A 57,671-nucleotide genomic window follows, 5' to 3' on the forward strand; every position below is an offset into this window, starting at 1 on the left:
AGAGAAAGTACGGTGGCAAAAGCAAGAAGGAAACACCTGTAACCATGCCGAACACAGCAGTTAAGCTTCTTAACGCCGAGAGTAGTTGGTGGGAGACTGCCTGCGAGGGTAGGAAGCTGCCGTGCTTTTTTAATATTCCGGCTTAGCTCAGTTGGTAGAGCGCTTGACTGTTAATCAAGATGTCGTCAGTTCGAGTCTGACAGCCGGAGCAAGAAGTAAGAGGAAGGTTTAGGCTTTCCTTTTTTTGTTTTGAATGTATAATATCTGTTTGATAGCTTTTGAGCCAGACTTATTTACTTTATACTTGGCTGAATCTTAAGTTTTTTGAACGTATCAATTAACTTTTTGAGACCGCTATTTTGTTTAATAGAATGTTTAACTGCAAGAAAATATTTAATCTGAATTAAATTATTATCTAGTGGTAGAAGATTAATTGGAGTTTGAGCCATCCTCTTAATGATGCTAGCAGCCGAGATTGTTAGTCCTACGCCCTTAATTGATAAGTTGGTTGCGGTTAGAATGCTTTTGCTCTCTAAGATAATGTTGGGCTTCACGTGAAATTTTTGAAATGCTCCATTAACTTGGTGGCGGATAGCAGAATTAGCAGAACTAACGACAAATGGCTCTTGCAAAATATCTTTCATTTTATATTCATTTGGTTGTAAAATAAAGCGTCCCCTTTTGAAAAATGGTGATTTGGGAGAAATAATTACGTAGTAATTTTCACCGCCATTGACATAAAAATCCAGTCCATGATTTAAAGTCTCCGGAGTTTGACCGATGTAACAGTCAATTTGCTCATTTAGTAAACGGGTTTCATTTTCTCGGGGATATGTTTCTGATAATTGAATTTTAATGTTTGGATTCTTTGTGAGAAAGTTAGGTAGCAATTCTGGTAATAAGAACGTTCCCAAGCTTTCTAGTATACCAATTCTGATGACTTCATTGTTGGGTAAGACAAATGGCGTTAGTTTTTTGACTAAATTTTGGTTATTTGCAATGGTTTGTTCGAGATAGTGATAGTAAATTATTCCTGCTTCGGTTAAGGAAAAAGGAATAGTTTCTCGATTAATTATTTTTGTTTTAAGCTTTTGCTCAATATGCTTGATTAGCTGAGTTAAATAAGGTTGAGAAATGTATAATTCATGAGCTGCCCTGGTAAAGTTGCTCTCTTTTAATAGAGTATCAATGTAATGCAGCAATATTTCTGGGTCTTTCATAATGTCCTCCAATAACATTTTTATTATAGTTCACTTACTATAAAAGTATTTCACCTTGTCATAAAAAGTTAGTAAAATTTAATTGCTAAATATTTAACAAGGAGGAAATATAGCATAATGAAACCAGGTACATATGATGTAAAAGCAAAAGGTCATGGTTCGAGTTTTATGCCAATGAAGGTTACCCTTTCCAAGGATAAAATTAAAAATATAACCATTGATTCTAGTAGTGAAACCAAAGGTGTTGCTGATGAAGTTTTTAAACGTTTGCCAAAAGAAATTATTGACAACCAAACTTTAAATGTTGATGCTGTTAGTGGAGCGACTATCTCTAGTCATGGTGTAGTTGACGGAATTGCACAAGCAATTGATGAAGCTGGTGGTGATTCGAATGAATGGAGAAATCGTATAAAGCCTAGCATTGTAGGCAGTAAGGACGAGGAATATAATACCGATATTGTTGTAATTGGTGCTGGTGGTGCTGGCCTTGCAGCCGCAGCTAGAACAATTCAAAATGACAAAGAAGTAATTGTTCTGGAAAAGTATCCGCAAATTGGTGGAAACACGACACGTGCTGGCGGTCCATTGAATGCGGCTGAACCAGAATGGCAAAGTAAGTTCAAGTCATTATCAGGTGAAAAAGAAAGTTTGAAAAAGTTGGCTGGAATGTCAGTTGATGAAATTGATCCAGAATACCAAGATGATTTTAAAAAATTACAAAAGCAAATTAACGAATACATTAAGTCAGGGAAAGATTATTTATTTGATTCTGTATTGCTTCACGAAATACAAACTTATTTAGGAGGTAAGCGTACAGACCTAGATGGAAATGAAATTCATGGTGACTACGCTTTAGTAACTGAATTAGTTAATAATGCATTGGATTCTGTTAAGTGGCTAACGGATCTTGGCGTTAAATTTGATTATGATGAAGTGACTATGCCTGTAGGCGCGCTGTGGCGCAGAGGTCATAAGCCAGCTGAGCCGATGGGTTATGCATTTATTCGTGTTTTGGGTGATTGGACGCAAAAGCATGGTGCAACGATTTTGACTGATACACGGGCCACACACTTAATTATTGAAAATGGTCAAGTAAAAGGCGTGATTGCTGAAAAAAGCGATGGCAGTACGGTAACTATTCATGCACGGAAAGTAATTTTAACTTCAGGTGGTTTTGGAGCAAATACCAAGATGGTCCAACAGTATAACACTTATTGGGAGCATATTGATAATGATATTGCAACGACTAATTCTCCAGCAATAACGGGTGATGGAATTGCTTTGGGACAAGAAGCTGGAGCTGATTTGGTTGGAATGGGCTTTATTCAGTTAATGCCAGTTTCCGATCCAAAGACTGGTGAATTATTTACTGGTATTCAAACGCCTCCAGAAAATTTTATTATGGTAAATCAAAAGGGCGAGCGTTTTGTAAATGAGTTTGCAGAACGGGATACTTTGGCTAAAGCGGCGATTGCTAACGGAACTCTATTTTACTTAATTGCGGATGAAGCGATTAAGAAAACAGCTTACAACACGACTGAAGAATCTCTTGAAGAACAAGTAAAATCAGGTACTTTACTAAAAGCCAACACTTTAGAAGAATTGGCTGAAAAAGCTGGGATGGATCCAGGTACTTTGGTTAATACGATTAAAAAGTATAATTCATATGTTGATGCTGGTAAAGATCCTGAGTTTGGTAAGAGTGCCTTTAATCTCAAGTGTGAGGTTGCACCGTTTTATGCAACACCACGTAAACCAGCAATTCATCACACGATGGGCGGTTTAAAAATCAATCTACGTGCTCAGGTACTTGATAAGATTGGTCATGTTATTAAGGGGTTGTATGCGGCTGGTGAAGTTGCAGGTGGATTACATGCTGGTAACCGCTTGGGAGGAAATTCTTTGGCTGATATTTTCACCTTTGGACGTATTGCTGCCGATTCAGCATGCGAATGTATCAAGTCAGATGATAATAGTGCGTCACTAAGTTAATTTTTAATAGACAAAAAGTTAGCAAATTTTGCTAACTTTTTTATTGCTTTTTTAAAAATAATTTCGTTCAAGTGCCACAAAAATGGTGACAATCAGTAAATCGGCGCAGCCGCCAAGACTATAATTTTTAGCTAAAAATTGTTTATTTAGCTTAGATAGATAATTTCTACCAGCATTAGTTGAAGCACCGCCAATTTGAAGATAATAATTGGCTTGTCTGTGTAATTTAGTGATAACGTGACAGTTACCAGCCCGTTTTATTAAATTACTATCTATTGTTACAGTAGCAATCTTCATTAGTGTGTCTAATAGTCGTTCTTGCACGGTCCCTTTTCTTTCTTTTAGGAATGGCAATGCAACATCACGCACAATCGGGTAACCAGCTTCGGCCTGTTCACGAGCTCCTCCTGCACCATAGCAAAGGAATTCTTTTTCTCCAGCTGTTTGAGCGTGGTTATTTAATTTAAGATCATGTTCAACTAAGCCAGCGCACATTTGTCTAATTGTTGAGAATAGATCGGTGTGCTTGTTTTGACAGTAGCTTTCAGCACAAACAAAAATACCAAGAGCAAAAATTGCTCCTTTGTGAGTATTGATGCCTTTAGTTGCAGTAAACATCTCTTTTTCAGCTTTCATGCCTTGTTTACGTAGCGTAAAAAACATCTGGGTAAGATCTTCACCATTAAAGGTATTACCAATATTTTCTGCTGAAATAAAATAATTTGTTAGGCTAAGACTGCTGTCGATAAAAGTATAAATATTCATATCAAAATGTGGTCCTGAACTAACAGGATCAACTAGACCAGGCTTAGGTTGAGTAACTACTTCATATAAGAGAGCTCGCAGGGCATTTTTAGTTATTGAATGAGTCATAGTGAGTTTTTAATTAATATTATTTGATATATTGTTAACTGCTTGTGCGATGGATTTACAGGTTTTAAGATGATTAATATCCGCAGCAATATCAGTGTATCCTGCTTCAAGGTTTCCATACATCATTCCATTTATTAATCCTTGATAACCCTTAGCTGCATTGAAAATATCATTAGTGTTAACACCATGATTATACATTTCATTTAGTTTATTTGGTAATCTTCCTGGTAAGGAATAGATTTGATATGAATTCATTTTAAATGTAACGAGCTTTTGCTTATCAGCATTGATAATTTGCTTTTTAATTTTTGTGGAAACAGGAGATTCTTGTGTAACTGAAAAAATAGTTTTTAAGAAAACACCTTGCGCACCTTTTTTGAGTGAATCAGTTAAAATATTTGGATTGGTAATATCATCGCCAGCTAAAACAGGAGTTTTGCCAGAAGCCTTTACAAATTCCTTGAGTTTAATACGATTTTTACAGATTATAATATCAATCCCGTGTTCATTTACTTTTTTAATATCGTCAATTTTGTTAATGACTTGCATAATTTTTATACCGTTGAAATGAAGTAAATCAACCCAATTTTTCGAAATGGTTTTACCAAAACCTTCAAAAAGAGCAATTGTTATTCTTCGTTTGCGCATTAATTCAACTAATTCCATTGCAGTATGGTCTTCTTGGGGATTAGAGCATGAACTAGCTATTTCCATGCCAAAAGGTCTGAAAGTGTGAGCTAAAGCCTGATCAATTTGTTCATTCATCAAGTTTCTTTCTTGCATTGCATCAAGGATAGAGTGATTTTCGATTCTCCCAAGTTGTTGTTGGAAAATAGGTGTCGATACACCTGTTGTAGCATCTGGTTTAATACTGTAACCAGCATTAATGCCAAGAATTCCAAGAGCACCAGTTTCAGAAATAGAAGCTATCATCTTTCCATTTGTTAATGTATGTAATGGTTCGTGGATGATAGGAATTTTAATTCCTAATAATTGACATATTTTATTCATTGAAACCCCCCATACTATTTAACAGGAATATTATCGACTATTTTTTGTACTTCCATTTTGTTACTCTTAATAAAATCAATAAAATCAATAATTTCTGGTGAAAAATTTTGATTTGCGTCATAAACTAGATATACCTGACGAGTGTCTTTTGGCAGATCAAGTTTAATTTTATGAATATCGAATCCACTAAGATAAATTGTTTTGGCTACAATACCAACGATATCATTAGTCAATACTTGCCCAGCAATTGCTAGTTCATCATGAAGGCGATTAGTAATATGCAGGTCAGATGCACTAGCTAATAGAGCATTAGTGATATCGCGACCAATTTGAATTTTTTTTGAATATGTAATAATTGATTCTCCTCGTAATTCTTCTGGAGACATTTTTTTGATTTTTGCTAGTTCATTATTTTGGGAAACTATAGCAATAATTTCTTCAGTATACAAAGGAATATAGGTTAAACAACTGAATTCGGGTACATAGGAACTAATTCCAATATCATACCAGCCTTTTTTGATGCCTTCACAAATTTGATATGAGGGATTGTCGTGATAAATAAAATGAGGTGCAAGGCTAACCTCTAACTGATATTTTTGAGTAATATTAGGTAACAAAATTCCTATGGCAGTTGGAATTCCTGCGATATGAATATTACCTTGATCTTGACTAAGTTTTTGCTCAATCTTTTTTTTGCCATAATCTAGAGATGCTAATGTTTTAGTTACAGTATCGTAAAAAATACGACCGTAATCTGTTAATTGAACATATCGGCCATTATGTTTAAATAATTTGCAATGTAATTCGCTTTCCAGTTGTTTAATAGATACTGATAAAGTTGGTTGACTGATAAATAAATTATCAGCGGCCTTCGTGTATTGTTTTTGGTCTGCCAGTTCACGAAAATAGTAAAGTTGATTTAAGTTCATGATATACCTCGCAATTATCTAATATAAATACTATACCCATTTTTAAAGAAGCGTTTTCAAGTTTATTTATACATTATTTAAGAAAAATTATACATAAGGTTAGAGACTGTTAAATTTCTATTTTAGATAATACAAAGATAGATAATATTAGTTATAAAATTAACAATCTTTAGATTTTATACTTATTTTAAGACTAATTAATCATAAAAGTATTTATAAAAATAATAATTATAAACTTGTTATTAATTTTACAAGTCTAAATTTTTAAAACATAATATGGTTGTAGAGTGAAACGGTTTCATTAAAATTAATAAGAATTAAAAGGAGAATGTATCATGACCGAACAAAATAATTTACACGTACTACCACCATATGAAGAAACACAAATAAATCATATAGCTAAGCCTGGAGAGTCAATGACGCAGGAGGATTTTGAAAACTATTTAAAAGAAATTCGTCATTTAGCACAAAATGAATTTGATCGGATGACAAATTATATTGAAGAAAATCGTCAATTTCCAAAAGACTTCTTTCCACTTGCTATTAAACATGATTTGTATAGATTTGCACTTCCAAAACAGTATGGTGGATGGGGATTAAGCGAAAAACAAATTTTGCAGGTTCAAGAAGAATTTTCAAGAACCCAAGGTGGTATTCGTATGCATTTACACCACGCTTCTGATATGAATTGGCGTATTTTAGATAATTTCGGTAGTCAAGAGCTTAAAGATAAGTATATGAATAAATTCCAAGATAAGTCAATATACGCTAACTTTGCTTTAACGGAAAAGAGTGGTGGCACTGGAGCTGACTTACATACTCTAGCTGTTAAAGATGGCGATGATTGGGTGATTAATGGTGAAAAAACTCTTATTTCACATGCTGATGTTGCTGATTTTACTTATTTAATTGTTGTTACTGATCCCGATAAGCAGGGCGATGAAAGATTATCTGCTTTCTTTGTACCAACAAATACTCCAGGGTTTGAAGCAAATGAAATGCCACTTATGATGGGATGTCGTGGTGCAGGCCATGCTGATTTGAAATTCACTAATATGCGAGTTCCAGATAAATATATGTTAGGAAAGCGTGGAGAGGGAATGAAAGTTGCTATTTCCTCATTATCGCTATCTAGAGCCCATATTGCTGATTCAAATTTAGGAATGGCACAACGGATGTTGGAAATGTCTATTGCTTATTCTAAAGATCGCGTTACTTTTGGTAAACCCCTGTGTAAACGACAATCGATTATCTTTGAAATTGCTGATATGGGTGCACGTATTCACGCATTAAGATTAATGTTGTGGGATCTGGCAGAAGATTACGATCAGGGTAAGGATATTACAAAGAAAGCATCTTTGGCAAAGTTGGAAAGTATTAACACTGTTAAGATGGCTTCTGATTATATGCTTGAAATTTTTGGCGGGATTGGATATTTCCAAGACAATCCTTATGGACCAGCTGAACGCTTATATCGTGATTGTCGTGCTATGTGGCTTGAAGAAGGTCCACGCTCAGTTCAAAGATTAACTGCAGGTCGTTTGTTGATAAATGATGGTGGTGTCACACCAATAACTAGTATGTAATCAAAAATAATTAAGTAAATTTAAGAGGGCTGAATCCTAAAGTTGTTTTGGAATATTCAATCCTCTTTAATTATATAATTGGGAGATAAAAACATGTCAAATAAGATATTAAAAGGTATTAGAGTTGTTGACCTCACTCAATTTTTAGCTGCACCAACTGTTGGTAGAGTTTTAGGTGAATGGGGTGCAGATGTAATTAAAGTAGAATCTCCTAAAGGGGATGCCGGACGTACGCAAGGTGCCGTTTTTGGTATGAAATATGAAGATGATGAAAATTTAGGGTTTGATGTTTCTAATATGAATAAGCGCTTCATTACTTTAAATATGAAGACCCCAGACGGATTGCAGGCTTTTAAGGATTTGCTAAAGACTGCAGATGTCTTTTTAACGTCAGTTAGAACTAAAAGTTTAAAACATATGGGAATATCCTGGGAAGAGCTGCATAAGGAATTTCCTAAGTTAGTTTTTGCTCAGGATCGTGGCTATGGAGAATTTGGACCAAAAAAAGATGCCGCAGGATATGATGCTACTGCTTATCAAGCACGTGGTGGAGTTCAAGGTACAACTGTGGACAAAGGTAGTAATCCATATAATCCAGTTAATGGTTATGGAGATTTTCAAGTATCAATGACTTTAGCAGCTGGTATTTGTGCAGCACTTCTGAGAGCTGAAAGAACTGGTAAAGGTGATAAAGTTGTTGTTAATTTAAATCATGCTGCAATTTTTATGCAGAATATTGCAATGGTTTCAGCTCAATATGGTAATCAATATCCTAAAAGCCGTAAGGAAGTTACCAATCCTTTTAATAATACATACAAGACATCAGATAAACGGTGGTTTGTTTTATGTGTTCCGGAATATGATCGTGATTTTGATAAAGTCATGCATAATGTAGGGCGTGACGATGTTAAAGGTGACAAACGATACAACAAAATGGACACTTTAAATGTAAATGGCACGAGTAGAGAAGTGATTAGTATTTTAGAAGATGCATTTCAAAAAAGGCCCTTGAAATATTGGCTTGACTTGTTTAGCAAAGAAGATTTACCACTTGAAGCTTGTCAAGTTCCAAGTGAAATTTACCAAGATCCAGAAGCTCTTGATAATGATGAAATTAGACTCATGGAATTTCCATCAGGTGCAAGACGCTTTATTCCTACTAATCCAGTGCGATTTTCTTCTCAAGGTAAGCCAACTCTCACTCCTTCGCGTGCCCAAGGATCTGATACACGAGAAGTGCTTAGAAACGAATTGGGATACAGTGATAAAAAAATTGATGAAATGTTTGCCAGTGGTGCAGCTAGTGGTGTACGTCACTTGGGCGAACCGATTAAGTAGGTAATATTATGGCATTACAATATACACAAGCACAAAAAGAATATATTCATTTAACACAAGAATTTGGAGACCGTTATTTAACTCCTGAAATTATTAAGAAATATGATAAGGAGGGGAATTGTCCACGATCGTTATTTGAGCCAGCAATTAATCTAGGATTACATATGTTAGAAATACCTGAAGAATATGGTGGAGCAGGACTTTCTTATGAAGATTCGGCTTTGGTTTTTGAAAAATTAGCTGAATATGATGCTGGATATGCTTTGACATTAATTACATCATTTGTTGCATTGCGTTGTGTATTAATGGCAGGTACTAAAGAACAAGCGCAGAAGTTTGCTAATGTGATTAAGCCAGGACATTTTGCTGCTTTTACTATGTCAGAAGCTGATGCAGGTTCAGATGCAGGTTCAGTTAAAGCAACTGCTGTTAGAAATAATAATGAATATATTTTGAATGGTAATAAAGCTTTTGCAACTAATGGAGGTCTTGCTGATATTTTTATTGGTATTTTTAGAACTTCTGATAATGGTAATCATGGCTTGTCGGCTTTTATGATTGACAAAAATACGCCTGGAATTTGGATAGGTAAACATGAGGATAAGATGGGATTACGCTTATCTAATACTGTACCAATAGGCTTTAAAAATGTTCATGTTCCTGTAGAAAACTTGATTGGTAAAGAAGGAAGAGGAATTAATATTGCTTTAAGTAGTTTAAATTTATCTCGTGCCTACGTTTCAACTTTGACTGTTGGAATTATGCAACGTGCACTTAATGAAGCTGCCAAATATGCTAATGAACGTGAACAATTTAATCAACCAATAGTGCAATTTGAATCTGTTCAAAATATGTTAGCAGATATGGCTACTTCTGTAGAAACTGCAAGACTGTTAGTCAATAATACTATGAAAATGATGGACAAAAATTTATCAGTAAGACAAGAAGGTGCAATGACAAAACTCTTTGTGACTGATATAGCACAGAAAGTAACTTCTGATGCAGTTCAGATTTTAGGGGGTTACGGATATACTCGGGCTTATCCAGTAGAAAAGCTAATGCGTGATGTTAAAGGATTTCAAATTTTAGAAGGAACTAATGAAATTCAAAGAATGACTATTGCGCGTGAAGTTAGTAAAAAATATCAATTCTGATAGGAGAATGTTAATGAAGATCGCAGTTATTATTAAAGCAGGTCTGGAGCATTTACAAACTTATACTTCATATAAAAATAAAGTTACTTATCATCCAGAAAATCTGTTTTTGAGTACAGAAGATAAATCGGCGTTGGAATATGCACTTCAACTTATTGAGGTAAAAGGGGGATTAATTGATGCGTATTCTTTTGAACAAGGCGAAGTTGCCGATAGAATTTTGCATGAAGCTATGGCTCTAGGCGCTAATACGGCAACTAAAATTGTCACAGGTGATCTAAAAGATCCAATGCAGCAAAACTATTTAGTCAAAAAACTGATTCAGTATCTAAAAAATGAAGGAAAAAAATATGATTTGATTATAACAGGTTATTCAAGCTTTTCTCAGTTTGCTGCAATTATTGCAGACAAGTTGAAAATGAATTATTATGACCAGCTAACAAATATTGATGTTAATTTTAATTATGAAATGAAGTTAGAAAAGGGAATACTTAAGGGGCAGTGTGAACTACCAATGGTCATTACTAATTTGAGTTCTATTAATACACCCCGTTTAGCTAATTTTTCTGCTGTGAAAAAAGCGATAAATTCTAAAATTACCGAAGTGTCGTTTAAAAAGCTAAACAAGCAAAAAGTTAGTCAAATTAAAGTAGAAACTGAAAAAAGCGAAAAAATGATTTTTAATTTAGATAATGATCCAGATGCTACGTCAAAATTGATTACTCTTTTAGAACGGAATGGAATAATGAGGTAAAAAATGGCACCAACATATTATATTCAATTAGAAGATAAAAATATTCCTGAAGGTAATGATAGTAATACACTTTTCGGATTAAAATATAACTTTAAAAGCAACAAAAATGTATTGGTTTTTAGTAATCATGCTTCTGAAATTAAGGAAAAATATGAACATTCTGGTATGCCTACAACTATTTATAATAGTGAAAACTACTCGATTGCAAATTTTGCGTCTGTTTTAAAAACTCTAAAAGAAAAATTTGCCTTTAAAGAAAGTTATCTAATTATTTTTGATAGCAGCAATATTGGTAATAGTTTGGGAGCTAGATTAGCTGCAATGCTTGATACAAGTTTTGTGGCAAATGCAGAAAATATTCAAGAATGTGATAATAATATATGTGTAGATAAAAAAATAGGAAAAACAGAAGGTTCGTACAAAATTTCTTTAGAATCGAAAGCAATTATTTCTACAGCTTGTAATGGGACGTTAGAAGATGAAAAAAATGATGTTAAAATTATTAATTTAACATTAAATTATAAATCGAATATCAAGTATATTTCTGAAAAAAATTCTAATAATGATTTAGCTTACGCAAAAGTTGTAGTAGCAGGTGGTAAAGGCTTAAATTCAGCTGAGAATTTTAAGCCATTACAAATTTTAGCGACTAAATTAAATGCTAGTTTGGGAGCAACAAAGGCAGTCACTGACCAAGGATGGGTTGATGAAAGTAAAATGATTGGTATTTCTAATTTAAAAATTGCACCACAAGTTTATTATGCTTTCGGAATATCAGGGGCGGTTCAACATACGATTGGAATGAACAAATCTAGGTACGTGATTGCTGTGAACACAGATGCTTCTGCACCAATTTTCAAGTTAGCTGATTATGGAATTATTGGAGATGCCAATTTAGTAATTAAACAACTTAATAATCTTTTATAGGATATAGAAATGGATACAAATGCAAAAGTGACTACAGTAAAGCAACTGTGGAATGAGCGTTTAAAACAGAGTAGAAATGACATTTTTATCATTGATGGAGAGCATAAATATAATTATACAGAAATTGGTCGGATGGTTGATGACCAAGTTGAGCTACTTAAAAGTTATGGCATCAAAAAAAGAGATTTAGTAGCGTTACAATTTGAATTAGATGTTGAAAATATTGTGATGATGCTTGCATGTATCAAATTAGGAGTAATTATCAATCCTTTGAATCCACACTTTGATCTTGATGAATTAGATAATTTAATGAAAAAATTTAAACCATTTGCAATTATTTCCCAAAAATCTGTACGTGGACGAGATAATATCAGTAAATTTTCTAAATTAGATCATTATTATTCACAAAATATTGGTGATCTTAAGATTTTTGTTCGAAAAAAAAGAGAATTATCGCCATTTATTGATGATTATGGTTCAGATGCTGCTTTAATAGTGTTGAATACTTCGGGTACAAGTAGTATGCCTAAGGGTGTGGTTTTAACAAATAAAAATGTTTTGAGCTCAGAGTATGCATATAATGAAACATTTAAGATAACCTCAAAAGATACTGTGTTGATACTTTCTGGGATGTACCATGCAATTGGATTTCACCATGGATTAATTTCAACTATGATAGCAGGAAGTACTATTGTCATTATTAAACACTATAATATTGATGAAGTAAGTAAACTGTTAAAAAAAGAATCAATAACCTTCATAGACAGTTTGCCAACTGTGATGTTTGATATTTTATATAAAGTAAAAGATTTGGGACGATTACGTCAATTAATTTGTGGTGGAGATAGAATCAATAGGAAACTTCTTTTGAAAGCTAAAGAAAGAGGAATTCCTTTGTACAACTGCTATGGTTTAACTGAGGCAGTCCCGTTCAGCTATACACCACGAGATTATTATTTTAAGTGTGATTGTATGACAACAGCAGTTTTACCAATGTCAGGGGTAGAGTTACGAATTGTACAGAAACATCATCAAATAAAAGAAAAAGATAAGCAAGGTCTGATTGAAGTTGCTGGACCAATAGTTTTTAAGGAGTATTTGGGCGATCCAGTTAAGACTAAATCTGCTTTTGATGGTAAGTGGTTAATTACTGGTGATGTTGGCCATTATAATCAAACTGGATTATTAGAAATAGATGGTCGTAGTAGTGATAAGATCATTCGTGGTGGTGAAAATATATCGACGTCTACAGTAGAAGAAAAATTAAAAAAGTGTTCATGTATAAAAGAAGCTGCAGTTTTAGGAATTCCAGATTTGAGGTTGGGACAAAAGATAGGTGCTGCTGTTGTATTAACAGATAATAGACAAGAAGTAACAAAAAATAAAATAATTTCAGAATTGAAACATTGTAATGTGGATAAAAAGTACTGGCCAGAAGAGGTATGTATAGTTGATTCTTTACCCAAAACAACAAATGGTAAAATCAAAAAATATATTTTATTAAATCAGCTAGAAGGTCAAAAATAAATGGATAATATTTTCTTTAAACGACAAATGGCAGATTATTTTGTTACTCCAAGTATGCTTAATCATATGAATATTACACATGGGGGTACGATCCTATATAATATTGATTCAGCAATGGGCATCTTTGCTAATTCATATTGTCATTCTCGTACTCTTACGGGACGTATTGATAAATTCATTTTTCATAAAAAAAGTTATGTTGGGGATCATATAAATTTTTGTATAACATTACTTAAAACAACATCCAAAACTTTAACTATTTATGCTGAAGTAAATAGATTGTCATTAAATAGCTCAGATATGGAATTAATTGGAGAAGCAGTATTTACTTATGTAGTTGTGGATAAAAATTTAGAACCAATAATTGGGGCAATTAAACCATATAAGTTAACAAATACTAAAGAAATATCTTATGTAAAAGCTATTAAAAAACGATTTGGAATTAATTGAATTATTGTTTTTAATAAAAGTATATAAGAAAACTATAAAGACAGAAATAAAGAAATTAATAATAACTTTTAGGAATATGTATAATTTTAAAGCCATATGTACTAAGGTAAAAATTTTTGCTTTAAATTAAAAAATTATATTGTTATCTATTATAGTTAATAATCATAATTAATGAACCATAAATAATTATCATTATTTATAGAAATAGGTTATATTAAATGTGTGTTTATTAATAATATATTTTGGAAGGTAAGACTATGGAAAAAAATAAAAGTTATGCTGGAGTTGCAGCTGCAGTTTATTCGCATTTTGCAGTTGTAGGTGCTGCAACACTATTTATTAGTCAATATCGACAAATTTTAGCTCAGTCGTGGAATGCAACCGAAACACAAATTTCCCTTGTTATGGCTATGGTAGGATTGGGACGGATTATCACAATTTTGTTTGCAGGTGCTATCTCAGATAAAATAGGTCGTAAACGAACATTGATAATCGCTTTAATTAGTGATGCAATTTTTTTACTAGGTGCAGCGTTTGCTAACAATATTTGGATTGCAGGTATTGCTGCTGTTTTTTTTGGCGTAACAAATTCTTTTGGGGATACAGCAGGCTATCCAGCTTTAGCAGATGCTTTTCCAAACAAAACGGCAACGATGAATTCGTTTGTTAAGGCTGCGATGCAAGTAATGCAAATGCTATTTCCATTTTGTGTAAAGTTAATTAAAAATCCGCAAATTACTGCCAGTATTTTGGTTGTGATCATTTTGGTTGATGTTATGCTAACTTTTAAGACAACTTTTGCGTCACAAATAAAGCAAGAAAAAGTAGCAATAAATGATAATGATGAAGTTAATACAGATAAAGGTAACCAACCTAAATTAGCAGTAGATGGCTTAATGATCATTGCCTTAGGCTTTACAATATGTTTTACATTTTATATTTTTTCATTATATGTACCGTATTATGGACAATATGTTTTAAATGAATCGGCAGCAAATGCTAATCAATTGGTTTCTTGGTATTCAATTGCTTCGCTAATATCAGTTTTTTTAACTTCAGCTATGGTTACTAAAGTTAAAAGATTGAATTTGATTTTGGTTTATTCAGCAATTACGGCAGTAGGTTTGTTTTTCATGATTTTAAATCCATCACAGATTGCTGGTGAGTTAGGAGCTTTAGCAGTAGGTTTCTTCACAGCTGGTGGTGTTTGGCAAGTTGGGTTATCTGTTTTAACTTCTTATTTTCCACAAGGTCACGGAAAAATAACTTCATACTATAGTTTTGCTCCAGCTGTAGTTTATTTTGTAGCTCCATTAGTTGCTGCTTTTGTTTTAAAAGCTAATGCTACAAGTACGTTACTAGTATTTTGGATTACAGCAATTATTACAATTATTTCCGTTATCTTGTCAGCTATTTTGATAGTTCGAAGTAAACAGTTCGACATTGCAGGGTAATTTGTGGAAGGTAAAAAACATGTCAGAAAAAGTAATTAAAGCACGTGCCGTCGGACGTAACGGCAAAATAGATTTTGATATTAATGTTGTTAATAATGAAATTAAAGATATCAAGGTAACAAAAAGTTCAGAAACTCCAGGTATTTTTAAGCAGGTTGTTGGCAAGCTGAAGAAGAATATCATTGAAAAGCAAAGTTTTGACGTTGATGCAATCTCAGGTGCATCGATAATGACTCAGGCAATGCTTGATTCGGGTAAGAAAGCACTTGCGGCAAACGGTATAAATATTTCTTCCAAACTAGAAAAAGAAGAGCATAAAAATGTGACGTTAGATGTTGATGTTGCAGTAATTGGTTCGGGTATGGCTGGATTTATGTCTGCTTGTCGTGCTTTAGCGATGGGAAAGAACGTATTGCTAATTGAAAAGAATGGCTATCTTGGCGGTGCCACGATCTTAAATGGCTCAAATGTTGTAGGTACCGGGTCAAAAGTGGCAGCTAAATTGTTTGGCAAGAATGCAAAAGATGATTCTTCTACACTTTTAGAAAAAGATATTACCCGTGAATGTCGAGGTACTAACTATCCTTTGTTATCTAATTTGCTTGTTAAAAATATTGGTAAAGCCGTTGACTTTATTACAGAATTTGCAGATCTAACTTACCAAAAAGCGGAAACACAAACCATTGAACACTCCGTTGATCGGCAAATTGAAATGCCAACCGCCAGTTCATATGAATTAATTACAAAAGTTGCCGAAGCCTTTAACAAAAAGGGCGGTAAAATTTTGTTAGAAACCCGTGTTGAAAAATTAAACCAGAACGAAAAAGGTGAGTTAGTTTCACTGACTGCTGAAAGTAAATATGAAACTGTTAAGGTTAACTTCAAATCATTAGTCATGGCAGCTGGTGGTTGGGGAGCCCGCGATTATCGAGAACATAAGACTAATATTCCATATTATGGTCCAATGACGTCCACCGGTGACTACTTTGATTTTGCTAAAAACATGAACTTAGTTTCACGCAATCTTGATTGGTATAAAATTTACCCTCACGGTCTTGAAGTTGAGCCAGGGATTGCTAAATTGACAACTTACTCAACTAAAGAAGCTAGTGACATGGGAGCAATTTTTGTTAATACTAATGGTAAGCGAATAGTTAATGAATCAGCTCCATACACCCATTTTCGGGACGCAATTGCTGCCCAAAAAGACCAAATTTCCTTTGTGGTAATGGATCAAAGAATGTGGGATCGATTTTATGAATTATTACTCAAATATGGATTTACTAAAGATGAGGTTCAAGGTTTCTTTGATTTAGACGGTAAAAAGAGCCCAATTTTAGTTAAGGGTGATCTTAGGACAGTTGCTCAAAAAGCCGGTATTAATTATGAAAATCTAAAAGATACATTATTTAAATATAGTGAAGCAGTTAAATCAGGGCATGATACTGAGTTTGAGCGGCCAGTTAAATTTATGCATGAATATGAAGGAAGTACATATTATGTTATTGAACAAAAGTTGCGTTTCTGTACTACTTTGGGTGGTTTAGAGACTAATGGGAATATGCAATTATTAGATAATGATTTTAATTTAATTCCTAATTTATACGCGGCTGGTGAAATTGTTGGCGGAGCTAATGGTCATGACTCAATGCCAAGTATGATGAATTCTTGGAGCTATGCATCTGGCTTTGTTGCTGGAACACAAGCAGCGGATAATGCTAATTATCATGACACACTTCAAACTTTGCGGGAAACGACAGATACTATTTCTGGCGCAACATTAAATAAGTGAATATAAGATATTTATTTTTATATAGGAGGAATAAAAATGGCTAACAATATTACAGGAATAAATGGTCCAATTACTGGTTGGTTAGATGGTCATACCTATCTAATTGGCTTAATGGCTTACCCAATTCGCCACTCAATGTCACCAACAATGCACAACAATGCTTTTGCAAAATTAGGCTTGAATTTCACTTATCTTTGTTTTGAAATCGGTAATGATAAACTTAAGGGAGCGGTTGATGCGATTAGAACATTAGATATGCGTGGCTCAAACGTTTCTATGCCTAATAAAAAAGAAGTTATCAAATATTTAGATAAATTGTCTCCAGCTTCAGAAATGTGTGATGCTGTAAATACGATCGTTAACGATAATGGTGTGTTAACTGGATATACAACAGATGGTATTGGGTTTGTTCAAGCCCTTAAAGATGAAGGAATAGATATTAAAGATAAAGTAATGACCTTGACTGGTGCAGGTGGAGCTGCAACACCAATTGCGGTTCAATCTGCTTTGGATGGTGCTAAAGAAATTAGAATATTTAATATCAAGGATGATAAATGGGCGCAGGCTGAAAAGAATGTGAAAACAATTCAAGAAAAGACAAACTGTAAAGTTTCATTGACTGATTTGAATGATCAAGCAGCGTTTAAAAAATCGATTTCTGAAAGTGATATTTACTGTGACGCTACCAGTGTGGGAATGAAGCCACTTGAAGACAAGACTTTGGTTTCAGATCCATCGTGGTTCCACAAGGACATGGTTGTTTTTGACACAGTTTATGCGCCAAGAACAACTAAATTAATGAAAGTTGCACAAAAAGCTGGTGTTAAGCATGTGTTTGATGGCATTGGAATGATGATTGAACAGGGTGCAGCTTCATTCAAATTATGGACAGGTGAAGATATGCCAACTGAATATATTCAGGAAATCATGTTTTCTGATGAAAATAAATAGTAGAGGGAATATTATGTCTACCGTTAAAATTAGAAATGTTGTTTTGGGAGAAGGTTTACCTAAAATTGCTGTACCTAATGTTGGAACAACTGAAGAAGAAATTTTATCAGCATCTCAAACAATTAAAGCAGCTTCCCCCGATTTAATGGAATGGCGAATTGATTATTACAATGATGGTATTAAAGATGGATCATCATTAATTAATACCGCTAAAAAAGTACGCCAAGCAGTTAATGAATTACCAATTTTGGTTACTTTTAGATCCAAAAATGAAGGCGGTGTGTGTAATTTAGATGAAGATAAGTATTTTGATTTACTAGAAGAAGTTATTACTAATCGCATAGGTGATGCTATTGATATTGAGCTTTTCCATGATGAGGATAGTGTCAAAAAAATAACAAATCTGGCACATGATTATAATATTGTTGTGATTATGAGTAACCATGACTTTGAAAAGGTTCCAGCAAAAGACGTAATTGAGTTTCGCCTGCAAAAAATGGCTGAGCTTGGTGCTGATGTGTCAAAATTGGCATGCATGCCTCATTCTTCTAAGGATGTGTTAACTCTACTTGAAGCTACACAATCAACTTCTGAAATGATCAATACACCGTTAATAACAATGGCAATGGGAGATTTAGGTAAAGTAACAAGGATATCTGGACAAATTTTTGGTTCATGTCTATCTTTTGGTGCTGTGGGACAGACCTCTGCACCGGGGCAATTATCAATTGAAGATTTGCGTAGTGCAGAAAGTTTTTTAGAACTGCATGAATAATATAGGTATTAGTGAAGAGTCAGGAAGTTTTCTAAAAAATAAATAGTTAAGGACTAGTCCATGGTAGTAAATCATAGACTAGTCCTTTTGCGATAGATAAGCCAAAATGACAATCTTCTCAAAGTATTATAACGTAGTAATTATTTGTTCCGAATAATACCAATTTTTCAAATTTAAAATTAACGTAAAAACCCTCTAGATAAAAACATGCATATTAATGTTAGAGATACATCTAACTCTTAATTACATATCAATCTAGAGGGTTTAAGTTATGTTTAAAGATAATTAATCTTCATAAGTCCCAACTTGTTTTAATTTACTCAAAACGCTCTCACCGTGTGGTGATTGACCAATAGCTACAGTTAAATCACGACCAGCTAAGTTGCCGTGATGTTCGCCTTCGGCCCAATGAGCATTACCGGTAACATCGTATACATTACCCTTGATTGCAACATAGGCTGGATTACCATTTTTACCATCGTATTTTGCTAAAGTTTCTTTTGTGAACTTTTCCATAAGTACACCTCTTTCAATAATAGAACAAAATATTTTCTTCTATTAGAATAAGTCATAGCGTTTGCTAAGTCTAATTATATGCTTGGTCACTTTTATAGTTATACCGCCAACCTGCAATATCCCACGGAGTAAAGTTAGGCGTAAATTTACGCTGATAAATTTTTTCGTATGCTGTGATCTTTTGTTGATAATCAATTGCAAGCATTTGCTTAGAATTTTCATTTACGTCTAACTGAAAATTAGGATAAATTGTTGGTAAAACATGTACTACGTATTGCGTTTGGTAAAAATTAGGATGATTCTTTTCTAATTTATCTATTGTTTTGATTTCAATAAATGTGGAAATTACAGGAACGTTTTGTTGGGCTGCAAAATAGTATGCTCCACGATGAAGTGGTCTGGGTTTGCGATAATTCCACCACATTTCTTGTTCGGGATAAATTAGGATCCATTTGTTTTGTATTAAAGCATCATGTAAATGACGAGGAAATTCTTTACCAATATAATTAGGACTTTCAATTAGTGGGATTGTTCCTACATAGTTCATCAAATAGCAGAGAATCCCAGGTAACTTCAAATTAGTATCTTCGATTACAATTTTTAGATCATGGTGGCTTTTTGAAGCTAAATTTTTAATTGGTAATGAATCGATTTGATTGAAGTGATTAACAGTGATGATTGCGCCACCTTGGGGTAAATTCGTCAAATTTTCAAGTCCAGTAAACGCAGTTGATGAAGTCAAGCTGTGCATTAGCGTACTGAAGACTAGGTGTCCAATTCGATTGTTTATTTTTCCTTTGTAATGAGTTTGTTGCTCCCAAAAAGATTTTACAAGTTTTTGCCTTTTGGCTAATGATAAAACTGGATCATCTACTTCAACTTTAGCATCCCAATCTTGGCGGGCAATGGCCTGTTTAATATTTTTAATAACTTGTTCGCGATTATCACCAATGATCATAGCGTGACAGGTCCTTGCTCTTTAATTTTTGCCCAATTATTAGGCTGTTTCGCTATTGTATCGCTTTTGGCCAGCATGTGATCTAATTTATGCCGGTCTTCTTCACGCTCTTCATTGGTATAGTTATCCAGTCCTGCTTTTAATTCAGCATAAAACTTAGTTTCTTTAGCATTAGTCCAGAAATATTGCTCATATTGGATACCGGTAAAATGCCATGGCTTGAAGAAGAGATTATAGTGAATTAGGCTAGGATTGGGCAAGGGAACAGTATTTTCATTTGGCATGGCATCCCACTTCAGGTTCAAATGTAAAATCCGTTTGTCACAAATTTCATTTAAGTAGTCTTGATCTGTGGCAATACAATCAAAGTGGTATTTTGTCAGTAAATTCATAAAGTGGTCAGTAAATCCTTCATCTCGGAAAGCTTTACAATTCAACACAAGCATTCCTGAATTGATATAAGTCTTAGGATCAAGTGCTAAATCTTTTTTGATGTAAGTAATCATTTCAGGAACATATTGAATCGAAGAATCCATACATGCTCCCAATAAATTATTGCCTAACTCGGTTTTGTATAATTTAGCAATATCATCGTTTAAAATGGTATCACTGTCAATATAAATAGCCTTATCGTATTGTGGAAATAGGTCAGGAATAAATAAACGATAAAAGATTGACATTGTAAAAAATTCACCACGTAAATAGTTCTCGCTGCGGTTTTCAATTGGTGCGACAATTTCGTCACTAATTGTAAAGAACTCAACATGAACGTTGTTTGAACCTAATTCGAGTAAATCTTTTTGGTGTTGTTGACTTAAATCCTGACATAAAAAGTAAATTGTATAGTCTTTTTGAGGGTTAGTATGCTTTACCAAAGAATGAAGCGAAACTGCCGCATATTTTGTAAAGTCATCACTGATAGCATAAAAAATAGGTATAGTCATAATTTTCTCCGAAATATATTACTTTTTAATTAGATTCTCTTTTAAATCGAGATACTGTTCCAAGATATCATCATATTCATATAATTTTAGCACATCATGAACTCGTTGCACTTCCCAAGGCTTAACTGTCAAAGTATGGAAGAAAGGCCAAAAGCGAAAACTGGTAGTAAAATGTTGAATTACAGTGTCAGATTGTAAGTGATACTGTTCGTTGTAGCGTCGGGGAGCAATTTTTTTCTTTTGCGCAAAATGATTGAGTGCTGATTGATCAGGCATAAAAACAGTTCGTGTTTGTAGTAAATAGCGAATTTTACTAAATAGATTTGTGTTTCTGATTTCCACTAAATTAAGTAATAGTACCCCAGAATTAATGTAATCAAATATTTTATGTTGATGTAAGTTGTGAAAGAAGAATCGTCCCCAATAATCAAGAACCCCAATAAATTCGGTATTTGTTAAATCTTGTTGGTAAAATTCAGTAAGACTCCGGCGATCGATAATGTCAGCGTCAAGATAAAGAATCTTCTCTGGCAATTGTGGAACTTCATCCGCATATAGTCTAAGCATAGCATAGGGAGTAAAATGTGTGCTCATATTAGCAAGCAGTGGCTCTTTAACGAAGAGTTCAGTACAGTCGATCAAATTTAAAGTGTTTTGTGGATTGTGCTTAATGAGAATAGTCTTGAGATAATCAGCTGCATGTTTGCTAAAAGGCTGAAACTTCTTTCGGTGACTTTGAGTGTACATTGTCAAAATATAAATGTGGAGTTCATTAGCAGCACTATTTTTTAACAAGGAAAGAATAGCGATTAAAATTCCATCTTCAGCATGATGATCACCACAAAAAAGAATATTCATTTGGAACTCCTTAAATTAAATTTTTTCATACGTATAATACTCGTAATTGCTTTGTGCTGCCCTTTTTTTCATTGTGAGATAAATTTGATCGTGCAATTTTTGTTGAGCCATCTTTTGACTAAGATGAAGATCAGAATAATACGGACCATCAAGATAAACAGTGATTTGTGGCCGCATGCCATGCTTAGGTTTTGAATAGGTTGTAGTCATGACAAAACTTGGAGCATTAAGCATAATTGGAAAGTGCATGCTGGTTGAAGGAAATGGACGAATCTTAGTGTAATATGGCCAAACGTGGGCCTCAGGATAGATTACAACGACCTTATTTTTGTGAATAATATACTTTACGGCATGGATTAGGTTAGCAGTTTGTTTGACAGTCTGTCCCACTGGTAAACCAAAATAGGGTAAAACAAGTTTTCCCAAGATGGGGATGCCCCAATTAGCTTGTGAGCCAATGGCATAATATTTTCTAGCTGGAATAATACTGAGTGGTAAGATAACATCACCAAAAGGCTGGGTGTGGTTGCCATAAATAAAGTAACCTTGTTGAGCAACTGTATGAAGTTTATTTGCTCCCGCTATGCGAATATCCATTATTAATTTAGTATAAATCAAGCTAATGATAGATGCAGTTGGTCGAATGATAGCAGACCAAATTTTGCTACCAAGAGAAGTAGGGAAAATTGAATAAGTATCAGGTAAATGATAGTTTTGCGTGTGAGTAGTTACAACATCATCACTTAAGTAATGATAACGAAATTTTTTCTTTCCCATAAATTATCCTTTCAATACTAAATAATTTTATCATGAATTTTTAAGTTTAAAAAGAGAGGTATATTACTCAGAAAAAGAAAGTTATTACACAATGATATTTCATTTACTATAGCAAACGTTATTTGTAATTACGTTTTTTGAATTTTTGGTTTGATTTCGCTTACAATATTGCTTAGAATTATATTATGTAATTACAAAAGGAGAAAAAGATGAAATATACTATTGATGATTTTGCTCAATTAATTGATCATACAAATTTGCATGCGAACGCGACAGAAGCCGATATGAAAAAACTTTGTGATGAAGCAAAAAAATATCATTTTAAAATGGTAGCGATTAACCAAGTACAATCAAAATTTTGTGCAAAACAATTAGAACAAACAGATATTGATACTGGTGCGGCAATTAGTTTTCCATTAGGTCAAACAACTATCGCATGTAAGGTAGCAGAAACAAAGGATGCTTTATTAAACGGTGCAAATGAAATAGATTATGTGGTCAATTTAACACAAGTACGGCAGCACAACTGGACATATATTGCAGATGAAATGAATCAAATGGTTGAGTTGTGTCATACCCATCAAGTACCATGTAAAGTAATTTTTGAAAATTGTTATCTATCAAAAGATGAAATTAAGCAATTAGCTTTAATTGCCAAAAAAGTTAAACCAGATTTTATTAAAACTTCTACTGGTTTTGGTACATCAGGTGCTAAAGTAGAGGATGTTAAATTGATGAAAGAAATTGTTGGTTCAGATGTGAAAGTCAAGGCGGCTGGCGGGATTCGTAATAGCGATGATTTTTTAGCATTGATTGCAGCTGGCGCAGAAAGAATTGGCACTAGCTCTGGTATTAAAATTATAGAAGCACTAAAAAAGCGTTTTAAAGAAGATAATATTGAATCGCTTAAAATCTAATTTTTTTAATTTAAACGAAATCAGTATGAGCAAAATTAAATTTTACTCATACTGATTTTTTGATGTGAATGGTATACTGATTAAATAATGATATAAATAGAAAGTGATCGAAGTCAAATTGGCAAAAACAGGTAATCCTAAATATCAAATTATTGCTGAAGATCTTTTGCATAAAATTCAAACGGGAATTTACCCCCAAGACTCAATTATTCCACCTGAAATTGAATTGGCAAACTATTATCAAGTAAGTCGGCCAACTGTGCGGCAGGCTATTTCTACTTTAGTCAATCAAGGTTATTTAGAACGCTATCGCAAACGTGGCACAGTGGTTAAAAGAGTTAAAATTGAACAAGAGTTTACTCACTTAATTGAAAGTTACGGCAAAGAAATGAGTGCTAAGGGAATTTACCCTAAAACTAATTTATTATATTTTCAAGAAGAAAAAGCAAACGAAGAAATTAGTGTCAATTTAAATATCGAGCCACAAACGCCTGTCTTTAAGTTAGTACGTCTACGTTATGCTGACGAACAGCCCATTGTTTTAGTGACAACTTATATACCGAAAATACGGGTACCAGAACTACTCAAGTATAACTTTGCTCAAGAATCTTTATATGATGTATTAGAAAAGTATAACTTGAAAGTAACACATGTCATTAGAAAACTTGAAGTAATGGAGGCTGATGAAACCACGGCTAACTTGTTAAATATTGCAGTTAAACAACCAATATTTTACTTTCATACACAGGGATTGACAGTAGATGAGAGTCCGATTGAGTATTCAATCGCCAAGTATCGTGGTGATATAAATTCGTTTGTAATTGATGTTCAACGGTAGCTTCTAAACAGTTAAATTATGCCTTGTAACTGCGCAAATAACTATTGAACAAGTTTTTTTAATAAATACAAGCTCACTTAATTTTGATGGTTGGTCAAAAAAATAAGTTTTAAAAACAAAAAAACACTGCAACAAAGCAGTGCTTTTTCTATTGATGGGTGGCCAGGGGTTCGAACCCTGGACCCACGGATTAAGAGTCCGTTGCTCTGCCAGCTGAGCTAGCCACCCATTTATTTCTGTTGACAGTTAAACATATTAGCAATTATTTTCGATTTTGGCAAGTAATTTTTGCAAAAAAGAGGAAACTAGAATTAAATTCATCTTTAATTCTAGTTTAAACAGAGGGTAACAAAAAAGCACCGCCTTCTCGCAGTGCTTCTTTTTAATGGGTGGCCAGGGGTTCGAACCCTGGACCCACGGATTAAGAGTCCGTTGCTCTGCCAGCTGAGCTAGCCACCCAAAATGTTATTATAAATAACCAACGAAAACTATTATGCAATTTTTTAGGTTGGATTGCAAGCTTTTTATTAAATTTCTGTGATTTTTTTGGATAATGATCTAAAAATCAGTATAATATAGGCAAAGGAGGTTTTCAATGTCAAAGAAGATTCTCGTTGTTGACGATGAAAAACCAATTTCCGATATTATCAAATTTAATTTGACCAAGGAAGGTTTTGATGTTGACACTGCCTATGATGGCGAAGAAGCAATTAAAAAAGTTGAGGACTATGATCCCGATTTAATGATTTTAGATTTAATGCTACCCAAAAAAGATGGATTAGAGGTCGCACGTGAGGTTCGCCAAACACATGATCTACCTATTATTATGGTAACAGCTAAAGATACTGAAATTGATAAGGTTTTAGGCTTGGAAATGGGTGCGGATGATTATGTTACTAAACCATTCTCTAATCGTGAATTGGTTGCACGTGTTAAGGCTAATCTGCGGCGTCGTAGTATTGCCAAAAAGGTTGAGAGTGACAGTGATAATACTTCGACCAAAAATATCACAATTGGTAATTTAGTTATTATGCCCGATGCCTATATCGTTGAAAAGGAAGGCACCAAAATAGAGCTGACTCATCGTGAATTTGAGTTATTATATTATTTAGCGCAGCATATGGATCAGGTAATGACCAGAGAACATTTATTGCAGACAGTTTGGGGATATGATTATTTCGGCGATGTTCGGACTGTTGATGTAACTGTTCATCGTTTGCGTGAAAAAATTGAAGATAACCCAATTCAGCCCCAGATTTTGGTGACTCGCCGTGGTGTAGGCTACTATGTGAAACAGCCGAATGAAGATTAACAAAGAAAGCCCGCAAAATTATTTTAGTGTGTGGCTTTCTTTTTTAGATGAATTTTATAAATTATGAAAAAACTCAAAAAAAAGTTTAAACACTTAACGATTTCAATTAACGCAACTTTGGCAATTGTTTTCATGGCTATGATTATTGCCACAATTGAAGTTATTGGAGTATATTTTACCAGACAACTTGAACAAAATAGTATTGAAAATTTTCAATCATCAATTCAAGTATTACCAATTGTTACGAACCAGCTTTCGGAACAGTTGGTGAAAGACAATAAACATACTAATAGTAATTTGAACCGTATTGTCAACGATTATAGCAATGGTATAGGTACAATTAGTGAAATTATTGTTGTTGATAACAAGGATATTATTCGTGCAGTATCCAAACTTAATGATAAAAACCGTATAGGCCAGCGTGTCAATAATACTTTGGTTAAACAAGTCACGTCAACTGGACGTCAAGCAACTAAGGTAGTAAACGATCATGGTGATTATATGGTTCAAATTACGCCTCTAAACGCAGGAAATGGCTCAACTAACACTGTGGGTGCGATTTATGTACGAGCCTCGATGCAAGGGGTTTTTAATGATTTGCGTAATATTTCGCTAATGTTTTTGGTTACTTCTTTAGTTGCTGCGGTATTGGGTGCAATATTGTCACTAGTGGTCTCACACGCGATTACTAAACCAATCGAAGAGATGCAAAGTCAGGCATTAAATATAGCTGACGGTGATTATTCAAGTCAGGTAAAAATATATTCAAATGATGAGTTAGGCCAATTGGGGCAAGCTTTTAATACTTTGTCAGTTAGAATTGAGCGTTCGCAGGAAGAATCTGAAAGTGAGCAGCGTCGACTGGATAGTATTTTATCGCACATGAGCGATGGGGTATTGGCTATGGATCGTCATGGTAATGTTAATGTTGTAAATCAAATGGCACTTAACTTTTTAAGTATGAGTAAAGACGATATTATTAATAAACCAATTGCAACGGTTCTTGGTTTAAAGGAATCTTCACAGGATTTAATTACTAATCAAAAAGGAATTGTTATTACTATTAATGCGGGAAGTCGTGATGAGGTTATTTTGCATGCTAGTTTTTCCCTTATTAAACGGGTAACTGGTTTTGTTTCGGGGAGTGTTTGTGTTTTACATGATATTACTGAGCAACAAAAAAATGAAAATTCACAAAAACAATTTGTTTCTAATGTTTCTCATGAATTGCGAACACCCCTCACGAGTATGCATGCCTATATTGAAACTTTAAATGAAGGAGCTTGGAAAGATCCAGAAGTAGCTCCCAAGTTTTTGCAAGTTACGCAAGAAGAGACTGAACGTATGATTCGGATGATTAGCGAATTACTAAGTTTGTCTCGAATGGATCGAGGTGCGGCCAAGCTGGAATTTGAGTGGGTCAACTTTAATGATTTTGTTGCTCATATTTTGGATCGGTTTGACATGATTGTAAAATCAAATGAAAAAGAAGATAAAAAGAAGTATACGATTATCAGGCAATTAGGGACACAAGCACTATGGGTTGAAATTGATACTGATAAAATGGCGCAAGTTATCGACAATATTATGAATAATGCGATTAAATATTCTCCTAATGGAGGCATAATTACAGTTAATTTGAGCCATAAACAAGACAGAATAATTCTAAGCATTACAGATCAAGGGTTAGGAATACCACACGAAGATTTAAATAAGATTTTTGACCGCTTTTACCGTGTAGACAAGGCACGTTCAAGAGCGCAAGGTGGCACAGGATTAGGTTTGGCAATCGCCAAAGAGATAGTAGATAAACATCATGGTCAACTTTGGGCTAAAAGCAAAGAAGGGAAAGGCTCGACTTTTTACGTTTCTTTGCCTTATGAGCCAATGAGTGAAGGGGATGATTGGGATGAAGTCTAGGTTTAAACTAGGGGATATTTTATTACTATTAGGAACACTATTTGTTTTTATTTTATCAATTATCCTATGGATTTTTATTATGACTAATGATCAATATTTTAGTCATATTAATCAAACTAATAACGTTACAGACCAAGAGCATAATCGTAATCGGATAGCTTCTAATTTATATATTCCTACTAGTTCATATGGTTTTAAAAATGGTCAGCTTAACCGATTATATGATTCAAAAAAAAATCTATCACTGGAATTTGTTAATGAATTGAAGGATGTCAAATATCGGAATATTGAGCAAGCTAGTATTGGCCAAGAAAATTATGAACAATTTCTTAATAATCCCAAATATATTCAACTGACTTTTCCCAATGAAATTAGTGCAGATGTTCTTACAAAGAAGAAGTTAACTCAAATTAATCCAAAATTTCGGCGCATATTTATTTCAAATAATAACCATTACTTTTATTTAGGAAATGATCGAACGTTTACCATCTATCGTATTGATCTGTATAATGCTAACTTTTCACGGTTACGTAGCTTTGCGCGTAATGCACAAGGCAAGTTACCTGTCAAATTTGTCCATTTAAAAGACAACTATGAAGTTTTTTATACACAACAGCAACATTGGCGAGTTTATAGTTACTTGACCAATAGTCAAAATAATTCATATTTTGTATCGCGACTTTTAGGAACAGCTCATGTGACGGCTCGCTCAAATAAAAATGGCTGGACGACATATTCACTTAATTACTACACTAAATTACGTGTGCCACAAAATAGTACTAATCGTCATAACTTTTTATACACACGTTATGAAAAAAGTCAGGCCAAAACTGTGAGTGACCAACTTTTAGATAGTGTGGAATACGTTCATAAAATAGGTTTGAGTGAACAGGATTTACGCTACTTTGATTTTGGTGATGGTTCAGTTGACTATATTAATTATATCGAAGGGCTTCCGGTTTTTATGGATGATCACAATGTGCAAGTAAAGACAACTTTTACGCAGGATGCTGTTGAATTAGCATTTAATAATATTGATTTACAGATCCCGATTCCATTTGATGGTCAAACGCGTACATTGCCGCCTAGTGCAGAAGTAATGCAGAGTTTGATTGCTGCTGGTATGAAAAAGTCGGAAATTCAACGAGTAATCGTTGCTTTCCGCGTCGAGCAAGATAATAGTCATGATAATTTGATTAATTTGATTCCTGTATATTATGTTAAAGCTTATGACCAATGGAGAAGTGTTTCTGAATGGGGAAAGCAGAATTTTAGTAATTTAAACAAAATCAGTTCAGTAAAATCAGAAGAGGGGAAATAGGATGGATCGAAAAAGAATTGAGTGGCTGATCTTTGTTATTTTCTTATTAATTGACCTTTACCTTGGATTTGAGATTTGGCGTTCACCAATTAGTTTAGGCAATACATCTGGCTTAACGACTACCAGCATTCGATCAGAGATGAGAGCAGATGGAATTGATCTTCCGCCACATATTTCACATAAACAGCAGTCGGGCTACTATTTGGCCGCTAGAAAACATGACTATCTTTCCCCCAAGGCAGATAGTTTAACAAACGTAAGCATTCACTATTCAAAAAATGATAATGAATTAACAGGTACGCCCAAAGCTCTTGTTTTATCTAGCGGTAACAAGAAAAAAACTTTGCAACAATTAGAGGATTTTAAGAACGATCCAAGAAATGTTCCTTATGGTAAACAGTTCAAATATAATCCAAGTCTATCAAGTGAAACTACATATTGCTATGTTCAAACTACAGATTATGGACCAATTTATGATAACGATGCGCAGTTAACTATTAATGTACATGCTGGTCAAATTGTTAACTATACGATTTCTTATATGGGTCCAATTAGTGCAGTTCGTGAGCCACAATTGATCATTAGTGCATGGCATGCAGTTAAAGCAATGTATACTGATCGTGAAATTGTCAATAATTCACGTGTCTTGAAGGTTAGTCTTGGTTACTCAAAATTAACAGAAGTTCGTGGTAATATAATTTTGCTTCCAACTTGGTTAATTTTAGTCGAAAATAAAACAACTAAAAATATAACGGTTAAAAGAGTTAATGCTTTCACAGCACAAATCTTGCAAGGTAGCTCGTATAATATCCAAAAAAATTAGAAAGAAGGTAGCTGTTGTGAGGGTTTCTATTTTAGCTAGTGGTTCAACTGGAAATACAAGTTTAATTGAAACAAGTCAGCATAAGATTTTAATGGATGCTGGATTATCTGGCAAAAAAATTCAGTCATTGTTAGCCAAAATCGGTGTTGATATTAATGATATTGATATGATTTTTTTGAGCCATGACCATTCTGATCATAGTAAAGGCTTGGGGGTTTTATTACGACGTTATCCTCAAATGGATGCTTTTACTAACAGTGGAACTTGGAAATATTTAAATAAAACTCAGAAAATTGGTAAGCTCCCAGTTGAACAAGTTAATATTATTGAGCCGGGGCAAACAAAAACTTTTGGTGATCTTGATGTAACAGCATTTGCAACAAGTCATGATGCGGCTGAGCCGCAGTATTATGTTTTTACTAGTGATGGAAAACGGATGGTCTTTTTAACAGATACGGGATATGTATCTCAAAGAGTAAAAAGTGTTATTACTGATGCGGATGCCTATTTAATGGAATTTAACTATGATGATATGATGTTACGCAACGGACCATATTCTTGGTCATTAAAACACCGAATTTTATCTGATGTTGGTCATTTATCAAACGTGGAAGCTGGAGAAGCCTTGCTTGATGTGGTATCAAACAAGACAGAACATATTTTTTTGGCTCATCGGAGTCAGCATAATAATACTGCAAAACTTGCCTATCAAGCTGCTAAGCAAATCTTAGTTAATGGGGATGCCTGTTTACCCAGTGATGTTAAAATTATTATGACTGATTCAGAGGAGCCAACAGACTTAATACAAATTTAACAGGTTTATTAACAACTTTTTTAAGGTTTATTGGTATATTAATCAAAGTTATCTAAAGGAGATTAAATGATGGAAAAACATAATGGGATTGTCAAAACAGCCATTGTTGGCGTAGTTGCAGGAATTATTGGTGGTGGTGTATCCTACGCTACCTTAGATCGAATCAATACCGCAAGTTTTAATAATGATGCTCAGACTAGTATTAGCTCTAACAGTGCCAAGACTTCTAAAAACAGTGCTAAGACCAGTGGGACAATGACTCCTGCTTATAATGATGTCAGAGGTGCGGTAGTATCGGTTATCAATATGAAACGTCAACGTAGCAGTAGCAACTCCTTATTCGATATTTTTGGTGATGATGAGCCTAATAAAGACAAAGGTAAGTTGCAGACTTATAGTGAGGGTTCTGGTGTAATCTACATGAAAAGTGGCAATAAGGGCTATATTGTGACTAATAATCATGTTGTTTCTGGTAGTGACAGAATCCAGGTCATGTTATCCAATGGTAAAACTGTGAACGCGCGAATTGTAGGTACAGATGCTACCACTGATTTAGCAGTCTTATCGATTGATGCCAGTCATGTTACTCAAACTGCTGAATTTGGTGATTCTAAGAGTCTACAAGCTGGTCAAACTGTAATTGCGGTCGGATCCCCTCTAGGTAGCGAATATGCCTCTACAGTTACCCAAGGAATAATTTCTGCTCCGGTACGTAACATCACAACTTCTTCAGCAAACCAGCAAACTGTTATTCAAACTGATGCGGCAATTAATCCAGGTAATTCAGGAGGAGCACTAGTTAATTCTGCCGGTCAAGTAATTGGAATTAGTTCAATGAAACTAGCACAATCTGGTGATGGCACATCTGTGGAAGGAATGGGTTTTGCTATTCCTTCTAACGAGGTCGTTACGATTGTTAATCAATTGGTTAAGAAAGGAAAGATTGTTAGACCACAATTAGGTGTTAAGGTAATTGCGCTACAAGGAATCCCAAATAGCTATCGCAAACAACTTAATATCAAATCCAATTTGAAGACGGGCATTTATATTGCTGAAGTAACGAAACGTAGTGCGGCTCAGGTAGCTGGATTAAAAACAGGTGATGTCATTGTAAAAGTTGACAACAAGTCTGTCTCTGATGTAGCATCGTTACACAGTATTTTGTATAATCATAAAGTCGGTGATAACGTTGATGTTATCGTTAATCGCAATGGTAAAGAGCTTAATTTGCATGTTAAATTGCAGGCAGATTAAGGTGAGTAGTATTTTGTAATTAGATAATAAAATAGGCTATACTGAGCGGTTTTTAATGCAAGTATAGCTTTTTTGTTAATAATTTAAATGCGAAACAATATAATGTTCGCTTTTTTAAGCTGTCAAGGCAAATGCTTTTAAGGTAAAGTTGTTAACAACTGTGGAAAACTTTGTGGATTGTGCATAAATTGATAAAATAAGCTCAAAAATGCTGTGGATAATCTGTGGATTGTGTGTAAATAATAAAACAGTAAAATTTGTTAAAATACTTATTAAGGCTTATATATTAGCTTTAAGGGATTTAAAGTTTGTAAAATTGAATAACCACAATAAATTTGTGAGTAAAAAAAGTTGTAAAAGATCAAAAAAATCAAGAACCACAAGTTAAGATAGTGTTTTATATTACAACCACAAAATGTTGATTTGTGTTTTTCACAGGTGTGGAAAAACATAGTGGAAAGATTGGGAATTGAGGGATAAAATGGCGATAAAGATAAAAATTATTTGTGTTGGTAAGCTAAAAGAAAAGTATTTTAAGGATGCAATTGCAGAATATCAGAAGCGACTCAGTCGCTTTGCCCAAATTGAAGTAATTCAGGTTCCTGATGAGCAAGCTCCTGAGAAGTTAAGTGTAGCAGAGCAAGATAAGGTTAAAGAAATTGAAGGTCAACGAATTCTACAAAAAATTAGAGATAAAGAATATGTTTTTGTTACCGCAATCAAAGGTAAGCAAAGTTCTAGTGAAGAATTTGCTCAAGAAATTAACAATTTAGCAATCTATGGTCATTCAAATATTACTTTTGTTGTTGGAGGAAGTCTCGGAACAAGTCAAGCTGTAAATGAACGTGGGGATGAATTACTAAGTTTTGGTAAATTGACATTACCTCATCAATTAATGCGAGTGGTATTAATTGAACAAATTTACCGTGCGTTCATGATTATTAGTGGTAGTCCTTATCATAAATAAAAAAGTAGTCATATCAAAACGATCATTTTTTATTAAGCTAATGCAATATAAATAGGCTTAAGTTAACTATTAGCAAAATTATAATACTTATAGTCCAATCACTTACCTTAATCGGTATTTTTATAATTACTGAACGTGTTGCATTCTCATGATAGCCATGAGACTCCATTCCTTGAGCCAAGTTTTCAGCAGAATTTAGGGCTACAAGAATTGCTTTGAAATATAGAGTAGGTGACCAGAAACCAAGGTAAATACCCCGCATCATTGCAGCCGTGCGAATTTGCCTAATTGCTTGTTTAATTTGTGGCACAATGTTGAGGGCTGCTAAAACCCCATAAGCGAATTTGCTTGGTAAATGAAAATTTTGTTCGAAAGAGCGAGCCATTTGTTCGGCACTGGTATCAACTGCTACGCAATAAATTGTTAAAGTGTAGACGTAAATACGACTAGATAAGCTGAGAGCATTGGTTAAATTTGGTTGTGGCGCAAACCAATATAGGGTGGCAAAGATAGTAACTGCCGCTAGTAGTGGGGCAAACAACGTTATAAGTAAGTTTTTCAATTTAACATGCTTAATTAGTAAGTAAATAATACTGATGCTGATAATTAGGAAGTTGGTTGCCAAACTGGACTCAAAAGATATTTCTAAAGAAATAATTAATGCTAAGAGAAATTTAAAACTAGGGTTCAATGGTATACCTCATTTAGTGACATAAGTTAATTGATGATTAGCTAAAACAAGATGATAGTCACACCAACTAGCAAGGTTAGTTAATTCATGACTGATAATAAGTAGTGTTTGTTTCCTGTCTATTTGACTTTGTCTTAATAATTTCATGACTTGAAGTGCCGAGTCTTGATCAAGCCCACTGAGTGGCTCATCTAAGAGTAGTACCTTCTGGTTAGAGATTAACATTAGTAGTATTTGTAATTTCTTTTGTTGTCCACCCGAAAGAGAATAAACTACCTGATCTAGAAGTTGATCTAAATTCAAGTTTACTAAAGCTTGCTGAATTTTTTGATCAGTGAAAAAATTGTCAGAGCGTTGCTTCTTGCTCAGATTTAGTTCATCTAGTACAGTAATATTAATAAATTGATCGGTTGCTTCTTGGAAAACTTGCCCAACTTGCCGTAAATATTTGCGGGGCGAAAGTTGACAAATTTCTTGTTTGTTAAAAGTTAAGTTGCCTTCATAAGGTAGCATTTGGGTTAATGCTTCAAATAGTGAGGTTTTTCCTGCGCCGTTTGCCCCAGTAATTAATGTTGTTTTGCCAGCAATAATTTGTAATTCGTGTTGGGATAATAATAATCGATTTTGTTTGATTTCAGTATTGGCGAAAGTAAAGCAACTACTTTCATGCACTGGAATGGAGAAAGAATAGGTAGGATGTTGATCATTAGTGTGCAGTAGCAGCTTTTTTTCTTTTTCTTTTAGTTTGACAATCGTTTTATCACGAAACTGAAACAAGTTGTCGCAAATTCCGACATAATCACTAAGAATGTGATCGCTAAGAAAGATTGTTTTGCCTAAATCACGCAGATGAGCCAATTTGGTAATTAAGAATTTACGAGTGGTGGGATCGCAACTAGCGAAAGGCTCATCCAATAAAAAAACATCAACATCCATTGCTACAAGTACTGCCAGGGCAACACGCTGCTGTTCGCCTCCTGACATAGTATTAATTTTTTGATCAAGTAAATGGCTAATCCCGGCAAAATTGACAGCTTGTTGTAATCTTGTTGGGTATTTCTCACGACTAATTTGTAAGTTTTCTAAAGCAAAAACAATTTCCTCTCGAGGAGTTGCCATTGTAAATTGTTCACTAGCTTTTTGAAACATCATCGCAGTTTGAAGGTTATCCAAGTTAATCGAACCACTAATTGTACCGGCATATTTAGGATAGAGTTGTGCTAGTATTTTTAAAAAGGTTGATTTGCCACATCCTGAGGGTCCGATTAATAGCGAAAATTCACCTGTTGGGATGGACAAATTAGTTTGTTCTAAAATAGTATTTTGTTTATCATATGAAAAAGTCAAATTTTTACTTGTAATCAATTTTATCCTCAATATAAAAAAAGCCATCATAACCAAAAGGGTCTGACGACATGAAATCATTAATTTTCCCTTCGCTGGTATTAACCATAGCAGGTTCAGCGGGTATATTCTCAGCCTCTTGGCACCCCGATAATTGATTTCATTATATCTAAAAGCAGGTTTACTGTCTAGTAGAAGAAATTTTTTATAATGGGATAGTTATTGACCAGTAGGATAAAATTCATTAATATATAATAAAATTATAAAGCAGTCACTATTTAAAGAAGGTGAATTTATGGTAGCGTTTAAACTAGAACAATATTTAGCAAGTATTCTGGATGCTGTGGATGTTGATTCAAATGAAGTACAATTAAAGGTAGGAAATAGCAGTTTTGATATCTTTACAGCTTATCTTGAAAACCGTAATGCAGGTATACACAGGTATCAGACTACCAATACTACTATTCTTTACGAAATTACTGGTAAAACCAAGATTAGAAATAATGGCCGTGAGTTAAAGTTAGGGCCAGGAAATATCATGATTTTGCGACGTAAGTGTGAGTACGATGTGCAAACACAACTAAAAGGAAATGTGTTACTAAAACTTGAATTTAATTCTAATTTAAATTTTAAAACCTTTTTGATTAACGCAGGTGTACTTGATCCAAGCGAACGAAATGTAATCAATAATGTCCACGATACTTTAAAAACAAGACAATTACTTTATATAAAAAGTTCACCAATATCGAAACCAGCACAATTACTTAAAGAAATTATTGATGAATATCTAAATCAAAATATGTTTACCCAAAGCATGATTATTGCACAATTAAGCATACTTTTCATAACGACTATTAGAAACCGCGATCTAATAGTAATTCCTGATACTATTCAAGAATTTGAGCCTACTACGTTAGAGCAATATATTGATGATAATTATGCAAAGGTAACGCTTGCCCAGGCTGCTCAATATTTCGGCTTTAACACTAATTATTTTTCTAGTTTAGTAAAACAAAAAACCGGTAAAAGTTTTGTTGAACATGTCGATGAAAGAAGAATGCAAGAAGCTCGTAATTTGCTTGCTCGACCGGATATTTCGATTAAAGAGATTATTGCCCATGTTGGTTATAGTGGGAAGTCCTTTTTTTATAAGAAGTTTAATGAGTATTACCATGAAACTCCAGTGCAAATGCGGACAGAATTGTTCCGGCAGGCTAATATTAATTTAAAATGATTACTGGGAACTAATAAGCTATCAAGAAAATTACCTGCTAGCAATTTTGAAATTTTAAATATACTGACTAACTAAAAATGAGGTGTTTCGAGTATATAACTCAAGACACCTCATTTAGTTGTTTAATTAAAAAAATCACATTTTTTCTAACCGCTTAATACGTTCTTCTGTTGGAGGATGTGTGTCAAATAAATTGGAAACTCCCTTTTTGTTTAACGGATTTTCGATATACATTCCGGCACTACTAGGATCTGCCTTCTTCATTGGGTCAGAACCTTCAATTTTCTCTAATGCAGAAATTAAGCCTTGGGGGTTACGTGTTAACTCAACTGAAGATGCATCAGCTAAGTATTCACGGTTACGTGATAAAGCCATTTGTGCCAAACTGGCACAAAGTGGCCCTAAGATAAGGACAAAAAGAATTGCAACAACTTTAAAAACTACCTCTAACCCATTACTCGAATTGGTATCACGGTCATCGTCATCAATCCACCAGATGTAACGACTGGCAATTCCTGATAAGAAGGAAATTACACCTACTAAGACAGCCGCAATTGTTGAAACCATAATATCGTAATTACGGATATGTGAAATTTCGTGCCCTAGCACACCTTCAAGTTCTTCACGGTTCATTAAATCAAGTAAACCTTGTGTTACTGCAACAGCAGAATGATTAGGGTCACGTCCCGTGGCAAAAGCATTTGGGCTTTGATCATTAATAATGAAAACGCGTGGCATTGGGACTTTACCGACCATTGCCATATCTTGAACAACATGCCACAATTCAGGGTGATCTTGTTCACTTACTTCTTGAGCATGGTTTAGACTCATCACCATATTTGCTGGATTAGGTAGAACAATTAACATGTAAATTACACTAAAAAACAAAGCAATAATTAACCCTAAAATTGGTCGGTTGCCAAAAATGTATCCTAATCCAGCACCAACTAATGCAAGAATGATGATAAATAAAGTCATTATCCAAACTGTTTTGCGCTTATTGCGGGCAATTTGTTGAAATAACATAAGAATTATCCTGCCGCTTAAAACTTAACTTTTGGTACTTCTTTTTCCGCTTCACTTGTTTGTAAATAATCAACTTTCTTAAAGCCATGAATATGAGCAACTAGATTCGACGGAAAAGTTAGAATTTTTTGATCATAAAGAGCTGCCGATGAATTATAGAGCTGCCGCGAATAAGCAATTTTATTTTCGGTATTGGTCAATTCCTCCTGTAATTTTAGGAAGTTCTGGTTAGCCTTTAAGTCAGGATAATTTTCTGACAAAGCAAAGATAGTCTTTAAAGCATCAGAAATTTGATTAGAAACTTTTAATGTTTGAGTATGGTCATTAGTAGGAACATTATTTAGTTGATTTCGCAGTTGAACGACGTTCTCAAGGGTTTCTTTTTCATGTTTGGCGTAGCCTTTAGTTGTTTCCACTAAATTGGGAATTAAGTCATTACGTCGTTTTAACTGTACGTCAATTTGGCTCCACGATTCATCAATGTAGACCTTGGATTTTTGCAAACTATTATAAATAGTAATATAAATGGCAATTAATAAAACAAGGATAACGACAATTATCCAAAATAAGCTGAATGATAAACTAAACATTACTTTTCCTCCTTAATAAGTATTTAATCAATTATAACTGATTATATGTTATTTGAATACAAAAGTGATTACTGATAAATAGTTTTTAAATAAGTAATAATAACCAACCGACTATTGTTAAAATAATTAAACTAATTAGTTGCATAATTAGCCATTTTTTGAAAAATTCACTTCTGGAAACGGTAGCGTTTTGGGTAAAAGTTTTTAAGACAAGCATATTAGCCATTGATCCGATTGGTGAACCGAAACCACCAATGTTAGAACCTAAAAAGAGAGCTTTAGCGTATGGTGTGAATTTTCCTACTAAAATAGTTGCTGGAACGTTGCTGATAATTTGACTAGAAAGAATTGAGGTAAAATATGTCGATTGTTCCGAATTAATCATCGTATGGATAAGGGTGACAATGATTGGGATCTGTTGAATATCACTAATAAAAATAAAGAAGCAGGTAAAGGTTAAAAGTAGGGCATAGTCAATTTTCAGTAAGATTCGTGGATTGATTACAAGGGCTAAAATAATAGCAATGATCATAGGAATTACAATGTTGATAATCTTGAAAACACCCAAAAAGAATAAGGCAAAAACGATTGTAGTTATAATAGTAGGACGTACACTAATATTGATTGGCTTAATATCTTGTCTTGGAATTTGTTTACGTGGAATAAAATAAAAAATAATCAAGGAAATTAATACTGATGCCAGTAAATAAGGTAATGACCATGAAAAAAATTCAAACGCGCCAACAGAATATTTGCTAACCAAAAAAATGTTATGTGGGTTGCCCCAAGGTGTAAAAGCTGCCCCAATATTTGCTCCCATCCCGATTAAGGTGACCGGCAAAATTTGTGGCAGTTTGCAACGTTTAGCAATGTTTAAGTATAGCGGAATCAATGTAAGTGCCGTTATATCATTTCCCAGAAACATCCCAGAAATAATTGCAAGTAATGTAAACAGAATATTTAACTTTTGCATATTATCAGCGACGCTGGTAAGTTTATATGCCAGAACATCAAGTACATGTAAGTAGGCGTAAATTTGGATGATGATTAGCATTGTTGTGATTGAAAATATCGTATGCAAATTGATATCCTCAATTCGCGGTCTAGCAAAAAACAGACTAATAATTGTTACCACAATAGTAATTTGCAAGATTCTGTCACTAAAAATCTTTTTTAAGCTGGACATAAAATGTCCCCTTTCACAAGTTATATTCATCTATGTATCGCTATATACATTTTGAGCTTTTTTTTGTTTGTTAGCAATAACAAAATTCTATGGTAACAAAAAATGTGATACTGTAAACATAAACTTTGACTTGATTGTGTAATATAGCATATACTCATGGAAATGGTAAAGATTAGGAGGAAATGAAGATGGAAAACTCTAAATCGATTAAAATAAACATCAAATCCAGTGCTGCTGATAAAATCAGGTCACAAGTAAAGACTGGACAAGTTGTTTTATTAGCATTAAACGATGGTTCTAATAAATATTCTGATGTTGGTGGTACCTGTACGATTGGTGCTAACTTTCAGTTAGTCATGGTTGACCAACCAGACCCTGACTTTACAATAAAGATTGATAATAATGCTGGATTAGATTTATATACTAGCCCAGCTGAAATGCAGTTTTTAGATGGTGGATTGGTCATTGATGAAAAGAACGCTACAATCAGCCTTTCTGATGATAGTGGTGTAATTGATGGCGCTGTTACAATTAATGAATATAAGTAAAAATATTATGGCAGACTAAATATCTGCTTTTTTACTGCTTCTAAATTTAAAGTAGAAGCGGAATCGGCCTAGCCTTGCTTGTTTATACTTTCCGTGGTAAACTATAAAAGATTTTCGAAAATCTGAAAGGAAGTATAGTACTATGCGTAAAGGTGAAAACTATAATACTGGTTGTGAACCAAACCAAAGACCTAAAAACAAGAAGAATGGTAAAAAGCGCGTTGCTCATGTAGCAGCAGTTGTTGCTTTCTTGAACAAGGCTAAAGCAGACGAAAATAAATAGTTTGCGCTAATTAAAATAAAAGGTGGATTACATATGTAATCCACCTTTTTTTATGGATACAAGTTGGTTAAAATGAAGCTAAGATTAATGACAATATTTGCCTTAAAGGAGATATCTTAAAGTGAAATTTCAATGTAGCGCATGCGGTCTTCGACTTAATTCCAATCATTTTAAACACCAAGGACTAATGAACCCAAAATTAACTAGTATTTGTGATCAATGCCTTCAACGTGGAGGAAAAGCCGAAGATTTTGGTAATACGACAGTTGCGATTTTTGCGCAAGCTTTGCTATATACATTTGTGGGCCAAAATAATGAGGATCAAGAACTGAAATTTTTAGTTCATTCAAAAGATGAACGTAAGCGCTACGAGTCTTTTATTCAAGATTATGATGGTAATGAACTGGCACAGCAACAACTTGGCCGGCAAGAATTTAATCAAGCTGTCATCGATAGTGAGGTAGGAAAAACTGAATTTATTCCACAATTAAATCTTACTTTTGCCGAAAATTTAAATAAATTAGGATTAAAAGTTGATTTCAAATTAAATGAAGTTGACTTTATTGATCGTGAACGTATACGGGCTAAATACCATTACCGCTGTCAGTATTGTGGCCGGCGAGGGCGCAGCGTGGACCATAAGGATCCGGTATCTTTATCACATAATAATGATTTTGACAATTTAATCTTGTCTTGTCAGGAATGCAATCGGATTAAATCTAATATGCCCTATAAGCTCTTTATCAAATTGAATGATCAAATCTCGCAACTTAATCAGAAACTGGTTAAATATGAAAATTCTTTAGCAACCCTTAGGAGTGAATTTGAGCAAAAGCGGCGCAGCATAGCGGCAACAATGCATCTTAAAGGTGTTGTTGATGATCCGGAATTAACTCAAATGCGTAAGCAAAATAAAAAATTGCAGGATGCGATTGATAGTTTAAGTAGTGATTATGATGAATTGCGAAAATTGCGTGAGCAACACTTTAATACTGGCTGGAAGTTATTACAGGAGAATTCTAAAGAGGATATCATTTAAGTGTTCAAATAAGCTTATAATTAAAACATAAGAAAGAAGGTATAATAATGAAAATTAAAAAGATAAGAGGTCATTTTTCAAAACTAGTTAATTTAGGAATAATTTTTGCTTTATTAGGTAGTATCGTGGAATCTGTTGCAACTGTTCAAGTATCAGCCAAAACACTAGAAACAGTAGCAAGTAATCCGAGTTTAGAATTGGGAATTTGGACTGGAAAAGATGGTGACTGCAACTGGAATTATGATGTAGTTACCAAAACATTAACTATTAAAAATGGTCAATTATCATCTATTCCTCTTACAAAAGAGTTGTCGTGGGCAGATGAAATCGAGTATCTTAATTTTGACGGTCAGATAAAGTTACCTGCTAATATGAAAAACAAATTTGCTAATTTAACTAGTCTAAAGGCCATTAGCGGATTAAATAAAGTGGATACAAATGCGACAAACAATATGGCAAATCTTTTCGGTAATGATCTAAATTTAACTAGTCTTGACTTGAGTCATTTTGATACCAAAAATGTTACAGATATGTCTGGTATGTTTCTTCAAACTAGAAGACTGAATAATCTTGAATTAAGTCATTTAAATACCAGAAATGTAACAAATATGAGCAATATGTTTGCCTATAGTGGAATTACTAATCTTGATCTAAGTCATTTAGATACCAGAAATGTAACAAATATGAGCAATATGTTTGCCTATAGTGGAATTACTAATCTTGATCTAAGTCATTTAGATACCAGAAATGTAACAAATATGAGCGATATGTTTGCCTATAGTAAAATTACTAATCTTGATTTAAGCCATTTTGATACTAACAATTTAACAAGTATGAGAAGTATGTTTCAAGGCACCGGAGCTTTAGGTGAAAAATTCACTTTAAGTCACTTTAATACTAGTAAAGTAACTGATATGTCGGAATTATTTGCTGATACTAAATATGCACAGATTGTTTTAAACAATCTTGATACTAGTCATGTGACTAATATGCGCGAAATGTTTGCACGTTCTCGCGTAAATAGTCTTGATTTAAGCCATTTTGATACTAGTCACGTTACTAACATGTCAGGGATGTTTTCATATAATACAAACTTAACTAGTCTTGACTTAAACCATTTAGTTACATCTAATGTTACTGATATGTCCTATATGTTTACAAATGATACCGCTTTGAATCACTTAAATCTCAGCGGCTTAGATACGTCTAAAGTAACAGATATGCATTATATGTTTGAAGCTGATGCAGCTTTAACTAGCTTAGATCTACGCAATTTTGATACTAGTAGATTAACTAATATGCAGGCAATGTTTAGAAAAGATACAAATCTGGTTGACTTAGATTTGCACACCTTTAAGACAAATCAAGTCCAAATCATGGATGATTTATTTGAATATGATTCTAAGCTTGAAAGTGTAAATTTAAGAGGGTGGAATACCCAAAAGGTAACCACGATGAGCAGCATGTTTAGGTATTGTCCACAGTTAGTTTACGTTGATCTCAGTGGTTTTTATACCCCCAAATTAAAAGACTCTACACTAATGTTTCAGTATGACTATAAGTTAGCTGGTATTGATTTGAGTCACTTTAACATCCATAATAGTAGCATTTTAGATCATGCAGGGAATCCAAATGGCTTTGCAGTTAAATTGGGTCATTATCGTTTGCGTAAGAGTTCAGGCGTGGGGCAAAGTTTTAAGCATATTCAAGCGGTAGGTAATGGAAAGCTTAATCATCCTCAGGGGAAAAAATATACAGCAGAGCAACTCTTTAGGTTGTATAATCATTCGGCTAAAAAAAGTCCAGTGGCAATCTATGTGATGTATAACGGTAAAAAACCAAGTTTTGCTAAACACCTAGGAATTAAATAATTAAAGAAAAATAGGTTAACTTATTAGAAGTTAACCTATTTTGGTTATTTAAGTAATCCTAATCACCTAATGGGAAATCCAATGAAATTAATTGCTTGCTGGTAGTTTCTAACAGCCAAGTTGCTTCATTAACTTGGGCAATTGTTGCCTTGTTTGAACGTAAAACTTGGGAAGCATTAGTTAAAGCATTACGATAATTAGCTTTTAAATCACTATATTGGGTAATTACCTTATTAGTATTTTCAAAACTCATAAATAATTTTTGTAGCTCACTTTTATCAGCGTTGGTTGCAATAACTTGATCATTTTGAGCTTGCTGTTCCATGTTTTGAATTTGTAGTTTATTTTGGTTATTAAATTTAACGTCACTGGCTTTGATAAAATAGTTACTATAGTTAGCCGCTGCTACATTATTTGGTAAATCATTCTGTTTCAGTGGTTGTTGTGTTTGGTCATTAATTAATTTGGGATTATCATAGTTAAGGAAATGGTAAAATAATGTAGCTTTGTGTTCATTAGGTAGCCAGAGATAAAAGAGACCATCTATTAAAATTGAGTTATTGTTTGTAGTTTGAATGCTTATACCACTAGGATTACCTGTAAAATCAAAGAGCTTAATAGAATTTCCTGTTACTGGGGTAACGGGGTTAAAAGCTAATGCTGTATAGTCAATAATTGGTAAGTCATTTCTAAAAGTAATATCTGCTTCATCAATGTATTCGTCGGGATAATCGTGTAGCCGATAGATATATCCCTCAAAGCCATCTAAATAGCGAGGAATAACAGCAAGATCAATTTTGATTTTTTGTCCTTTTTTAAGGAGATGATTGGTTTGATGTTGAGAAAGCGTACTTGTTTTGGCTGTCGCAAGGAGAGTCGCTGAGCTAACCCCGTTATACCGAGCAATATGACCATCGATACTAGCAATATTATCTGCACGAAGATAACGATTTTGTCCTAAAGCATAATATTGCTTATTATTAATCGTTTTAGTCGGTAAATAAAATATTTGTTTTTGCTTATTAAGATCTTCATCATAAAAGAAATATTTAGGCATCGTTGTGGTTGGTCTGACTTTGCCATAATAAGTAACAATTGCATTTTGCGCAAGACTCTGTCCGGTAGGTTTACCCTTGGCAGTATAAATTAATGACTTGTTTGCCAATACAAGCTTACCTTTTTTAGTATCTTTTTGGTTGACGTCCTTAACAACTGCGGCATTTACGTAATTACCACCGCCAAGATTATAGTATTTTTGACCGTTAATTTTGTTTATTGCATAGTAACTAAAGTCTGAATCTTCATAGGTATAAATTATTTTGTAACCTTGATGATCGGTAGTAAAGGGATCAGGTGATGTGTTCCTTTTGACTTTAATTTTATGGCCAAATTTGTCATAAAGATAATCATTTTTGATAAAAGTGATTTTCCCTTTAGATACTTGTTTTGCTGCTTGTATGGCTTGTGGTTGATTAATATTTACTAAAAAGTGACTTGCAATCAGAGCAACGACAGAAAATCCAATACTAAATTTTTTCGTAATTTTCATTAGTGACCTCTTTTCAACTGATAATTAAATTGATGTATTTAATTGTATTATAGTATATTTAGTGCATAAATAAACAAGTTTGAAGATATTATATCATCTGTAGGAATAACTTTGACCACTAGGTTTTCTGGTGATTTTTTTCGTTAGAAGTATCAGAAATCTTTTTAAGCTGATCAACTATCAACTTTTATCTCGGCTATTATGTAATTGCTGTTTTTGCTGCATAATTTTTTGATCAGTTAATTCAACTGCTAATGCAACACCTTTATTTTTTGTTGCCGAGCTAATGAAATTTAAAAAGACAGAGGTTCATTGCTCTCAAATGATATGGAGGCCAAAATTAGAATCAATTATTAAATTTTAATTTAGGACTGATTTTCGATATGCAATCGAGGTCAGTCCTTCTAAGTTTCATTTGAGTCTTTTGTTATTATAGAAGTTACTATATTTTCTGATTGCTTCTTCATAATCTGGTTAAATTCTTTTAATGGTATTGTTTATGGAATACGGCTGTTAGGTAAATTAATAATCATTTCATAAACAACGTTGACAACGCTTTCTAGTTAAGGATAAAATTATTTTATACTGATATTTATATCATACCTATATTTTTATACACATAAGTGAAATGATTAAAAATAAGAAATGGATTAAGTGAAATGAAAAAGTTATCTAAGAGGTGTTTATCTTTATGGGGCAAGAAGAAGGTTGAAAATGGTCAGCCGTTGTGGTTGCCCTTAGTTGCCCATTTAACTGATACCCAAAAGGTTATTAATTTTCTCTATAATCAATGGCTTAGCCAAGGACAACAAGAATTTTTAACCCAAAACTTGACTGATGAGGAAATTCATAAATTGATTAAGTTTTTGGGATTTACCCACGACATTGGCAAGGCTACACCGGCTTTTCAAACTAAAGAATCATATGATCGAGCTCAGACTTTAGATAATGATTTAATCGAAAATTTAGTTAGAAGTGGTTTTTCTAAATTGGATCAGTTGGAATTGGCTTCACGCAATCTATCACCTCATAATAGAGCTGGAGAAGCCCTTTTACTGGAGTTTCAAGTTACTGACACGGTTGCAGCTTTAATTGGTGGTCATCATGGAAAGCCTGAAACTTGTTCGCCAAGTGATGATTTGACTGCCAATACATCAAATTATTATCAAAGCGATCAAGATGAAACTTTGAAACAGCCGTGGAAGCAGGTACAACGAGAGTTATTTGATTATGCTTTAGTAAGTTCCGGTTACAGTGATGTTAGCGAGATTCCTACGATTACTCAGCCAGAAGCAGTTATTTTAGAGGGCTTGCTTATTACAGCCGATTGGTTAGCTTCAAGTGAGTATACCAGAAATGGGAAGGAACTCTTTCCCTTAATCAGTCTGGAACAATCATGGGCTGATTTGGATATGGAGCAGCGGTTTACGAAGGCAATGCATAATTGGTTATTAAATAATGGTACATGGCAACCGCAAAAAATAAATAAAATGACGGATCCATATCAAGAACGCTGGGGGTTTAACGCACGTCCTGTCCAAAAAGTAGCAACAAAAGCAATTGGTGAAACTATAGATCCAGAAATGATCATTGTTGAAGCTCCAATGGGTTTGGGTAAAACAGAACTGGCCTTAGTGGCGGCGGAACAATTAGCCTATCTTTGTAAAGAAGATGGCGTCTTTATCGGCTTGCCAACACAAGCTACAAGTAATGCTATGTTTAACCGGGTTGATCAATGGATAGAAAAATTAGCTGAAAAGCAAAAAGAAAATTTTCCGATTAAATTAATGCATAGTAAGGCCCAATTCAATAAAGCATATAGACAATTGCCGGATGCGGAAAATGTTGACACATCAGGGGCTGTAACAATTAATTCGTGGTTTTCAGGAAAAAAATCAATTTTAACTAAGTTTACAGTTGGAACAATTGATAACTTGCTGTCAATGGCGCTAAAGCAGCGCCACCTTTTCTTAAAGCATCTGGGTTTTAGCGGTAAAGTAGTGATTATTGATGAAGTCCATGCTTATGATACTTATATGAGCCAGTATTTACTTAAGGCGATTACTTGGCTGGGGGCTTATCATGTACCACTGGTGATTTTGTCGGCAACGCTACCGCAAGAAAAAAGACAAGAATTAATTAAAGCCTATTTAGGCGGAAAGTATGGTACAAAATATAAGCGTAATTTTAAAGGACCAGCCGATTGGGAAAAAACGCAAGCTTATCCGCTGCTCAGCATTTTAGATAATGGGCAATTAAAGCAATTTTCTAATTTTCCCGGGCAAAGTGATCAGAAGCAGCAAAAATTGCAGGTAACCAGACTTAATTTAGCTGATGAAGAACTGATTGAACATGTTCTAGATAAAATAAACGGCGGCGGAGTTGCCGGAATAATTGTAAATACGGTTAAGCGGGCGCAAGCACTTGCTAAAGTATTGGAGCAAAAGGGAACCAAATACTTCGTGCTTCATTCTGCATTTTTAGCTGCAGAACGGAGTAAGCAGGAAGAAAAATTACAACAAGCAATTGGGAAAAATGCTGAGCGCCTTAAAAAATTGGTTGTAATCGGAACACAGGTGTTAGAGCAATCACTTGATATTGACTTTGATGTTCTTTATACCGATATCGCCCCGATGGACTTACTTTTGCAACGTGCAGGACGGTTGCACCGGCACAACATTAAACGTCCAAAATCATTAGAAACACCACAGTTATTTGTAATGGGAATTAATCATTGGGGTGATTACGGTGCTGCTAATCAAAGTATCTATCAGCAGTATTTATTGATGAAGACTGATTATTTTTTAAAGAACCAGATTACTTTACCTAATGATATATCTGATCTTGTCCAAAAAGTTTATGACGCTGAAACAGATGCTGAGATTAACGGAATTCAAACATATAAAGCAGATTTTGATAATTATAATGAGACTAAAAAAAATAATGCCGGGAATTTTCAAATTGGTAGACCCAGGAAAAAATCAATTCATGCCTGGCTTGATCGCAAACAAGGAAATGTTGATAAGGATGAGCAAAAGGCAAGTGCTACTGTGCGTGATATTCAAGAAACAATTGAGGTAGTCTTAATTAAACATACCTCTCAGGGCGATTTCTTATTAGATGGGCGTAAGTTAGATGCAGTACCAGATTATGAAATTGCTGAGCAAGTAATCAAATTACCAGCAGCCTTAACTACATATCCGAAAGAAACTGAGCAAATAATTAATGAACTTGAGAATAGAACCAAGTCTTATCATGATAATTGGAACAACAGTGTTTGGTTAAATGGATCATTAGTACTCCCATTAAATGATAAGCTGTCGGCTAAGGTTGGTAAGTGGAATATACAGTATTCTAAAAAGTTGGGGTTAAGTTATACAAGGGAAGATGACCATGATTGATAGAAAATTTAATTTGACTACTGATCCTTGGATTAAAGTGATTGTTAATGATACCAATCAAGAATTAAAGGTTTCGTTAATAGATTTATTTAAAAATGCACATCAATATCGGCAATTAGCAGGAGAGATGCGTGTCCAAGATTTAGCAATTATGCGCTTATTATTAGCAATTTTAACAACAGTTTATTCACGCTTTGATTCAGCTGGCCAGCTATATGACTGGTTAATCAAAGGTACTGATCAATTCGGCTCTGACGCTAAATTTGATGAAGATTATGACGAAGAGGAAATCGAGGAAGATACATTAACAACTTGGCACGAATTATACCAAAAGGGACAATTTTCTGATTTGGTAATTGAGTACTTAAAAGGCTATTCAGATCGGTTTGATTTTTTTGGTAAGCATCCTTTTTACCAAGCAACCAAAGAGGAATACGACAGTTTGGTGCCAGCAAATAAGGCAGTAGCTAAGGGTAAAGGTACAGTAGCAATTAAACAAATTAATCGACGAGTTTCTGAAAGTAATAATTCGCCTGCCTTGTTCTCACCCAAAGCTGGTGAATATAAAAATGAAATGCCAATTGATGAATTAGTTCGGTGGGTTATTACCTATCAGAACTACACTGGGGTAACTGATAAAACTAAAATTAATGCTAGTGAAAAATTTTCTGTTTCTCCCGGTTGGCTTTATAAGTTAAATCCAGTTTTGGTTAGCGGTAAAACTGTTTTTGAGACATTAATGCTTAACTTGGTTCTGTATAATCAAGGTGAACAAAAAATTGCTTTAGAAAGACCTGTCTGGGAATTTGCCAGTGCCAAAGCGTATATTTCTGAGCGGCAAACAGGGGACCTGCCTGATAATCTTGCAGAACTTTATACGAGCTGGGCGCGAGTTTTGCATTTTGAGTGGAGCGAAGATGGGCAAGCAACGATTTTTAGTGCAGGATTACCCAAAATTGAAAGTACGAATGCTTTTATTGAACCAATGACTGTCTGGCGTCAAGACGACAAAACGGGTAAATATCGACCAGCAGTTAGAAGCTTAAAGACCTTAAGCAAGTCAATGTGGCGTAATTTTAGTAATTATGTCAATGTTCAGCTGGTAAATGATACCCAAGAACCCGGCGTTATTAAGTGGTTGCGGCTACTTAAAGAAAATCAACTAATTACCCGCAATAGATTGCTAACTTTAGTATCAATCGATTTAATTGATGATGGCAATGCAACATCGCAGTCGCCAACTACAGAGCTTTATGATGATATGAGTATTGATATCGGTGTTTTATTTGATACAAATAACGTTTACTATTGGCCGGCAAGGATCGAACAAGTAATTGATCTTACCCAGAAAATTGGGCAGGATTTTTGGATATTTGCCCGTAATCTTGGTAAAATGCGTGGATTTCAAAAAGATAGTCTTACAGGATTTGCTAACCAATTAAGTACACAATTTTATTATGGTTTGAATGAACCATTTAAAAATTGGCTAGCCAGCTTAACTGATGAAGACGAACGTGACCCGAAAATAATTGCTTGGCAAAACCAATTACGCAATTACGCTTTTAATGAAGGGCAAAAAGTAGTTGATACTAGTTCATCTCGAGATATCAAAGGTATCATTACCGAACATGGGTTACAAAATATTTTTATACTCATGGATCAATTTAAATTTAATGTGAATTTAGATTTAAAGAAAGGTAGGTAGAAATAATTTATGGCAGATGATTATAAAATTAAAGCAGTAGCTAATAAAATTATTGAGCGGCTTTATAATAATGGTGATCTTGATAAAGCAACTCTGGCGGCATTAAGGGGGGCTTCTAAGCTTACTAGTCCTAAGGCACAAAAGGCCTGGCCAATCATAATGGATTATTTACCCCACAAATACTTGAGTAAAAATGGTAAACCAACAGCAGGTGAAGTTGCTATTTATGCTGCTATACGTTTTTATGCGATTTTTCAACAGGGCCAGGATAAGTTTGTTTCAATAAAAGAAGAAAACTCATCGGCTGGTGTTAGCTTATTTACGGCGCTTGCCAGACTAAGACAAGACGAAAAAGTAAAACAAGCATTAGATCGGCGTGTACAGGTGTTGCTAGCAACAACAAATATTGACAGCGTATTGAATTCTTTAGTTCATCTAGTAGAAATACTAAAGAGTAATGATAATAAGACATTAGAGATTGATTTTCCCTTGCTGGCGCAAGATTTATATAAATTTCAATGGAATTATCATTGTGCTAATGAGGTCAGATTAGCATGGGGTGAAGAATATTTTGGCCATAATAATGATTTAAGTGAAGGGAAGTAATTATAATGAATGAAAAGAATTTATTTTTAGATCTTAATGTGATCCAGACAGTACCATCATCCAATATTAACCGTGATGATACCGGCGCACCTAAAACAGCGTTTTATGGTGGAGTAACACGTGCTCGTGTTTCATCTCAAAGCTGGAAAAGAGCAATGCGTAATTACTTTAAAAAAGAAAAGGTCACAGTTGGGACAAGAACAAAAGAAATTGCTGTATATCTAGCAAAGCAAATCCAAAAATTAGACACTAGTCTAGATGAAAAAACGGCTATGGATAAAGCTGTTGCTATTTTGACTGCTGCTGGTATTAAAGTTAAAAAAGATAAAGATACCGGTAAAATGGCAACTGGTGCTTTGTTATTTGTTAGTCCGGGACAAATTAATAAATTAGCAGAATATGCCCTTAATCATGATAAAATTGACAATAAAGATGATAAAAAAGCAATCAAGCAGATTTTCAAGGAAGATAATTCATTAGATTTAGCCTTGTTTGGTCGCATGGTTGCAGACAATCCGGAGCTAAATGTTGATGCATCAGCACAAGTAGCCCATGTAATCTCAACTCATGAAATTATGCCAGAATATGATTACTTTACTGCACTTGATGACTTACAAGCAGATGATACAAATGGTGCTGCAATGCTGGGGACGATTGAATATGATTCGGCTACTTTGTACCGCTATGCCAACATTAATGTTAAAGACCTAATTAAGAATCTTGATCAAAAAGATGCTCTTGAAAGTATCATAGCATTTGTTAAAGCCTTTATTTTGTCAATGCCAACGGGAAAACAAAATACCTTTGCTAACAAGACATTGCCAAATTATATTATGCTGACTTTGCGTACTGATACACCGGTGAATTTAGTATCCGCATTTGAAGAACCTGTAACTACTAAGAATGGTTATGTCAAAAAGTCAATTGAAAAATTGCAACAAGCCTATCAATCTGCTAACAAATTAGTTGAAGAACCTCTATTTAATATTACATTATCACAAGTTGGATTAGCGGAAGATAAACAATTCAACCAAGTTGGTAAGTTGACCGAATTAATTGAGCAGATTACTACCGCTTTAACAAAGGCAATAGCAGATGAAAACATTAACAATTAGACTCACAGCACCATTGCAGTCTTATGGCAATGAAGCAACCTTTGAAAGACGTACATCAAGTGATTATCCTTCAAAAAGTGCAATAGTCGGCATGATTGCTGCCGCTTTAGGATATAGCCGTGATGACGAACGAGTGCAAGAATTAAATAAATTACAATTTGCCGTGCGTATTGACCAGCCAGGTAAAATGTTAACGGATTTCCAAACCGTTGAATGGAAAACTGGTACACGAAAAATCACCTATCGTGAATATCTCCAAGATGCTGTTTTTGTGGTGGCCATTAGCGGAGGCCCAGACGATATTGACCGCATTAAATATGCTTTAAAGCATCCTCGTTATGCCTTATTTTTAGGACGTCGTTCCAATATACCAGCCGGAGTATTACAGATAACTGAATTTCCTGATAAAGATCCTGTTACGGCATTAAAAGCTTTACCTTGGCAGGCTTCTAATTGGTATCAAAAAAGACATAGTGCTGATAAATTGGTAAAAATTCAAGTCGTTGCTGATGCTAATCTGCTGTCTACTAACAGAACAAGTTTGGTCAAGGATCACGTACTTTCACTTGATTCAAAAGCGCGCCAGTATAAGTCACGTCCTATTACCACAACACAGGTTGAATTACGTAATCCGCTTTTTAAGCAAAATACGCAGCATGATGCGATGTCGCCGTTATAGAAAGGAGCAGAAATGTATTTATCAAGAGTTCAAATTGATGTTGCTAATCGGCAAAAAACGAAAGATTTAACGCAACTTTCTGCTTTTCACAATTGGGTAGAGCAAAGTTTTCCTGATGAAATTAATGATGGCAAAAGATTACGGCATTTATGGCGAATTGATCAACTAAATGGGGAAAAGTACCTGTTATTGTTAAGTGAAAATATTCCTGATGAACAACAACTTTTACGCTATGGTGTTGCTAATACAGTCATTACTAAGAGCTATGATCGACTGCTTAATAGCATAAAACAGGGACAACTACTGCAATTTAGATTAACGGCTAATCCTACTCATACTGTGCTTCAACCAGGTGTAAAGCAGGGACGAGTTGTTCCGCATATTACGGTAGATTATCAGCGAAAATGGTTAATTGGGCGTTCTCAAAAATTAGGTTTTCAATTGGGAACTACAACTGATAAATCGACTTTTGATATTGTTAGTCGCGATTGGCCATTATTATCTTATAGAAGTGGACGTAGACTGCGACTTAGCAGAGTAACTTTTGAAGGTCGGTTACGTGTAGAAGATGCAGATCAATTTAAACAGGCATTAATAAATGGCATTGGCCGTGAAAAAGCATTTGGTATGGGTCTGATGACAGTGATACCTGGGAAGAATAATGACTGAAAAGTTTGGTGCCAGAAAGCCTGATTTACCTGAGCTAGCGAGAGTAAAGGATCGATTAACTTTTCTTTATTTTGAACATGCAAAGCTGAATCGGCAGGATAGTGCACTCATGATAACTGATAGTCGTGGAACAGCTTTTGTTCCCGCAGCAATCGTGAGTGTCTTAATGCTCGGACCTGGGGTAGATATTACACACCGTGCCATGGAATTAATTGGTACTGCTGGTATGGCTGTTGTTTGGGTAGGAGAACGAGGTGTAAGACAATATGCTCACGGGCGTTCTTTGAATCATTCATCAAGACTTCTTGAAGCACAAGCCAAATTAGTTTCTAATACACGATCAAGAGTTGCAGTAGCTCGAAAAATGTATCAAATGCGTTTCCCTAATGAAGATGTATCAGGATTAACGATGCAGGAATTGCGAGGTAAAGAGGGCAGTAGAGTGCGAAAAATTTATCGTGAGCAATCCCAGGCAACGGGAGTTTTATGGACCAGAAGAGAATATAATCCCGATAATTTTGAAGCAGGGACACCGATTAATAAAGCTTTAACAGAAGCGCACCAGGCTTTATATGGTTTAAGCTATAGTGTTATTGTAGCAATGGGTGCTTCTGCTGGTTTAGGTTTTGTGCATACGGGACATGATTTAGCATTTGTGTATGACTTTGCTGATCTATACAAGGCTGAGTTTTCAATTCCCGTTGCGTTTAAAGTTACAGCAAAATATGGCAATGATAAAGATATTGCTGCAAAAACAAGATTGGCAATGCGGGATGCATTTACAGATGGTAAGTTACTGGTAAGAATGGTAAAAGATTTACAGAATCTTTTGAATGTAACTGATGAGATTAATAATATTGATGTTATAAATCTTTGGGATGACAAATTAGGCTTACAAAAATTTGGGGTTCAATACCATGAACTAGATCAGGAAGATGACACATGATAGTGATTACTTTAACCAAAGTACCAGCATCTTTGAGAGGAGATTTAACTAAGTGGTATCAAGAAATTCAAACTGGAGTTTATGTTGGTAATTTGAGTGCAAGGATTCGTGATTTGTTATGGGACAGAGTGGTTAAAAATATAGGCAATGGCGAAGCTACAATGGTTTATAATACAAATAATGAATTAGGGTATCAGATTAAGACAACACGAAAGACGTATAAAGTTGTTGATTTTGATGGCATTCCATTAATGATGCATATTAATTCTACTGCTGTATCAGGTTTTGAAAAACATGGGTTTAGCAATGCAGCTAAATTTCATCGTGCTAGAATGGCAACACAAAAGCTTGAAAAGCGGAGAGTAACTAAAGACAATAAGCAAATTGTTTCGCTTGATATTGAAACAACAGGTCTAATCCCCGGTAAAGATCAAATTATTTCTATTGGAGCAGTTAAACAAATTAATGATAAAGAGTGTAATAGTTTTTATAGATTAATTAAAGTTGATACTGTAGTTCCTAAGGCAATAACCAAATTAACCGGTATAACAGCACAATTATTAAAAGAAGATGGGGTTACTTTAGATCAAGCTCTTAGAGAACTAACTGAGTTTGTTAATTCTGCCACGATTATTGGCTATAATTTACAGTTTGATTTATCCTTTCTTATGTACGGCTATAGATTTGTAAATTTAAAAGAACCGGATAATAAAACTTTAGATTTATTACCTGTTGTTAAAAAAGTGGAAAAATTTATTGATAATTATCGTTTGGCAACTATTTTAGATTTTTATAATATTAAGAATTCAAAGCCACATAATGCACTATCTGATGCTAAGGCTACGTTGCAGTTGTTATACAAACTGATGGAAAACGGAAAAATTAAAGTTTAAAAATAAAGGTATAACAAGGATCTTTTACTGTGTTCCCCACGTATGTGGGGGTGATCCCTGGTTTACACCCAAAAAGGTGTTGAGAAGACAGTGTTCCCCACGTATGTGGGGGTGATCCTGTTTACTTATCCATGTAGAACAATTAAGTCAGGTGTTCCCCACGTATGTGGGGGTGATCCTATACAATTTTGTCAACAGTCTTTTAAAACTTTGTGTTCCCCACGTATGTGGGGGTGATCCTATATCATAGAGTAAATAAAGAAAGTAAACCTAGTGTTCCCCACGTATGTGGGGGTGATCCTAACTAAATCCATGAAAAATGGACATCATAAAAGTGTTCCCCACGTATGTGGGGGTGATCCTTTGACGTCTATGTAGACGAAGATAGATACGGAGTGTTCCCCACGTATGTGGGGGTGATCCTGAAACTTGAACTCTTTTTGCCTTTAACTTGTGGTGTTCCCCACGTATGTGGGGGTGATCCTGACTGATGAGCAAAGATTAATTAACAGCACGGGTGTTCCCCACGTATGTGGGGGTGATCCTAATGGTATAAATCTTTAGTCATCATGTATTTAGTGTTCCCCACGTATGTGGGGGTGATCCTATTATTATGTATAGTATTACCTTATATATTTTGTGTTCCCCACGTATGTGGGGGTGATCCCCTTGTACCAGAGAATAGTGGTCATGCCATTTGGTGTTCCCCACGTATGTGGGGGTGATCCCTGCTATCAAATTATAAGGGTTCTACTATAGTTGTGTTCCCCACGTATGTGGGGGTGATCCTAGTCATTTTCAACACCAGTTAAAACAGTAATTGTGTTCCCCACGTATGTGGGGGTGATCCTTACAAGTGGGAGTTTGAAATTATTAAATGAAAGTGTTCCCCACGTATGTGGGGGTGATCCCCAAAATTATGAAGATGTGGGATCCATTTTTAGGTGTTCCCCACGTATGTGGGGGTGATCCTTTAGACAATCCGTTTTGCAATTGCTAGAACGGGTGTTCCCCACGTATGTGGGGGTGATCCTCCTTTGGCGTTTGAGGTTTTTTAGCCTTTTTCGTGTTCCCCACGTATGTGGGGGTGATCCTATACAATAGATTGTATACAGTATACAATAATTGTGTTCCCCACGTATGTGGGGGTGATCCTTAGTTTGAATGATATTGTTCGTCTTGATTGGTGTGTTCCCCACGTATGTGGGGGTGATCCTAGTATAAAATGTTATACTTTATATAAAGAAAAGTGTTCCCCACGTATGTGGGGGTGATCCTGATTTAACTGGAGATGCTGATGAATGGAATGAGTGTTCCCCACGTATGTGGGGGTGATCCTGAAAAATGGAATAAGAAAAATAAGGAGCGAATGTGTTCCCCACGTATGTGGGGGTGATCCTGATGGTAGCTACCAAATTAACAGAATAAATAAGTGTTCCCCACGTATGTGGGGGTGATCCCCTAAAAAACGCTGGTATATCAGTAAGAACTTTGTGTTCCCCACGTATGTGGGGGTGATCCCATGATTACAATGTAATCACAAGTCATGAATACGTGTTCCCCACGTATGTGGGGGTGATCTTAGAAGAAATAATTCCTGTTTTAGCTTTGAGTGGTGTTCAAAGTGACTTAAGTTAGGTTATTGTTGGTGGAAATGTTGCCCAATGTGCTCTACAACTTTAGACCAAGTATTTTTGAGTATTGGCTTGCATATGAAGGGTTTGCTTCTCTTACGCTAATTGCTGTTTTTGCTGAATAAGTTTTTGTGGATGTGCTTGATTTGGTGGTCTAATTCTTGGCTAACAATTTTTTGATCAGTTAATTCAACTCCTAATGCAACACTTTTATTTTTTTGTTGCAGAGATAAGGTTTGAGCTTGGTCAACGGCACGCATAGCCTGCTGGTATTCGTGGACGTTTTTTAATTGATTGGCTAAGCTTGGTTCACGTTCAATGTCATATTTACGCACTAGTTCAGTTAGACGGATCGGCTTAACGGTTACTCCCTGCTGTGCTGCTGTGCGCCTTTTGAATGCGCGAACCAAGCTCGTCCATGTGTATCACCGCATTGTAAAACTGCAAATTGGGGTTATTTTGTTCAAAATTTTTTTGGCAGCTTGCCAATTTTTGGATGTGTGACATGCGTTAAGTTTATATCACTACATCACACGCCCTTATCAGGGGGCAAAGTAGAAAAAGCTAGTGCCATTTCTGCTTAATTCAATTTGGGCAAAACAGCGTAATGTCTAAAATTTCATGACGAAAAAAATAAGCAAAAGTCGGTGGGACTAATGCTTATTTTTTATCGTCTGGCCACGATTTTCTTTTAAAAAAGAAACAAAAAGCGACCCTTTTGGGATCGCTCAGCCGGCTTGCGATTGATTAAGTCGCTTGCACGTTTTACTACTAAAATCGTAGTTTATTATCTCTTATGAGTAATTATAGCATGGTAAAATGATAATGCACGTTTTTTAGTGCGCAATCTCAGGAAGTCCGATTAACTTCCATGAAAGGAGGTGGGCGTAATGCTAAAATACGTGGTTTTATTATCTCTTACTTGCATATTACTTACTAATTTAGCACCTGCTTTGCGGGAACTTGGAATTGCTTTAGATAAATTGGTAAACTTACTTGATAAGTTGAAAGATTTACTTAAAGAAATACTTAAGATTTTTAAGTAAAGTTGCAGGAAAAAGCGCAAGAAAATTTTGCGCTTTTTTTGATTGGTCTAATTGTGAAATCCAAAAAATAGCTAAAATAAAAAGCCCAATAATTTGGGCTTTTTATATGCTATACAGATTAAATTTCACAAACTTATTTTTAAAGCTCAAATTAGACCTAATTCTGCGGGCTTTTTTACCTACTTCCGATAATGCACATTATGTTAAGTTGACAGTGGTATATTTTAAAATTTATATACAATATTTTTAAAATATGTTATAATAATTTAAGGAATATTACATAAATGGTATTAGTGAGAAGAGCATATGAAAAAAATATTTAAAGTCTTGGTTGTTTTAACGATAGTATCGACGGGACAACTGTTCGCTACCACAGGTAATACTACAGTCCATGCTGCACAAATAGAAAAGCCTAAGCTTGTAACTAATAAAGCTTGGACTAAGAGGTTAGCTAAAGCTGGGTATGTTTTTGTATTACCTTATGCTGTTAAAGGTGTATTATATAAGAATACAGCAGCCAAGGGTGGTAAATCATACAGCCGAAAGTTACTAAAGAAGTTTGTTAAGAATCATACACTATTTAAGGTTAGAAAGTTGACAACCATCAAAAACGGCATTTCCGTTGATTTGATTTCTAAGGATGGTAAATATAAAGGCTACACAA

At 34.5% G+C, this 57,671-nt stretch carries 52 protein-coding genes, 3 tRNA genes, 1 rRNA gene, 1 CRISPR repeat array and 1 riboswitch (1 of these 58 running past the window's edge); of the genes, 38 read left to right on the top strand and 18 right to left on the bottom strand.

Features of this window, described 5'->3' with window-relative positions:
• Positions 1-8 precede the first annotated feature (8 nt).
• Together rrf and F5ESL0246_RS00305 are read left to right on the top strand one after the other, a co-directional pair.
• Positions 9-125 (top strand): 5S ribosomal RNA (gene rrf, locus F5ESL0246_RS00300).
• 11 nt (positions 126-136) lie between these two features.
• A tRNA-Asn gene (locus F5ESL0246_RS00305) sits at positions 137-209 on the top strand.
• Between the two features lie 84 nt (positions 210-293).
• Here F5ESL0246_RS00305 and F5ESL0246_RS00310 read toward each other — a convergent pair.
• Entirely contained in the window at positions 294-1,220 is a 927-nt protein-coding gene (locus tag F5ESL0246_RS00310) for a LysR family transcriptional regulator (protein WP_122017568.1), read from the bottom strand.
• Positions 1,221-1,337: 117 nt separating this feature from the next.
• Here F5ESL0246_RS00310 and F5ESL0246_RS00315 point away from each other — a divergent pair, with 117 nt between their 5' ends.
• On the top strand, positions 1,338-3,212 hold the full coding sequence (locus F5ESL0246_RS00315; RefSeq protein ID WP_122017569.1) for a flavocytochrome c: 1,875 nt from the start codon (positions 1,338-1,340) through the stop codon (positions 3,210-3,212).
• Between the two features lie 51 nt (positions 3,213-3,263).
• Here F5ESL0246_RS00315 and F5ESL0246_RS00320 read toward each other — a convergent pair whose 3' ends face one another.
• Genes F5ESL0246_RS00320 through F5ESL0246_RS00330 form a run of 3 tightly spaced genes read right to left on the bottom strand, consistent with a single transcriptional unit; the run spans position 3,264 to position 6,025 of the window.
• Entirely contained in the window at positions 3,264-4,085 is an 822-nt protein-coding gene (locus F5ESL0246_RS00320; protein WP_122017570.1) for a triphosphoribosyl-dephospho-CoA synthase, read from the bottom strand.
• Positions 4,086-4,094: 9 nt separating this feature from the next.
• Positions 4,095-5,096: a nitronate monooxygenase gene (locus tag F5ESL0246_RS00325; RefSeq protein ID WP_122017571.1), complete on the bottom strand. Its 1,002-nt coding sequence runs from the start codon at positions 5,094-5,096 to the stop codon at positions 4,095-4,097.
• 14 nt (positions 5,097-5,110) lie between these two features.
• Positions 5,111-6,025: a LysR family transcriptional regulator gene (locus F5ESL0246_RS00330; RefSeq protein WP_122017572.1), complete on the bottom strand. Its 915-nt coding sequence runs from the start codon at positions 6,023-6,025 to the stop codon at positions 5,111-5,113.
• A gap of 335 nt (positions 6,026-6,360) precedes the next feature.
• On the opposite strand from F5ESL0246_RS00330, the gene F5ESL0246_RS00335 reads away from it, so the two are divergent.
• From F5ESL0246_RS00335 to aroD, 11 genes are all read left to right on the top strand, one after another.
• Entirely contained in the window at positions 6,361-7,611 is a 1,251-nt protein-coding gene (locus tag F5ESL0246_RS00335) for an acyl-CoA dehydrogenase family protein (RefSeq protein ID WP_199688546.1), read from the top strand.
• Positions 7,612-7,704: 93 nt separating this feature from the next.
• Positions 7,705-8,949 (top strand): CaiB/BaiF CoA-transferase family protein, encoded by a 1,245-nt coding sequence (locus F5ESL0246_RS00340; RefSeq protein WP_122017573.1) that lies wholly within the window; start codon positions 7,705-7,707, stop codon positions 8,947-8,949.
• Between the two features lie 8 nt (positions 8,950-8,957).
• The gene (locus tag F5ESL0246_RS00345; RefSeq protein ID WP_122017574.1) at positions 8,958-10,103 is read left to right on the top strand and encodes an acyl-CoA dehydrogenase family protein; all 1,146 of its coding nucleotides are present in this window, start codon (positions 8,958-8,960) and stop codon (positions 10,101-10,103) included.
• Positions 10,104-10,116: 13 nt separating this feature from the next.
• Positions 10,117-10,857: a hypothetical protein gene (locus F5ESL0246_RS00350; RefSeq protein WP_158592774.1), complete on the top strand. Its 741-nt coding sequence runs from the start codon at positions 10,117-10,119 to the stop codon at positions 10,855-10,857.
• 3 nt (positions 10,858-10,860) lie between these two features.
• The gene (locus tag F5ESL0246_RS00355; protein WP_122017576.1) at positions 10,861-11,784 is read left to right on the top strand and encodes an electron transfer flavoprotein subunit alpha/FixB family protein; all 924 of its coding nucleotides are present in this window, start codon (positions 10,861-10,863) and stop codon (positions 11,782-11,784) included.
• Positions 11,785-11,793: 9 nt separating this feature from the next.
• A complete protein-coding gene (locus F5ESL0246_RS00360) occupies positions 11,794-13,311 on the top strand; it encodes an AMP-binding protein (RefSeq protein ID WP_122017577.1) in 1,518 nt (505 codons plus the stop codon).
• Entirely contained in the window at positions 13,312-13,761 is a 450-nt protein-coding gene (locus tag F5ESL0246_RS00365) for an acyl-CoA thioesterase (protein ID WP_122017578.1), read from the top strand. It abuts the gene before it with no gap.
• A 257-nt stretch (positions 13,762-14,018) separates the two neighbouring features.
• Complete coding sequence (locus F5ESL0246_RS00370; RefSeq protein ID WP_122017579.1) at positions 14,019-15,215, top strand: MFS transporter; 1,197 nt, start codon at positions 14,019-14,021, stop codon at positions 15,213-15,215.
• A 19-nt stretch (positions 15,216-15,234) separates the two neighbouring features.
• Positions 15,235-17,007, top strand: a complete 1,773-nt coding sequence (locus F5ESL0246_RS00375; protein ID WP_122017580.1) for an FAD-dependent oxidoreductase — start codon at positions 15,235-15,237, stop codon at positions 17,005-17,007.
• Between the two features lie 36 nt (positions 17,008-17,043).
• On the top strand, positions 17,044-17,958 hold the full coding sequence (locus F5ESL0246_RS00380) for a shikimate dehydrogenase (protein ID WP_122017581.1): 915 nt from the start codon (positions 17,044-17,046) through the stop codon (positions 17,956-17,958).
• Positions 17,959-17,971: 13 nt separating this feature from the next.
• Positions 17,972-18,733: a type I 3-dehydroquinate dehydratase gene (aroD, locus tag F5ESL0246_RS00385; protein ID WP_122017582.1), complete on the top strand. Its 762-nt coding sequence runs from the start codon at positions 17,972-17,974 to the stop codon at positions 18,731-18,733.
• A 285-nt stretch (positions 18,734-19,018) separates the two neighbouring features.
• Here aroD and F5ESL0246_RS00390 read toward each other — a convergent pair whose 3' ends face one another.
• The 5 genes from F5ESL0246_RS00390 to F5ESL0246_RS00410 all read right to left on the bottom strand — a co-directional run bounded on the left by F5ESL0246_RS00390 (position 19,019) and on the right by F5ESL0246_RS00410 (position 22,786).
• Positions 19,019-19,249: a cytochrome b5 domain-containing protein gene (locus F5ESL0246_RS00390; protein ID WP_122017583.1), complete on the bottom strand. Its 231-nt coding sequence runs from the start codon at positions 19,247-19,249 to the stop codon at positions 19,019-19,021.
• Positions 19,250-19,319: 70 nt separating this feature from the next.
• Positions 19,320-20,207 carry a lysophospholipid acyltransferase family protein gene (locus tag F5ESL0246_RS00395; RefSeq protein ID WP_122017584.1) on the bottom strand — a complete coding sequence of 296 codons (888 nt, stop codon included), beginning with the start codon at positions 20,205-20,207 and terminating at the stop codon, positions 19,320-19,322.
• A complete protein-coding gene (locus F5ESL0246_RS00400) occupies positions 20,204-21,151 on the bottom strand; it encodes a glycosyltransferase family 8 protein (RefSeq protein WP_122017585.1) in 948 nt (315 codons plus the stop codon). The genes F5ESL0246_RS00395 and F5ESL0246_RS00400 overlap by 4 nt, the downstream gene beginning before the upstream one ends.
• An 18-nt stretch (positions 21,152-21,169) precedes the next feature.
• A complete protein-coding gene (locus tag F5ESL0246_RS00405; RefSeq protein WP_122017586.1) occupies positions 21,170-22,009 on the bottom strand; it encodes a glycosyltransferase in 840 nt (279 codons plus the stop codon).
• A gap of 15 nt (positions 22,010-22,024) precedes the next feature.
• A complete protein-coding gene (locus tag F5ESL0246_RS00410) occupies positions 22,025-22,786 on the bottom strand; it encodes a 1-acyl-sn-glycerol-3-phosphate acyltransferase (protein WP_122017587.1) in 762 nt (253 codons plus the stop codon).
• Between the two features lie 209 nt (positions 22,787-22,995).
• Here F5ESL0246_RS00410 and deoC point away from each other — a divergent pair, with 209 nt between their 5' ends.
• Both deoC and F5ESL0246_RS00420 read left to right on the top strand, forming a co-directional pair.
• Positions 22,996-23,703, top strand: coding sequence for a deoxyribose-phosphate aldolase (gene deoC / locus F5ESL0246_RS00415; RefSeq protein WP_122017588.1), 708 nt, complete (start codon positions 22,996-22,998; stop codon positions 23,701-23,703).
• A gap of 103 nt (positions 23,704-23,806) precedes the next feature.
• Positions 23,807-24,541 (top strand): GntR family transcriptional regulator, encoded by a 735-nt coding sequence (locus F5ESL0246_RS00420; protein WP_233551562.1) that lies wholly within the window; start codon positions 23,807-23,809, stop codon positions 24,539-24,541.
• 155 nt (positions 24,542-24,696) lie between these two features.
• On the opposite strand, the gene F5ESL0246_RS00425 is transcribed toward F5ESL0246_RS00420, so the two are convergent.
• Both F5ESL0246_RS00425 and F5ESL0246_RS00430 read right to left on the bottom strand, forming a co-directional pair.
• Positions 24,697-24,769: transfer RNA gene (locus tag F5ESL0246_RS00425), tRNA-Lys, on the bottom strand.
• A gap of 158 nt (positions 24,770-24,927) precedes the next feature.
• Positions 24,928-25,000 (bottom strand) — tRNA-Lys (locus F5ESL0246_RS00430).
• Positions 25,001-25,136: 136 nt separating this feature from the next.
• Between F5ESL0246_RS00430 and yycF the strand changes: the two genes are divergently transcribed.
• The 7 genes from yycF (at position 25,137) to rlmH (ending at position 32,952) form a co-directional block, all read left to right on the top strand.
• Entirely contained in the window at positions 25,137-25,853 is a 717-nt protein-coding gene (yycF, locus tag F5ESL0246_RS00435) for a response regulator YycF (protein WP_122017590.1), read from the top strand.
• Positions 25,854-25,916: 63 nt separating this feature from the next.
• A complete protein-coding gene (gene walK, locus F5ESL0246_RS00440; RefSeq protein WP_122017591.1) occupies positions 25,917-27,773 on the top strand; it encodes a cell wall metabolism sensor histidine kinase WalK in 1,857 nt (618 codons plus the stop codon).
• Positions 27,763-29,094 (top strand): hypothetical protein, encoded by a 1,332-nt coding sequence (locus F5ESL0246_RS00445; protein WP_122017592.1) that lies wholly within the window; start codon positions 27,763-27,765, stop codon positions 29,092-29,094. Before walK ends, F5ESL0246_RS00445 begins: the two co-directional genes overlap by 11 nt.
• 1 nt (position 29,095) lies before the next feature.
• A complete protein-coding gene (locus F5ESL0246_RS00450) occupies positions 29,096-29,917 on the top strand; it encodes a two-component system regulatory protein YycI (protein ID WP_122017593.1) in 822 nt (273 codons plus the stop codon).
• A 16-nt stretch (positions 29,918-29,933) separates the two neighbouring features.
• Complete coding sequence (locus F5ESL0246_RS00455) at positions 29,934-30,731, top strand: MBL fold metallo-hydrolase (protein WP_122017594.1); 798 nt, start codon at positions 29,934-29,936, stop codon at positions 30,729-30,731.
• A gap of 66 nt (positions 30,732-30,797) precedes the next feature.
• On the top strand, positions 30,798-31,985 hold the full coding sequence (locus tag F5ESL0246_RS00460) for a S1C family serine protease (RefSeq protein ID WP_122017595.1): 1,188 nt from the start codon (positions 30,798-30,800) through the stop codon (positions 31,983-31,985).
• Positions 31,986-32,472: 487 nt separating this feature from the next.
• Positions 32,473-32,952, top strand: coding sequence for a 23S rRNA (pseudouridine(1915)-N(3))-methyltransferase RlmH (gene rlmH / locus F5ESL0246_RS00465; protein ID WP_122017641.1), 480 nt, complete (start codon positions 32,473-32,475; stop codon positions 32,950-32,952).
• A gap of 37 nt (positions 32,953-32,989) precedes the next feature.
• Here rlmH and F5ESL0246_RS00470 read toward each other — a convergent pair whose 3' ends face one another.
• Both F5ESL0246_RS00470 and F5ESL0246_RS00475 read right to left on the bottom strand, forming a co-directional pair.
• Entirely contained in the window at positions 32,990-33,643 is a 654-nt protein-coding gene (locus tag F5ESL0246_RS00470) for an energy-coupling factor transporter transmembrane protein EcfT (RefSeq protein ID WP_122017596.1), read from the bottom strand.
• Between the two features lie 9 nt (positions 33,644-33,652).
• The gene (locus tag F5ESL0246_RS00475; protein ID WP_122017642.1) at positions 33,653-35,035 is read right to left on the bottom strand and encodes an ATP-binding cassette domain-containing protein; all 1,383 of its coding nucleotides are present in this window, start codon (positions 35,033-35,035) and stop codon (positions 33,653-33,655) included.
• 22 nt (positions 35,036-35,057) lie between these two features.
• A riboswitch (TPP riboswitch) is annotated at positions 35,058-35,147 on the bottom strand.
• A 135-nt stretch (positions 35,148-35,282) separates the two neighbouring features.
• Here F5ESL0246_RS00475 and F5ESL0246_RS00480 point away from each other — a divergent pair.
• Complete coding sequence (locus F5ESL0246_RS00480) at positions 35,283-36,221, top strand: helix-turn-helix transcriptional regulator (RefSeq protein ID WP_122017597.1); 939 nt, start codon at positions 35,283-35,285, stop codon at positions 36,219-36,221.
• 135 nt (positions 36,222-36,356) lie between these two features.
• Here the strand turns inward: F5ESL0246_RS00480 and htpX are convergent, their stop codons facing one another.
• The 3 genes from htpX to F5ESL0246_RS00495 form a co-directional block, all read right to left on the bottom strand.
• Positions 36,357-37,247 carry a zinc metalloprotease HtpX gene (gene htpX / locus F5ESL0246_RS00485; protein WP_122017598.1) on the bottom strand — a complete coding sequence of 297 codons (891 nt, stop codon included), beginning with the start codon at positions 37,245-37,247 and terminating at the stop codon, positions 36,357-36,359.
• A 17-nt stretch (positions 37,248-37,264) separates the two neighbouring features.
• Positions 37,265-37,837 carry a LemA family protein gene (locus F5ESL0246_RS00490; RefSeq protein ID WP_122017599.1) on the bottom strand — a complete coding sequence of 191 codons (573 nt, stop codon included), beginning with the start codon at positions 37,835-37,837 and terminating at the stop codon, positions 37,265-37,267.
• Positions 37,838-37,922: 85 nt separating this feature from the next.
• Entirely contained in the window at positions 37,923-39,023 is a 1,101-nt protein-coding gene (locus F5ESL0246_RS00495; protein WP_122017600.1) for an SLC13 family permease, read from the bottom strand.
• 188 nt (positions 39,024-39,211) lie between these two features.
• Here F5ESL0246_RS00495 and F5ESL0246_RS00500 point away from each other — a divergent pair, with 188 nt between their 5' ends.
• The 4 genes from F5ESL0246_RS00500 (at position 39,212) to F5ESL0246_RS00515 (ending at position 42,764) form a co-directional block, all read left to right on the top strand.
• Positions 39,212-39,571, top strand: a complete 360-nt coding sequence (locus F5ESL0246_RS00500) for an iron-sulfur cluster biosynthesis family protein (protein WP_122017601.1) — start codon at positions 39,212-39,214, stop codon at positions 39,569-39,571.
• A 142-nt stretch (positions 39,572-39,713) separates the two neighbouring features.
• Complete coding sequence (locus tag F5ESL0246_RS00505) at positions 39,714-39,854, top strand: hypothetical protein (protein ID WP_090094091.1); 141 nt, start codon at positions 39,714-39,716, stop codon at positions 39,852-39,854.
• A 121-nt stretch (positions 39,855-39,975) separates the two neighbouring features.
• On the top strand, positions 39,976-40,893 hold the full coding sequence (locus F5ESL0246_RS00510; protein WP_122017602.1) for an HNH endonuclease: 918 nt from the start codon (positions 39,976-39,978) through the stop codon (positions 40,891-40,893).
• Between the two features lie 47 nt (positions 40,894-40,940).
• The gene (locus tag F5ESL0246_RS00515) at positions 40,941-42,764 is read left to right on the top strand and encodes a BspA family leucine-rich repeat surface protein (RefSeq protein WP_122017603.1); all 1,824 of its coding nucleotides are present in this window, start codon (positions 40,941-40,943) and stop codon (positions 42,762-42,764) included.
• Between the two features lie 58 nt (positions 42,765-42,822).
• Here F5ESL0246_RS00515 and F5ESL0246_RS00520 read toward each other — a convergent pair whose 3' ends face one another.
• Positions 42,823-44,313 (bottom strand): SLAP domain-containing protein, encoded by a 1,491-nt coding sequence (locus F5ESL0246_RS00520; protein WP_122017604.1) that lies wholly within the window; start codon positions 44,311-44,313, stop codon positions 42,823-42,825.
• 659 nt (positions 44,314-44,972) lie between these two features.
• Here F5ESL0246_RS00520 and cas3 point away from each other — a divergent pair.
• Genes cas3 through cas2e form a run of 8 tightly spaced genes read left to right on the top strand, consistent with a single transcriptional unit; the run spans position 44,973 to position 54,327 of the window.
• Positions 44,973-47,714: a CRISPR-associated helicase Cas3' gene (gene cas3 / locus F5ESL0246_RS00525; protein ID WP_122017605.1), complete on the top strand. Its 2,742-nt coding sequence runs from the start codon at positions 44,973-44,975 to the stop codon at positions 47,712-47,714.
• Positions 47,707-49,419, top strand: coding sequence for a type I-E CRISPR-associated protein Cse1/CasA (locus F5ESL0246_RS00530; protein ID WP_122017606.1), 1,713 nt, complete (start codon positions 47,707-47,709; stop codon positions 49,417-49,419). The genes cas3 and F5ESL0246_RS00530 overlap by 8 nt, the downstream gene beginning before the upstream one ends.
• A 9-nt stretch (positions 49,420-49,428) precedes the next feature.
• Complete coding sequence (casB, locus tag F5ESL0246_RS00535) at positions 49,429-50,025, top strand: type I-E CRISPR-associated protein Cse2/CasB (RefSeq protein WP_122017607.1); 597 nt, start codon at positions 49,429-49,431, stop codon at positions 50,023-50,025.
• A 5-nt stretch (positions 50,026-50,030) separates the two neighbouring features.
• Complete coding sequence (gene cas7e / locus F5ESL0246_RS00540) at positions 50,031-51,140, top strand: type I-E CRISPR-associated protein Cas7/Cse4/CasC (protein ID WP_122017608.1); 1,110 nt, start codon at positions 50,031-50,033, stop codon at positions 51,138-51,140.
• A complete protein-coding gene (gene cas5e / locus F5ESL0246_RS00545; RefSeq protein ID WP_122017609.1) occupies positions 51,121-51,819 on the top strand; it encodes a type I-E CRISPR-associated protein Cas5/CasD in 699 nt (232 codons plus the stop codon). Before cas7e ends, cas5e begins: the two co-directional genes overlap by 20 nt.
• Positions 51,820-51,831: 12 nt before the next feature.
• Complete coding sequence (gene cas6e / locus F5ESL0246_RS00550; protein WP_122017610.1) at positions 51,832-52,488, top strand: type I-E CRISPR-associated protein Cas6/Cse3/CasE; 657 nt, start codon at positions 51,832-51,834, stop codon at positions 52,486-52,488.
• On the top strand, positions 52,481-53,434 hold the full coding sequence (gene cas1e / locus F5ESL0246_RS00555; protein ID WP_122017611.1) for a type I-E CRISPR-associated endonuclease Cas1e: 954 nt from the start codon (positions 52,481-52,483) through the stop codon (positions 53,432-53,434). Before cas6e ends, cas1e begins: the two co-directional genes overlap by 8 nt.
• Positions 53,431-54,327, top strand: a complete 897-nt coding sequence (gene cas2e, locus F5ESL0246_RS00560; protein ID WP_122017612.1) for a type I-E CRISPR-associated endoribonuclease Cas2e — start codon at positions 53,431-53,433, stop codon at positions 54,325-54,327. The genes cas1e and cas2e overlap by 4 nt, the downstream gene beginning before the upstream one ends.
• A gap of 29 nt (positions 54,328-54,356) precedes the next feature.
• Positions 54,357-55,910: a CRISPR direct-repeat array (repeat unit 29 nt; unit sequence GTGTTCCCCACGTATGTGGGGGTGATCCT).
• A 152-nt stretch (positions 55,911-56,062) separates the two neighbouring features.
• On the opposite strand, the gene F5ESL0246_RS00565 is transcribed toward cas2e, so the two are convergent.
• Positions 56,063-56,371: a hypothetical protein gene (locus F5ESL0246_RS00565; RefSeq protein ID WP_122017613.1), complete on the bottom strand. Its 309-nt coding sequence runs from the start codon at positions 56,369-56,371 to the stop codon at positions 56,063-56,065.
• A gap of 480 nt (positions 56,372-56,851) precedes the next feature.
• On the opposite strand from F5ESL0246_RS00565, the gene F5ESL0246_RS08160 reads away from it, so the two are divergent.
• A complete protein-coding gene (locus F5ESL0246_RS08160) occupies positions 56,852-57,007 on the top strand; it encodes a hypothetical protein (RefSeq protein WP_158592775.1) in 156 nt (51 codons plus the stop codon).
• A gap of 306 nt (positions 57,008-57,313) precedes the next feature.
• On the top strand, positions 57,314-57,671 hold the 5' portion of the coding sequence (locus F5ESL0246_RS00570) for a hypothetical protein (protein WP_122017614.1). The gene runs 254 nt beyond the window's last position; 358 of the gene's 612 nt are visible here — the first part of the coding sequence; it begins with the start codon at positions 57,314-57,316; its stop codon lies beyond the right edge, outside the window.

This window comes from Lactobacillus sp. ESL0246 (genome assembly GCF_003692965.1).
Taxonomy (GTDB): domain Bacteria; phylum Bacillota; class Bacilli; order Lactobacillales; family Lactobacillaceae; genus Lactobacillus.

Excerpts from the sequence above, each read along its gene's own strand:
- F5ESL0246_RS00515 (WP_122017603.1), top strand. The coding sequence starts at position 40,941 with ATGAAAATTAAAAAGATAAGAGGTCATTTTTCAAAACTAGTTAATTTA.
- F5ESL0246_RS00495 (WP_122017600.1), bottom strand. The coding sequence starts at position 39,023 with ATGTCCAGCTTAAAAAAGATTTTTAGTGACAGAATCTTGCAAATTACT.
- F5ESL0246_RS00395 (WP_122017584.1), bottom strand. The coding sequence starts at position 20,207 with ATGATCATTGGTGATAATCGCGAACAAGTTATTAAAAATATTAAACAG.
- F5ESL0246_RS00310 (WP_122017568.1), bottom strand. The coding sequence starts at position 1,220 with ATGAAAGACCCAGAAATATTGCTGCATTACATTGATACTCTATTAAAA.
- cas5e (WP_122017609.1), top strand. The coding sequence starts at position 51,121 with ATGAAAACATTAACAATTAGACTCACAGCACCATTGCAGTCTTATGGC.
- F5ESL0246_RS00365 (WP_122017578.1), top strand. The coding sequence starts at position 13,312 with ATGGATAATATTTTCTTTAAACGACAAATGGCAGATTATTTTGTTACT.
- F5ESL0246_RS00530 (WP_122017606.1), top strand. The coding sequence starts at position 47,707 with ATGATTGATAGAAAATTTAATTTGACTACTGATCCTTGGATTAAAGTG.
- cas7e (WP_122017608.1), top strand. The coding sequence starts at position 50,031 with ATGAATGAAAAGAATTTATTTTTAGATCTTAATGTGATCCAGACAGTA.
- F5ESL0246_RS00325 (WP_122017571.1), bottom strand. The coding sequence starts at position 5,096 with ATGAATAAAATATGTCAATTATTAGGAATTAAAATTCCTATCATCCAC.
- F5ESL0246_RS00450 (WP_122017593.1), top strand. The coding sequence starts at position 29,096 with ATGGATCGAAAAAGAATTGAGTGGCTGATCTTTGTTATTTTCTTATTA.
- cas3 (WP_122017605.1), top strand. The coding sequence starts at position 44,973 with ATGAAAAAGTTATCTAAGAGGTGTTTATCTTTATGGGGCAAGAAGAAG.
- F5ESL0246_RS00520 (WP_122017604.1), bottom strand. The coding sequence starts at position 44,313 with ATGAAAATTACGAAAAAATTTAGTATTGGATTTTCTGTCGTTGCTCTG.
- htpX (WP_122017598.1), bottom strand. The coding sequence starts at position 37,247 with ATGTTATTTCAACAAATTGCCCGCAATAAGCGCAAAACAGTTTGGATA.
- F5ESL0246_RS00445 (WP_122017592.1), top strand. The coding sequence starts at position 27,763 with ATGAAGTCTAGGTTTAAACTAGGGGATATTTTATTACTATTAGGAACA.
- aroD (WP_122017582.1), top strand. The coding sequence starts at position 17,972 with ATGTCTACCGTTAAAATTAGAAATGTTGTTTTGGGAGAAGGTTTACCT.
- cas6e (WP_122017610.1), top strand. The coding sequence starts at position 51,832 with ATGTATTTATCAAGAGTTCAAATTGATGTTGCTAATCGGCAAAAAACG.
- F5ESL0246_RS00505 (WP_090094091.1), top strand. The coding sequence starts at position 39,714 with ATGCGTAAAGGTGAAAACTATAATACTGGTTGTGAACCAAACCAAAGA.
- F5ESL0246_RS00475 (WP_122017642.1), bottom strand. The coding sequence starts at position 35,035 with ATGGCTTTTTTTATATTGAGGATAAAATTGATTACAAGTAAAAATTTG.
- cas1e (WP_122017611.1), top strand. The coding sequence starts at position 52,481 with ATGACTGAAAAGTTTGGTGCCAGAAAGCCTGATTTACCTGAGCTAGCG.
- F5ESL0246_RS00350 (WP_158592774.1), top strand. The coding sequence starts at position 10,117 with ATGAAGATCGCAGTTATTATTAAAGCAGGTCTGGAGCATTTACAAACT.
- F5ESL0246_RS00315 (WP_122017569.1), top strand. The coding sequence starts at position 1,338 with ATGAAACCAGGTACATATGATGTAAAAGCAAAAGGTCATGGTTCGAGT.
- F5ESL0246_RS00355 (WP_122017576.1), top strand. The coding sequence starts at position 10,861 with ATGGCACCAACATATTATATTCAATTAGAAGATAAAAATATTCCTGAA.
- yycF (WP_122017590.1), top strand. The coding sequence starts at position 25,137 with ATGTCAAAGAAGATTCTCGTTGTTGACGATGAAAAACCAATTTCCGAT.
- F5ESL0246_RS00490 (WP_122017599.1), bottom strand. The coding sequence starts at position 37,837 with ATGTTTAGTTTATCATTCAGCTTATTTTGGATAATTGTCGTTATCCTT.
- F5ESL0246_RS00390 (WP_122017583.1), bottom strand. The coding sequence starts at position 19,249 with ATGGAAAAGTTCACAAAAGAAACTTTAGCAAAATACGATGGTAAAAAT.
- F5ESL0246_RS00480 (WP_122017597.1), top strand. The coding sequence starts at position 35,283 with ATGGTAGCGTTTAAACTAGAACAATATTTAGCAAGTATTCTGGATGCT.
- F5ESL0246_RS00500 (WP_122017601.1), top strand. The coding sequence starts at position 39,212 with ATGGAAAACTCTAAATCGATTAAAATAAACATCAAATCCAGTGCTGCT.
- walK (WP_122017591.1), top strand. The coding sequence starts at position 25,917 with ATGAAAAAACTCAAAAAAAAGTTTAAACACTTAACGATTTCAATTAAC.
- F5ESL0246_RS00460 (WP_122017595.1), top strand. The coding sequence starts at position 30,798 with ATGATGGAAAAACATAATGGGATTGTCAAAACAGCCATTGTTGGCGTA.
- F5ESL0246_RS00370 (WP_122017579.1), top strand. The coding sequence starts at position 14,019 with ATGGAAAAAAATAAAAGTTATGCTGGAGTTGCAGCTGCAGTTTATTCG.
- F5ESL0246_RS00345 (WP_122017574.1), top strand. The coding sequence starts at position 8,958 with ATGGCATTACAATATACACAAGCACAAAAAGAATATATTCATTTAACA.
- F5ESL0246_RS00320 (WP_122017570.1), bottom strand. The coding sequence starts at position 4,085 with ATGACTCATTCAATAACTAAAAATGCCCTGCGAGCTCTCTTATATGAA.
- F5ESL0246_RS00405 (WP_122017586.1), bottom strand. The coding sequence starts at position 22,009 with ATGAATATTCTTTTTTGTGGTGATCATCATGCTGAAGATGGAATTTTA.
- F5ESL0246_RS00400 (WP_122017585.1), bottom strand. The coding sequence starts at position 21,151 with ATGACTATACCTATTTTTTATGCTATCAGTGATGACTTTACAAAATAT.
- F5ESL0246_RS00375 (WP_122017580.1), top strand. The coding sequence starts at position 15,235 with ATGTCAGAAAAAGTAATTAAAGCACGTGCCGTCGGACGTAACGGCAAA.
- F5ESL0246_RS00380 (WP_122017581.1), top strand. The coding sequence starts at position 17,044 with ATGGCTAACAATATTACAGGAATAAATGGTCCAATTACTGGTTGGTTA.
- casB (WP_122017607.1), top strand. The coding sequence starts at position 49,429 with ATGGCAGATGATTATAAAATTAAAGCAGTAGCTAATAAAATTATTGAG.
- cas2e (WP_122017612.1), top strand. The coding sequence starts at position 53,431 with ATGATAGTGATTACTTTAACCAAAGTACCAGCATCTTTGAGAGGAGAT.
- F5ESL0246_RS08160 (WP_158592775.1), top strand. The coding sequence starts at position 56,852 with ATGCTAAAATACGTGGTTTTATTATCTCTTACTTGCATATTACTTACT.
- F5ESL0246_RS00330 (WP_122017572.1), bottom strand. The coding sequence starts at position 6,025 with ATGAACTTAAATCAACTTTACTATTTTCGTGAACTGGCAGACCAAAAA.
- deoC (WP_122017588.1), top strand. The coding sequence starts at position 22,996 with ATGAAATATACTATTGATGATTTTGCTCAATTAATTGATCATACAAAT.
- F5ESL0246_RS00410 (WP_122017587.1), bottom strand. The coding sequence starts at position 22,786 with ATGGGAAAGAAAAAATTTCGTTATCATTACTTAAGTGATGATGTTGTA.
- F5ESL0246_RS00340 (WP_122017573.1), top strand. The coding sequence starts at position 7,705 with ATGTCAAATAAGATATTAAAAGGTATTAGAGTTGTTGACCTCACTCAA.
- F5ESL0246_RS00360 (WP_122017577.1), top strand. The coding sequence starts at position 11,794 with ATGGATACAAATGCAAAAGTGACTACAGTAAAGCAACTGTGGAATGAG.
- F5ESL0246_RS00335 (WP_199688546.1), top strand. The coding sequence starts at position 6,361 with ATGACCGAACAAAATAATTTACACGTACTACCACCATATGAAGAAACA.